Source organism: Cupriavidus taiwanensis (assembly GCF_900250075.1).
In the GTDB taxonomy this organism is placed as follows: domain Bacteria; phylum Pseudomonadota; class Gammaproteobacteria; order Burkholderiales; family Burkholderiaceae; genus Cupriavidus; species Cupriavidus taiwanensis_C.
Window position 1 is genome coordinate 734,156 of sequence record NZ_LT977071.1, and the last position, 55,836, is coordinate 789,991.

Below are 55,836 nucleotides of genomic sequence, written 5' to 3' on the forward strand. Positions count from 1 at the left end.
AGGTGATCTGCCTGAACACGCCGCCCAGCTTCGGCGCGGTCGGCGCGTTCTACCTCGATTTCAGCCAGACCAGCGACGAAGAGGCGCTGGCGCTGCTGCGCGCCGCCTCCACGCCTGCGGCCTGAGCCGCTGCGCCGCGGCTTCAGCCCCGGGCGCCGCGTTCGCGCGCCAGGCGTGCCTTCAGGTGCGGCACCAGCCCGCCCGCGGCCAGGATGGCGCGCAGGAACGCCGGGATCGGCTCGCACACCGCGACGCTGCCGTCGTCCAGCCGCAACTGCGCGCGATCCAGGTCCAGCACCGCGTGCGCGCCGTCGGCCAGCCGGCTGGTGTCGGCGCAGACCAGCACCGGCAGGCCCAGGTTGATGGCGTTGCGATAGAACAGCCCGCCGAACGATTGCGCCACCACCGCCCCCACGCCCAGTTCGCGCAGCGCCTGCGGCGCCTGCTCGCGCGAGGAACCGATGCCGAAGTTGGCGCCCGCCACCAGCACGTCGCCGGGGCGCACGCTGCCGGGAAATTCGGGGCGCACCGCGGCCAGGCAATGCCGGGCCAGCACTGGCAGCGGCGCTTTCATCAGCACGGCGGGGGCCATGGCATCGGTGTCGATGTTGTCGCCGAAGCGCCAGAGGCGGCCGGCAGGGGCGGGGGCGAAGGCAGAGGTCATGCGGGAAGTCTGTCCCGCCGGCGGCGGGCACGAGGTCAGGGGCCGCGGCGTTACTCCAGCAGCGTGCGCGGATCGGTGATGCGGCCGGTGACGGCGCTGGCGGCCACCGTCATCGGCGAGCCCAGCCACACCGCGCTGCCGGCGTCGCCCATGCGGCCCGAGAAATTGCGCGCGGTCGAGGCAATCGCGCGGCTGCCGGCCGGGAAGCGCGCCGCGCCATAGCCGGCGCAGGCGCCGCAGGCATTGGGCAGCAGCATCGCGCCGGCATCGGCGAGGATGGCGAGCGTGCCTTCCTGCTCGGCCTGCAGCTGGTCGCGGCGCGAGGCCGGCGCCACCTGCAGCATCACGCCGGCGGCAACGCGGCGTCCGCGCAGCACGCGCGCGGCCATGCGCAGGTCTTCCAGCTTGGCGCCGGTGCAGGCGCCCAGGTAGGCGATCTGCACCGGCTCGCCGGCGGCCCGGTCGACCGGCGCGCTGTTGGCGGGCGAGTGCGGCGCGGCCACCTGCGGTGCCAGCCCAGCAGCGTCGAAGCGGTGCGCGGACAGCACCGGCGCACCGGCATCGCTGCGCCAGTGGTCCAGGTCGATCGCGGCCAGCGTCTGCGCCGGCACGCCGGCCTGCGCCAGCCATTCCAGCGTGACCGCATCGGGCGCGACCAGTCCGGTCTGCGCGCCGAGCTCGGTGCTCATGTTGGTGAGCGTCATGCGCTCCTGCATCGGCAGCGCGGTGACGGCGCTGCCGGTGTATTCGAGCGCCTGGTAGCGCCCGCCGCCCATGCCCAGCGTGGCGCACAGGAACAGCATCATGTCCTTGGCGCACACCCCGGGCGCGAGCTGCCCGTCCCATTGCAGCCGGATGGTGTCCGGCACCCGCAGCCAGATCTCGCCGGTGGCGAGCACGCCGGCCATCTCGGTCGCGCCCACGCCGAACATGTAGGCGCCGAAGGCGCCGCCGGTGGGGCTGTGGCTGTCGCCGCCGACGATCAGGCGGCCCGGCAGCACATGGCCGCGCTCGGGCAGCACCACATGGCAGATGCCCTCGGCGTCGATGAAGTGCGCGCCGGCCTGGCGCGTCCAGTCGCGCGTGAAGCGCAGGATCGATTCGGATTCGGCGTCGCCGCCCGGCACGAAGTGGTCGGTCACCACCACATAGCGCGACGGGTCCCACACCCCGGTGCCCAGCTCCTGCAGCAGCGGCGCCACGCGGCGCGGGCCGCTGGAATCATGCGACATCGCCAGGTCGACCTGGCAGATCACCACGGCGCCGGGCTCGGCATGCGCCAGCCCGGCGGCACGGGCCACCAGCTTCTGCGCGAGCGTGGCGGGGACGGGGCTCATTCCGGCGACGCCCCCGAATACTTGACCACGCCCGCCCAGCGCTTGACGTCCTGCTTGACGAACGCGGCGAAGGCCTCGGGCGGCGTGCCCATCGGCTGCGCGCCGTCGTTCTCCAGGCGCTTGCGCACCGCGGGAGACTCCAGCCCCTTGCGCGCGGCCTGGTACAGCGCCTGGGTGGTCTCGTGCGGCATGCCGGCCGGGCCGAACAGCCCGAACCACGCGCTCGACTCGAAGCCCTTGACGGTATTGCCGATCGGCGCCGCGCCCGGGAACTGCGGCAGCGGCGCGGGACTGGTCACGCCCAGCACCTTCAGCTTGCCCGCGCGCACGTGCGGCAGCACGTTGATGGTGCTGGCGAACATCAGGTCGCACTGGCCCGCCAGCACGTCGGTCAGCGCCGGCGAGGTGCCCTTGTACGGAATGTTGACGATGTACGTGCCGGTCATCATCTTGAACATGTCGCCGGCCATGTGCAGCGACGAGCCGACCGAGCCGATGGCGAAGTTCAGCTTGCCAGGCTCCGAGCGCGCCAGGCGGATCAATTCGGGCACGTTGTTGGCCGCCAGCCGGGGCGTGGCCACCAGCACGCTGGGCACGGTGGCGACCAGCGTGATCGGCGTGAAGTCCTGCACCGGGTCGAACGGCAGCTTCTTGTACAGCGTGGCGTTGATGGTATGGCTGGTGAAGCTCATCAGCAGCGTGCTGCCGTCCGGCGCGCTCTTGGCGACCAGGTCCGCGGCGATATTGCCGCCGGCGCCGGGGCGGTTCTCGACCACCACCGGCTGGCCCAGCTCCTGCGACATCTCCTGGGCGATGGTGCGCGCCAGCGTGTCGGTGGTGCCGCCGGCCGGCGCGCCCACCAGGATCCGGATCGGCTTGCCGCCGGCAAGCTGCGCCTGGGGCTGGCCTTGGGCCTGCGCGGCGGCCGACAGCGGCAAGGCCAGCGCGCACGCGGCCAGCGAGCCGAGCGTGGCAAGGCGCCGCATCGTGGCGCGGCGCGGAATCGAAGGCAGGCGGGTCAGGCTGGACGGACGGAATTCAGGCATGGCGGCGGTCCTCGCTCGATGTGATCAGGGATGCGCAGTATGGCGCGGAACGGGGTCCGGCGCACCCCCGCCAACGCAAGCCCGGGGCAACTCCCGTGGCGTCATCGCGAGTCAATCGCGAGTCAATCGCGAGTCAATCGCGCAAGCCCGGGCGGGTCTCGCTCTCGACCCAGACGTTGGCGCTGTCGACGCCGGCTGGCGACAGTTCCATCCGGTACTCGTAGCGGTCCGGGCGATACTGGCCCAGCAGCAGTTGCACCGGACGCCCGGACTGGTCCTTGACCACGCGCCGCACCGCCAGCAGCGCGCCGCCGACCGGCACGTCCAGCAGCGGCGCGACCACCACGTCGGCCAGCCGCGCCGACAGTACCTGGCTGGCACGGCCGAGCTTGATGCCGCCCGCTTCCAGCAAGCGCAGCACCGGGGTCTCTTCCAGCGCCTGGCGCGTGATCGGCCGCCCCAGCGCCGCCGGCAGGTAGACCGTGATGTGCGACAGCGGACGGTTGCGGTAGTGGCGCACGCGCACGATCTTCACCACCGGGTCGCCCGGCTCGATCTGCAGCGAGTCGGCGACATCGGGCGTGGCATGGACTTCATCGATCGAGATCACCTTGACCGAGGTCTTCTGGCCCATGTCGATGATGTTGTCGAGCAAGCTGGTGCCGCGCTCGTCGCCGGCCGCCGCGGCCGGGCGCACCGGATGCGGGTTGACGAAGGTGCCGAGGCCGCGATGGCGGCGCACCAGCCCTTCCTGCACCAGCCGGTCGAACACGCGCCGCATGGTCACGCGCGACGCGTGGAACTGCTTGGCGAGGTCAATCTCCCCGGGCAAGGGACCCTGGCCGAAGCGGCCTTCGACGATCTGCTGGCGCAGCACCACGTAAATCTGGTGATACAGGGGAACGACGGCTTCACTCATGGTTTCCCTTGTGGAGAGATGACAAGTCTGTAATGCCTCTAATGTACTTTAAATCAGACATAGGGCCTAGCGAGGATAAACGCTGAGGCGTTTCCGCGACAAGGGCCGGGTGCGGGTGCGACGCTGCGCCAAGGCGCAGCCGGGCATTGTGCCGGATTCGCTCCGTTGCGCCGGCAGCGTGCCGGCCGGCCGGTGATGCCCCCGCGATGGCCGCGGCGCGGACTTGCCCATGCCGCCAGCGTCGCGTGAAGCCGGCAATGTGGCGCGGCCCACATGGGCGGCGGCGGCGACACCGCCGGCCGCATGTTTCAACGCCGATACGCGGCCGGAGCATCAGGGCAAATCCCGACCGGGCGCTGCAAGTCTTTGAAAACCAAGGCTTTCCTGGCAGGCGCCAAAGGGCACCAAGAACCCGATGGGACCCCTCTGTCACAGCAATGTGACATGTCCCCGGCCGCACATCGGCGCGGCCCCATGTTGATCCGGCAAAACATCGGCAAAAACCGAGCCCGCAACGCCAGGTGGCCCTTGTAATACAAGGACTTGCCGCTCCAGGTGACGAAGCTGGCACCGATTATGCGCAGGGCAGGCTGGTTTGGCCGCAAGCCTGACCTGAATCTTCCGGCCGCGCTCGTCGATGAGTGCCGGCCAGGAGCTGAGCCGCTGTGAACGTGAAATCCTCCTGGGAGCATCGTATGAACAAGACAATTCTGGCGTCGGCGATTGCCCTCGCCTTTGCTGGTTCGGCGTGGGGTAACCCGACCAATACCAACACGGATGGCTGGAACCATCAGACCGCCACCGCCAATTCAAACCAAAGCGGCGCCGGGTCCCTGGCCAATGAGAACTCGACCTCCAACCAGGACAACTCCGATCACAGCACCAGCACCCGCACCAGCACCCGCACCACCACGGTCGACGTTGCGGTGGACAAGTCGACCAACGACTCCAACAACCGCACCAACTCCAACAACAAGAGCAAGACCAACTCCGACAACCGCACTCGCCTGACGCTGGACCAGGGCGGGCTGGGCAATGCCGCCGCCAACGCGGGCAACGCCTCGTCGAGCATCGCCAATTCCTTCAACACCAGCAAGGCGATCGCGGTCAGCAAGCTCAGTGGGCAGGTCACCGGCAATACGGTCGCCAACATCGGCAACGTGGCCAAGAACTTCGGTAACGCCAACGGCGGCACCGGCTTCGGCGGCAAGGGCGGCACCGGCGGCAACGGCGGTACCGGCGCGGGCGGCGTGGGCGGCAACGGTGCTGCCGGCGCGGTCGGTGCGGTGGGCGCCAAGGCCTATGCCTATAACGGCGGGGCTCGCGCCGGCGATGCCACCACGGGCAGGGCCGTGGGCGGCGACGGTGGCGATGGTGGCGCCGCGATCGGCTGGGGCGGCGATGGCGGCAGCGCCTATGGCAAGGGCGGCAGCGCGCTCAGCGCCGCGGGCAGCAAGGGCGGCAGCGGCGGTGATGCCTACGGCAAGGGCGGCGGTGCTCTGAGCGCCTCGCTTGGCGCGGGCGGCCGTGGCGGCAGCGCCGGCGCGATCGGCGGCGGCGGCCTGGGTGCCAGCGGTGCCCTGGGTGGCCTGGCCGGTTCGGCCGGCGGCGCGGGCGGCAGCGGCGGCGATGCCAACGGCCGAGGCGCGGATGCCGGCGGTACTGGCGGCGCTGGTGGCGGTTCCGGCGCGGCCGGCACCAACACGGCGGGCGCGGGCACCGGCACGGGCGGCGGCGCGGGTGCCACCGGCGGTGCGGGCGGCTCCGGCAGCTCCGGCTCGGTCGCGACCGGCGGCGCCGGCAGCGGCACCGGCGGTGCGGGCGGCTCGAGCGGCGCGGGCGCGACCGCGACGGCTGGCAACGGCACGGCGACCGGCGGTGCCGGCGGCGCGCAGAGCAGCACCGGCGGTGCCGGCGGCGCGGGCGCGGCAGCTACCTCGGGTGCTGCCACGGCGATGGCGTCGAACGGCAGCGCCACCGCTGGTGACGGCGGCGACGGCGGCAACGGCGGCAACGGCGGCAGCGGCGGCGCGGCCACCGGCGGTACCGGCGGCACCGGTGGCGTGGGCAATGGCGGCGCTGGCGGTACCGGCGGTGCTGGTGGCTACAACCTGGTCGACGCAGGCACCTTCAACATGTCCAACACCATGACCAGCGTTGGTCAGACGGCGGCGGGCATCATGATGGCCAGCCAGAACAGCGGCGTGGCTTCGCTGGTGCAGCAAAGCGTGAACGTGCAGGCCAACCTCAACGTGGGCGGCAGGTAAGACGCGCAACGCGGCCGGACCCCGGGCTTGCCCCGGGGCCGGCCGGCGGTTTCGCAGTCATGCCGGCAGGACCGGCGCCCGCATCCTGTGTGCGGGCGCCCGGGCCCTGTCATGCCTACGCAAGCCAAGTTGCCATGCAGCCGAGTGGAGAGAGTCGGCGCATCGGCAGGGGGGAACACCATGCAACCGGTCCGCTTCGCCGTCGGCACCTTTGCCGCGGCATTACTTGCCTGGCCAGCATTGCCGGCCCATGCGGAGCCGCCAGGGCTGGAGGCCGCCATGGCCGCGGCGCGCGCTGACGCTGCCGCGCCCACCGCACCGGCACCTGCGCCGGCCGCGCTGTTCGCCGGCGCGGCCAAGGCCGTGCCCGTGTCGCGGCTGGATGATGTCCGCGGCGGTGCGGAGGTCACCGTCAACGATATGCGCCTGCACGGCACCGTGGCCGACAACGCCGCGGTCAATACCTTGTCCGGCACGAACCACATCACGGAAGGCGCGTTCTCGAATGCGGCCGGGATTCCCACCGCGATCCAGAACTCGGGATCGAACGTGCTGATCCAGAACGCCACCATCGTCAACGTCCAGTTCAAATGATGAAGCCGTTGCGAATCCTGCTGGCATGTGTCCCCTGGCTGCTGGCCGGGGCGCACGTGCCCGGCGCGCAGGCCGCCGACGTCGCGCTGTACGGTCCGGTGGGCGAGCCCTACAGCGTCAGGGTCACCAGCATCCGCGAGGCGCGCTTCAAGTCCACCATCCGCCAGCAGTATGACTTCAGCTGCGGCTCGGCCGCGGTGGCCACGCTGCTGACGTACCAGTACGGCCATCCGATCAACGAGGCCACGGTGTTCCAGAACATGTACCTCAACGGCGACCAGCAGAAGATCCGCGCCGAGGGGTTCTCGCTGCTGGACATGAAGCGCTTCCTGGCCGCCCTGGGCTATGAGGCGGATGGCTTCGAGGTGCCGCTGTCCAAGCTGGAAGAAACGCAGGTGCCGGCGATCGTGCTGATCGTCGAGAACGGCTACCACCATTTCGTGGTGGTCAAGGGCGTGAAGGGCGACCGCGTGCTGGTCGGCGATCCGGCGCGCGGCACGCGCGCCATGTCGCGCGAGCAGTTCGAGCGCATCTGGGACAGCCAGCTGCTGTTCGTGATCCACAACCGCACCGACCGCGCGCGCTTCAATGTCGCCGCGGACTGGCGCGTCGCGCCCAGCGGTCCTTACTGGATGGGCGTCAACCGGGACAACCTGTTCTTCACGGTCATGCCCCGCCATGGCACCGGAGATTTTTGAGGAACGCATCATGTTGCAGACTTCCTTGCCGCCCCCGGCCGTGCCACGCAGCGCCGCCTCGGCGGCCGCGGCGATGGTGCTGGGCGCCGGCCTGGCGTACGCCGGCACGGCACAGGCCGGCATGCCGCCGCAGCCCGGGGCAGCCGATGCCGCGGCGCCACCGGCGCAGGCCGCCATGGCCGCGCGCGAGCGCGGCGACTCCCACCCTGTGGCTGCCGCGCGCGGCAGCATGGCCGGCTGGAAACCGGTGGCACATGAAAAGCTCGACGACATGCGCGGCGGCTTCGAGATGCCGGGGCTGCAGGTTTCGTTCGGTATCGAACGCGCGGTGTATATCAACGGCGACCTGGTGGTCGCTACCAGCATTAACATCCCGGACATCAGCCGCATCACTGCCGACCAGGCCGCGCGGCTTGCCGCGACGCTGGGGCCAGCCATCGTGGCCAGCACCAATGCCGCGGTGGCCAACGCGCTGGCAGGCAATCCGGTCACGGCAGACGCTGCCGCGGCGATGAATGCCAATGGCGCCGGCGCGGCGGCATCGGCTGCGGGTGGTGCTGGGGCGGGAAGCACGGCTTCGGCAGCGGCCAACGGCGGCGCCGCAGCCAGTGCTGGTGCGGCGGGAGGCGGCACGGCCGCAGCAGGCGCGGCAGGCGCGACCGGTGCGTCGGGCCCGCCGACCACAGTCGTAAGTACCGCCACCGGCCAGGTCGTGACCAACGGGCTGCTGAACGTGATCCAGAACGGCCCGGGCAATGCGGCATCGGTGGGGGCGCTGGCGGGCACGCCAGTGACAGTGATCCAGAACACGCTGAACAACCAGAGCATCCGGAGCCTGATGACAATCGACGCAAGCGTCAATACGCTGCAGGCCTTCCGGTCGCAACTGGCCAACACGGCGCTGAACAACGCGCTGCTGCGGGCCGCAAGCATGAGATAGCCGTTAGCGAGGTAGCGGCAGTACAGGTCGCGGGCTCCTGCAGAACAGCCTGCCGTCCGGGGGAGGAAGACGCGATGAAGAAGCGGTCGATGCAGGGCATCCGCAATGCGGGATGCTCGACGTTGCTGTTGCTCGGCGGACTGGCGCAAGCCCAGACGCCGCCGGAGGCGGGGCCGCCCGCGGCCGGACTGGAATCACTGCAGAGGGAACTCGCCGAGCAGGCCAGCCAGCTCGATGCCATGAAGCGCGCGCTGGCCGAGCAGGAGGCAGTGATCCGCGAACTGCGCAGCGTGATCGGCACCGAGGTGCTGGCCGCCAAGCGCGGCGGACAGCGATCCGGGCCCGGCGTGATGCCGGCCGACAACGCCACCAACGCGGCCACCGCGGCAGCTGCGGCCAGTGCCACGCAGGGCGCGCCGGGCCTGGGCAGCAGCCCGCAGCAGGTCATGGCCCAGGCGCCGCAGGCCGGGGCGCAGCAAGGCGAGTCGGCCAGCCCGCAGACGGTGGCCGTGGAAGAGCCCGTGGGACGTCCGCCCGAGACTGACCGACGTCCGCCAGAGATCGCACCGCTGATCGACCAGCCCGGGGTGCTCACCGCCGAGGGCAAGCTCGTGGTGGAGCCGGGCTTCCAGTACGGCTACTCATCGAACAACCGCGTCGCGCTGGTCGGCTACTCGATCATTCCGGCCATCCTGATCGGGCTGATCGATGTGCGCGAGGTCAAGACCTCGACCTATATCGAATCGATCGCGCTGCGCTACGGCGTCACCAAGCGGTTCGAGATCGAGGCCAAGGTCCCGTACGTGCAGACCTCGGGCTCGACCATCAGCCGCGAGGTGTTCACCGGCACTGCCGTCGACAACGTGTTCAATTCCAGCGGCAAGGGCCTGGGCGATGTCGAGGCGACGGTGCGCTACCAGCTCAACTACGGCAACGAGCGCATCCCGTACTTTGTCGGCTGGCTGCGCTACAAGTCCGCCACCGGCAAGGACCCGTTCGAAGTGGTGACCGATTGCGTGACGCGCTGCGTCGGCAATACCACCGGCACCGGCCTGCCGCTGGGGCTGCCCACCGGCACCGGCTTCCAGGCGATCCAGCCCGGCATCACCTGGCTGCTGCCGACCGATCCGGCGGTGTTCTTCGGCACCTTCAGCTACCTGCACAACTTTGCGCGCAACAACGTGAGCCGCACCGTGCTGAACGGCGAGAAAGAGAACCTGGGCAAGATCGCGCCGGGCGACATCTTCGAGTTCAGCTTCGGCATGGGGCTGTCGCTCAACGAGAAGGCATCGTTCAGTATCGGCTATGACCAGGCCATCATCTGGCCGACCAAGCAGAACGGCATGACCGTGCCCGGCTCGGTGCGCGTGACCCAGGGCACCTTGTTGGTGGGATATTCGTACCGCTTCAACAACCGCTATACGCTCAACCTGTCGGTGGGCGCGGGGCTGACGCGCGACACGCCCGACCTGCAGGTCAATGTGCGCCTGCCGATCACTTTCTGAACGCCATGATGCAGACGTGACGCGTGCCCCGCCCGGGCAGGACACGCGTGCGCGTCACATGCGCCGGCACCGTGCGCCAGCGCCGAAACGCGCCTTGCGCTGGCCCCATGAACGGCGTACAAAGAAATAACCCCGCGCCGCCAGCGGTACTTTCCGACCAGCCTCAACCTCACCGGTGGTGCGGCCTGTACAAGGAGAGAGACATGCGCAAACGCATCTTCTGGTTGTTGCCCGACCTGGCGAGTGCCCGACGCACCATGGATGACCTGCTGCTGGCCCGCGTCGAGAACCGCCACATCCACTTCGTGGCGCGCGACGGTGCCGACATGACCGGCCTGCATGAAGCCAACCTGTTCCAGACTTCCGACATCGTCCACGCGGCCGAGATGGGCCTGATGGTCGGCGGCGGCGTGGGCGTGGTGGCCGGCGTGGTGGTGGCGATGTTCCCCATCGTCAGCGACACCCCGCAGTGGGGGCTGGTCGGCGTGCTGGCGGTGCTGGGCGCGGTGTTCGGGGCCTGGGCCGCAAGCATGATCGGCAGTTCCGCCCCCAACAGCCGGCTGCGCGCGTTCGAGAAAGACATCGAGGCGGGCAAGATCCTGCTGATGCTGGACGTGCCGCGCAGCCGCGTGGAAGAAATCGAAACCCTGCTGCGCAACGCGCATCCGGAAGCCAGCTTCGCCGGCGTCGATCCGGCCGTGCCGGCGTTTCCCTGATCCGGCGCTTGCCGCCGGCTGGCGCCACCTGGCGTCGCATGTCTCTTTGCGCGCGCGCCCGCGCGGGCGCGCTCCGGCCGCACCGGAACCGTCCCCCGGTTCCGGTGTGATGCCGCTGCAACACCCCCTGTTTTCCCGGTTTGCCCCCGTCGGACGCATGCGGTACCTTGCGTGACGGCGTCCGGGCCCTGTCCGCGGCGTCGCCACAAAATAACGAAAGCAGCCGTCCAGGCAGAGGGGTCGAGACAATGAAGGCGAAATGGATCGCGTGCGGCGTGCTGGCCGTCACGCTGGGGTGGGCCGCGCATACGGCCCAGGCGGAACCGGGCGTGACCCGCAGCACCATCCGCATCGGCCAGTCGGCCGGCATCACCGGGCCGGTGGCGGGCTCGGTCAAGGAGCAGATCGCCGGCGCACAGGTGTACCTGCGCACGGTCAATGCCAACGGCGGCGTCGCCGGCCGGCGCATCGAACTGATCACCTACGATGACGGCTTCGATGCCAAGCGCACGCCCGACAACGTGCGCAAGCTCCTCGACGAAGACCAGGTGTTCGCGCTGTTCATGGTGCGCGGCACGCCGCAGAACGAAAGCATCCTGCCCATCATCGCCGCGCAGAAAGTGCCGCTGATCGCGCCGCTGACCGGCGCCATCACGCTGCACCGGCCGGTGAACCGCTACGTCTTCAACGTGCGCGCCAAGTACCAGGACGAAGTGGCGCGCGCGATCAATCACCTGGCGACCTCGGGCATGAGCCGCATCGGCATCTTCTACGCCAACGACGGCTTCGGCCGGGACGTGCTGGAAGGCTACAGCAACGCGCTGCAGGCGCGCGGCGTGCAGCCCGCGGCGACGGTCAACTTCGCCCGGCCCATGGGCGACATCAGCCAGGGCGTGGCGGCGATGCACAAGGCCAACCCGCAGGCGGTGCTGGTGATCGGCTCGGGCTCGGAAGCGGCGCGCGTCATCCGCGAGCTGCGCCGCGCCGGCAGCGAGGCGCAGTTCGTGACCCTGTCCAACAACGCTGCCGATGCCTTTATCCGCGAGCTCGGCGACGACGCGCGCGGCCTGATCATCACGCAGGTGGTGCCGGGCACCAACTCCAGCCAGATGACGCTGGCCAGCGAATACCGCAGCCTGGCGAAGCAGCAGGGCGTGGAGCTGTCCAACGCCGGCATGGAGGGCTTCATGTCGGCCAAGGTGCTGGTCGAAGGCCTGCGCCGCGCCGGCCCCGACCTGACCCGCGAGCGGCTGGTCGCGGCGCTGGAGGGCATGCGCGACTATGACCTCGGTGGCATCCTGATCAGCTACAGCGCCGCGCGCCACACCGGCTCGTCGTTCGTGGAAATGTCGATCGTGTCGTCCACCGGCAAGCTGATCCGCTAGCGCGCGGCGACGGGTCCGGAGCCGGCCGCTGCGGTATAGTCGCCCGCATGGCTACTCCTATCCCCTCCCCCGATTCCCGTACCCCGTTCGCGCTGCATGGCCGCGTGGCGCTGGTGACCGGCGGCGCGCAGGGCCTGGGCCTGGCGATTGCCGCCGGGCTGGCCGATGCCGGTGCCCACGTGCTGGTGGTGGCCCGCAATGCGCCGCGCGTGCACGAGGCCGTCGCCACGCTGGCGGGGCGCGGCGGCAGCGCCGAGGCGCTGGTGCTCGACATCACCGACGAGGCCGCCGTGGCGGCGGCCTTCGACCGCATCGATGCCGAGCATGGCCGGCTCGACATCCTGGTGAACAACGCCGGCGCGCGCAACCGCAGCAATATGGCGCAGCTCGATGCCGGCGACCTGCGCGCCATGCTCGAGACCAACCTGGTGGCGCCCTACGCGCTGTGCCGCCTGGCCGCGCAGCGCATGCGCCAGGGCGGCTACGGGCGCATCGTCAATGTCAGCTCGATCGCGGGCCAGGTGGCGCGCGCCGGCGACGTGCTCTATCCCGCCACCAAGGGCGGCCTCGACGCGCTCACGCGCGCCATGGCCGCCGACCTGGGCCGCCACGGCGTCACCGTCAATGCGATCGCCCCCGGCTACTTCGCCACCGAGCCGAACCAGCCCATGGTCGAGGACGCGGGCGTGGCCGAGTGGCTGCGCCAGCGCACCTCGCTCGGCCGCTGGGGCCAGCCGCAGGAGGTGGCGGGCGCGGTGGTGTTCCTGGCCTCGCCGGCGGCGTCGTATGTCACCGGCCAGGTGCTGGCGGTCGACGGCGGCTATCTCGGGCACTTCTGAATCGCCGGACGGCGTCTTCTGCCCAAAGCGTACCCAATTCTGCGTACCGGTGCGCGTCGCGATTCAGCGCCGCGCGGGTGCCTTGCCGCCGCGGTAGAACGCCTGCAGGGACTCGATCATCGCGGCGGCGGCGGCCGAATCGCCGCGGTCCTTGAGCCGCACCAGGCAGATATCGCGCACCAGCGACGGCAGCTGCAACGGCCGGATCGCCAGTCCTTCGCGGCGGAACTGGAACAGCGCCAGCGACGGCACCGCGCTGATGCCCAGGCCCGCCTGCACCAGCGCCGCCACCGTCGCCAGGTGCTCCACCTCCATCACGCTGGCCAGCCGCAACGGATGCAGCGCGGCGTCCAGGTGCTGGCGCACGCTGGTGGTGCGCGACAGCTGGATGAACGGCAGCCCCGCCAGCATCTCCGGCGTGATGCGCCGCTTGCGCGCCAGCGCATGGTCCGCCGGGCACACCAGGTGGAAGGTGTCGCGCACCAGCGGCTCGACGCGCAGGTCGTCGTCCTGTGCCGGCGCGGGCGCCAGCGCAAAGTCGGCGCGGCCCTGCCGCACCAGCTCGATGCAGCCATCGGCCAGCTGGTCGAACAGTTCCAGCACGATGCCCGGATAGCGCGCGCGAAACTGCGCCAGCAGCGGCGGCAGGTCACCCCCGGCGAGCGAGGGCAGCGCCGCGATCGAGACCCGCCCCTTGCGCCGCTCCGCGTGCGCGCGCAGGTCTTCGAACGCGGTCTCGAAGTCGGCCAGCAGCCGGCGCGCGGTCTGCTCGAAGCGCACGCCGTCCGTGCTCAGTTCGACATGCCGCGTGGTGCGTTCGAACAGCCGGCTGCCGGCCTGCTCTTCCAGCGTCTGCACCAGCGCGCTGAAGGCCGACTGCGACAGGTGGCAGGCGCGCGCCGCGCGCGTGAAATTGCGGTAGGTGGCCAGCGCGACGAAGGCGCGCAGATGTTTCACCGACAGGTTCATGGCGCCAGCGGATTTAACCAGTAAGTCGATAGATTAATCCAAATAATCCGTTTTTTGGCTGGGCCCACGCACCCTAGAATGAGATCGACCTCCACCCCCTGCCTCCCCCGACCATGACTGCTCCCTTGCTGATCGGCTCCGGCGCCGGCTTCTCCGGAGACCGTACCGACGCCGCGCTGCCGGTGGTGCGCACGCTGATCGCCGCGGCGCAGCCGGCCGCGCTGATCTTCGAGACCCTGGCCGAGCGCACGCTGGCGCTGGCGCAGCTGGCGCGGCGCAACGATCCCGCGCAGGGCTACGAGCCGCTGCTCGACGCGCTGCTGGCGCCGGTGCTGGGCCTGTGCCTGCAGCACCGCATTGCCATCGTCGGTAATTTTGGCGCCGCCAATCCGCGCGCCGCGGCGCGGCGCGTGCTGCAACTCGCCAGCGAACTGGGCCTGGCGGCGCCGCGCGTGGCGGTGGTCGAAGGCGATGACCTGTCCGACGCGGCCGGGCGCGCGCGCCTGCACGGCATCCTCGGCGACGCCTTTGACGCCGAACGCTTCGTCTGCGCCAACGCCTATATCGGCGCGCAGGGCATTGCCGACGCCCTTGCCGCCGGGGCCGACGTGGTGGTGTGCGGGCGCGTGGCCGACCCGGCGCTGGCACTGGGGCCGGCGATGGCGCACTTTGGCTGGGCCTGGGACGACTGGGACCGGCTTGCCGCAGCCACCATGGCCGGGCACCTGCTCGAATGCGGGGCGCAGGTCACCGGCGGCTACTTTGCCGATCCGGGCCGCAAGGAGGTGCCGGACGTGCACGCGCTGGGCTTCCCGATCGCCCAGCTCGACGCCGGCGGCGGCATCGAGATCTTCAAGGCTGCCGGGACCGGCGGCTGCGTCGACCTGCGCACGGTCAAGGAACAGCTGCTGTACGAGGTGCACGACCCGTGCGCCTACCTGACGCCGGACGTGGTGGCCGACATCGGCGCCGTCACCGTGGCGCAGCTGGGACCGGACCGCGTGGCCGTGCGCAATGTGCGCGGCCACCCGCGCCCGGCGCAGCTCAAGGCCAATGTGTTCAGCCACGGTGGCTGGCTGGCCGAGGGCGAGATCTCCTACGCCGGCCCCAACGCCGCGGCGCGCGCGCGGCTGGCCGCCGACATCCTGCGCCGGCGCATGCGCATGCTGGGCCACGACGCGCCGATCCGCTTCGACCTGATCGGCGTGCTCAGCGTGCTCGCCGACGATGCCGGCGCCATGCTGGCACAGCCCCAGCCGCACGAGGCGCAGGCGCAGGACGTGCGCCTGCGCGCCGCGCTCGCGCATGACGACCTGGCCGTGGCGCAGGCGCTGCAGCGCGAGGTCAACGCGCTCTATACCTGCGGCCCCGCCGGCGGCGGCGGCGTGCGCACGGCGCAGCGCGCGCGCCTGAACGCGGTGTCGTGCCTGGTGCCGCGCGCCGCGGTCACGCCCACCCATACCTTCATCGACTGAGGAGCCTGCCATGACCGCCACCGCCGCGCTCTACCAGTTCGCCCATGGCCGCACCGGCGACAAGGGCGACCGTTCCAACATCAGCGTGATCGCCTATGACCCGCGCGACTTCGACCACCTGGTGGCGCACGTGACCGAAGACGCGGTGCGCGACCTGTTTCGCGAGCGCCGGCCCGCGGCGGTCACGCGCTACCTGGTGCCGTCGCTGCACGCGATGAACTTCGTGCTCGACGGCGTGCTCGATGGCGGCGTCAACGATGCGCTCAACCTCGACACCCACGGCAAGGCGCTGTCGTTCCGCCTGCTGCAGCTCGAGATCCCGCTGCCGCCGCGGCTCGTGCCGGGGGTTTCGGACCACCCTTGAACCCTTGCCTTCACCGATAACGATTTCAACAGGAGACCTCACATGCATCCGCTCTTCAAGCCACTGGCCGTTGCCGCGCTCGCGGTGATCCTGCCCGCGGGCCAGGCCTGGGCCGAGTTTCCCGACAAGCCGATCCGCTTCGTCGTGCCCTTTGCCGCGGGCAGCGCCACCGACCAGCTCGCGCGCGCCATCGGCCAGGCCATCACGGTGGACAGCAAGGTCACCGTGGTGGTCGACAACAAGCCCGGCGCCAACGGCTTTATCGCCGCGTCCGACGTGGCCAGGGCGGCGCCGGACGGCTATACCGTGCTGATCAGCACCAACACCACGCATGCGGCCAACGAGCACCTGTTCAAGAAGCTGCCCTACGACCCGGTCAAGGACTTCACACCCATCACGGCGCTCGGACGCGGCGGCCAGATCATGGTGGTCAACCCGCAGGTGCCGGCCAAGACCGTGGCCGAGTTCATCGCGCTGGCGCGGCAGCAGCCGGGCAAGCTCAGCTTCGGCAGCGGCAGTTCGTCGTCGCGCATTGCCGGCGAGCTGTTCCAGCAGATGGCGCAGGTGCAGCTGCTGCACGTGCCGTACAAGAGCAACCCGCTGGCCATCACCGACCTGCTCGGCAACCAGATCCAGATGATGATCACCGACACCGCCACCGGCCTGCCGCAGGTCAAGAGCGGCAAGCTGCGCGCGCTGGGCGTGTCGGGCAAGGCCCGCTCGCCGCTGGCGCCGGAGGTGCCGACCATCGATGAAGCCGGCGTCAAGGGCTACGAGATGAGCTACTGGTTCGCCGCCTATGCGCCCGCTGGGACGCCGCAGCCGGTGGTGGCCAAACTCAACGCAATGATGGTGAAGGCCGCGCGCAGCGAGAGCGCCGCCGGCTTCTACAAGTCGACCGGTACGGAAGTCTTCACCAGCACGCCCGCGGAACTGGCGAAGTTCCAGTCGCAGGAGTCCGGCAAGTGGGGCCGCATCATCAAGGCGGCGAATATCCAGCCAGAGTAAAAAGCGGGCGGCGCAAGCTCCCATGCATGGAAAACGGTGCCACGTGGCACCGTTTTTTACGCAGAAGTAGGTACGCTTTGACCCTTGCGGCCTTGTCGGGCAAGGCGCGGCTAAGATATGCGCTGGCCGCGCGCCCGCTGGCGCCGGCCTGCTCCTCGACAACATCAATCAGAACAGGATCAGGATATGAAGCTGCAGTCCATGGTGCGCCCCGCTACCTCTGGCCCGCGCCCGCGCCCGACGTTGCAACTTGCCTTGCGCCGGGCCGCATCGCGCGCCGTCATCGCCATCGCCATGGGCAGCGCCGTGCTGGCCACGGGCCTGGCCAGCGCGCAGACCGCCACGCCGCCGGCGCAGCAGAAGACCCAGGTGCCGGGCTACTACCGCATGATGGTCGGCCAGCTGGAAGTCACCGCGCTCTATGACGGCTATATCGACCTGGACCCCAAGCTGTTCAAGTACACCAGCGCGCGCGAGGTGCAGAGCCTGCTGGCGCGGATGTTCTTGACCTCGACGCCGGGCATGCAGACCGCCGTCAACGCCTACCTGATCCATACCGGCAGCCGCCTGGTGCTGGTCGACACCGGCGCGGCCGGCTGCTTCGGGCCGACCCTGGGACGCATCGGCGAGAACCTGCGCGCCGCGGGCTACGCGCCCGAGCAGGTCGATACCGTGCTGCTGACGCATCTGCACGGCGACCATGCCTGCGGCCTGGCCACGGACGGCAAGGCCGCGTTCCCGAACGCGACGGTCTACGTCGACAAGGCCGACCTCGACTACTGGCTGAGCGAAGCCAACGCCGCCGCCGCGCCGAAGGAGGCGCAGGGCCTGTTCGCCATGGCGCGTGCCGCGGTCGCGCCGTACCAGGCGGCGCAGCGCTTGCGGACATTCAACGGCGGCGCCCGTAGTGAATCCATTGCCGAACTTGTTCCGGGCGTGCGCGTGGTGCCGGCCAACGGGCATACCCCGGGGCACAGCGGCTACCTGTTCACCTCGGGCAACGACAGCCTGCTGCTGTGGGGCGACATCGTGCACAACCATGCGCTGCAGCTGCGCCGGCCGCAGGTGGCGATCGAGTTCGACGTCGACAGCAACCAGGCCGTGATCACGCGCAAGCGCATCCTGGAGCAGGCCGCCAGGGGCCGGTTGTGGGTAGGCGGCGCGCACATGCCGTTCCCGGGCCTGGGCCATGTGCGCCGCGATACCGCCGGCTATACGTGGGTGCCGGCCGAGTATGGCCCGATCCGCAACGACCGCTAGCCACGCGCGGCGGCTTTTCGCCTAGAGTCATCCCAGGGGGCCGCCACGCGTACCGGGCGGCGGCCCCGCCTGCCGGAGGACTTGCCATGCCTGCCAATGTGACCCGCCGCCGCTGGCTGCGCGCCGGCGCCGCGGCGCTACTGCTGGTTGCGCGACTGCCGCGCGCCGTGCGCGCCCAGCCCGGCCCGGCGCCGGCCCGCGAGGCCGCGGCGCAGCGCATCGGCGTGATCGGCTCGGGCCGCATCGGCGGCACCGTGGGCGGCTTGTGGGTCAAGGCCGGGCATCCGGTCCTGTTCTCGTCGCGGCACCCGGAGGCGCTCAAGCCGCTGGTCGAAGAATTGGGTACGCTTGCGCGCGCCGGCACGGTGGCCGAGGCCATTGCGTTCTCGGACGTGCTGTTCCTCGCCACGCCCTATGGCGCGTTGCCGCAACTGGCTCGTGACCATGCCGGCGCCTGGCAAGGCAAGATCGTGCTCGACGCCACCAACGCCTACGAACACCGCGACGGCCCCATTGCCGACGAGGCCAGGCGCGACGGCATCGGCCTTACCACGGCGCGCTACCTGCGCGGCGCGCGCGTGGTGCGGGCCTTCAACTTCATGGGGGCGGCGCAGTTTGCCAGCGAGCATCACCGGCCCGGCGGGCTGGTGGCGGTGCCGATCGCTGGCGACGACCCGGCCGCGCTGCAAGTGGCGGCGCAGCTGGTGCGCGATGCGGGCTTCGAACCGGTGGTGGTGGGGCCGCTGGCCAGCGCCGATCGCTTCGCGCCGGGCGGGCCGCTGTTCCGGCAGGTGGGGACGGCCGACGAGTTCCGGCAGAAGATGGGGGGACGCTGACGCTGCGCCGGGGTGGTACTGGCCGGTTGGTTCAGGGCCGGCGCCGCTCCATCGCAACCATCGAGGGGGTAAAGCCGAGCTGGCCGAAGAAGGCGGCTTCGGACGAGCGCGCCGCGCGCAGCATCCAGCTGATATCGGGGTCGCTGCCGACGATATGCCGCACCAGGGCGCGGCCGATGCCGTGCCGGCGGTGGCCGGGCGCCACCACCACCATCGACAGGAAACCGTCGCATACGTCGTCGCACAACGCGCGGGCAAAGCCGACCACCTCGCCTTTCTCTACCGCCACGGCCACGCGCTGCGAATTGGCCACCAGCCGTGCGAATTTCTCGGGTCCGCCCACGCGGTGGGCCCAGCCATTGGCGATCAGTAGTTGTCTGGCTGCCTCGAGGTCTTCGGGCAACAGGTTACGGATTTCCATTGGCGGCTCTCCCAGCAAAGCATGTACGGCCCCTCGCCGCCCCTTGCCACCAGGGGCGCCGCGAGTCGAGAACGGCACGGCAAGCCGTGCTGCGCAATTGGCGGAGTGTAGCGAGCGGGCGCGGGCGCGTCAATTTGGCGCCTGGCGCGCCGGGGCGTCGCTCACGGCGGCGCTCCGGCGCGGTATCATGGCCGCCATGAACGCCCCCGTCTTTTCCTCCGCGCATCCGGCCGACCAGCTCGCCGAGTTCACCGACGCGGATGCGGCGGTTGCCCGCATCCGCGAGATCTACGATGCATCGGTCGGCGCCGTGCGCGCGCGCTTCGATGCCTTCGCCAGCGGCAAGCCGCTGCCCTCGGCCGCGCACGCGTGCTATCCGTACCTGGGCATCTCGGTCAACATCGAGACCATGGTCACCGACAGCCGCCCCTCCTGGGGCACGGTGGCGTACCCCGGCGTCTACGGCACCACGGTGACGCGCCCCGACCTGCTGGCCGACTACTACCGCGACCAGATCGAGCGCCTGATGCGCTATCACCGCGTGCCGGTGGTGGTGGGCCTGAGCCGGCGCCCGATCCCGCTGCCGTTCGTGATCGAGGCCTCGACCACCGACATCAGCTACACCCAGGCGCGCGAGCTGGAGGCCTCGTTCGTGCTGCCGGAGCTGAACCGCATCGACGACGGCATTGCCAACGGCACCTACGAGCCGGTGCCGGGCGAAGCCTGGCCGCTGTCGCTGTTCCCCGCCGAGCGCGTGGACCTGGCGCTGCAGCGGCTCTACCACTACACCGGCACGGCGCCGCAGCACTTCCAGCGCTTCGTGCTGTTCACCAACTACCAGCGCTATGTCGACGAGTTCGTCGCGCTTGGGCGCGCGCTGATGGGCAATGGCAACGGCAATGGCGATGGCGGCGGCTACACGCGCTTTGTCGAGCCTGGCGACGTGGTGCAGGACCTGGGCGCGCCCGAACCCGACGACGCCACGCGCCCGCGCGTGCTGCCGCAGATGCCGGCCTACCACCTGGTGCGCGGCGACAAGCTGGGCGTGACGCTGGTCAATATCGGCGTGGGGCCGTCCAACGCCAAGACCATGACCGACCACCTCGCCGTGCTGCGCCCGCATTGCTGGCTGATGGTGGGCCACTGCGGCGGCCTGCGCCGCTCGCAGCAGCTCGGCGACTATGTGCTGGCGCACGCCTATGTGCGCGACGACCACGTGCTCGACCACGACCTGCCGCCGTGGGTGCCGGTGCCGCCGATCGCCGAGATCCAGGTGGCGCTGCAGGAAGCCGTGGCGCGCGTGACCGGGCTGTCCGGCAACGAGATGAAGACGCGCATGCGTACCGGCACGGTGGTATCGACCGACGACCGCAACTGGGAGCTGAAGTCCAAGGCGCTGTATGCGCGCTTCAACCAGTCGCGCGCGATCGCCATCGACATGGAGAGCGCGGCGGTGGCCGCCAACGGCTTCCGGCTGCGCGTGCCGTATGGCACCCTGCTGTGCGTATCGGACAAGCCGCTGCATGGCGAACTCAAGCTGCGCGGCATGGCCAACGCGTTCTATCGCCAGCGCGTCAGCCAGCACATGACCATCGGCCTGGAAGCGATCCGCATCCTGCGCGAGAACGGCGTCGAGCAGCTGCATTCGCGCAAGCTGCGCAGCTTCGACGAGCCGGCGTTCAGGTAGCGGTCCGCTGCGCGCGCTCATGAAATGCAAAAGGCCGGCGCCCCTTCGACGCCGGCCTTTTTTGTCGCGCGGCAGGATCAGAATCGATACCCCACCCCGACGCTGAACAGCCACGGATCCAGGCTTACCTTGGAGACCTTGACGTCCCCCGCCTTCACATCGCTCTTCAGCCAGATCTTCTTGATGTCGGCGTTGAGGAACCAGTTCCTGGTCAGCTTGTAGTCCATGCCGATCTGCAGCGCCGGGCCCACGCTCCAGCTATCGAGCTGCAGCGAGTTGTTGGCGATGTTCTCGCCCCAGATGTGGGTGAAGTTCAGGCCCGCGCCGATATACGGGCGGAAGGTACCGTTGGGAATGAGGTGGTATTGCATCAGCAGCGTCGGCGGCAGGTGCTTGAAGGTGCCGATCTTGTTGCCGTCAAGGTAGACGTTCTGCTTCTGCGGCACCGTCAGCACCAGTTCGGCGGCAAAGTTCGGCGTGAAGAAGTAGGTGACGTCGAGTTCGGGGATCCACTTGTTGTTGACCGTGATGCGGTCCGAGCGGCCGACACCGCCGACGGGATCGGAGCTGTGGGCCATGTCGAGGTAGGTGCCGCGCAGCCGCACCATCCAGTTGCCCTGGGCGTCGTCCGCTGCGGCCGCGGGCGTGGCGAAGGCGCCGAGCATGGCGCAGGCGGCGATGGCCGAACAGGTGGCGGTGCGAAGAGACAGTGTTTTCATGGGTCTGCTTGGTTTGTTATCAAGGCGCGCCCAGTGTGGCGGAGCGGGGCGGCGCTGGCCTTGACACAAAACAAGCGGAACCAAATGGAGCGCACGGCGTCGCGATGGCGCGACAACGCGGCCATCACCGATGCATCCTCGGACATCGCTTCTAACCACATGCGAAATGATTCGTAGCGCGGCCCGATGCTGCCGCTTACGCTGTGCGAAAGATCCGAGCACGCGCAACGCGTGTGTCCGGATCCGCACCAGGCATGTCGTGGGCGTCCGCAAGGGCGTCTTTCCGGGTGTGCCCCGTGGGGGCGGGGCACACCGGTTTTCTTGCCAAACGCTACACCTCAGGCGTCAGGCCGCGGCGGCGCTGGCCGCGTGAGCGCCGCCGGCAAAGCCCGCCCGCAGGTGCCGGTTCACACCCGACAGCACTGCACGCAATGAAGCCGTGACGAGGTTGGCGTCGATGCCCGCGCCGAACCCGGTCGGCGAATCGCCCACACGGACTTCGACATAGCACGCTGCGCTCGCGTCGGCGCCTGCGTTCATCGCATGCTCGTGGTAGTCCATCACGCGTACCGGCAGGTCCAGCGCATCGATGAAGGCGTCGATCGGGCCGTTGCCGCTGCCGCGCACGCTGCAGGGCTGGCCGTCGCGCTCCATCTGCACCGTGATCACGGTGGCGCCGGTACCGTCGCTTGCCAGCTGGTGCGAGACATAGCGCAGCGGCGCCTCGCGCGCCAGGTACTCGCGTTCGAACAGGCCATACAGGTCGTCCGCGCTCGCTTCCAGCCCGCTGTCGTCGGTCATGGCCTGCACCGCGCGGCTGAACTCGATCTGCAGCCGGCGCGGCAGGTAGAGGCCATGCACCTGTTCCAGCAGGTACGCCATGCCGCCCTTGCCCGACTGGCTGTTGACGCGGATCACCGCGTCGTAGCTGCGGCCCAGGTCGGCCGGGTCGATCGGCAGGTAGGGCACTTCCCAGATGGCGTCCGGCTGCTGCTGCGCAAAGCCCTTGCGGATCGCATCCTGGTGCGACCCCGAAAACGCGGTGAACACCAGATCGCCTACGTACGGATGGCGCGGGTGCACCGGCAGCTGGTTGCAGTGCTCCACGCACTGGCGCACCGCGTCGATGTCGGAGAAGTCGAGTTGCGGCGCCACGCCTTGCGTATAGAGGTTCAGCGCCAGCGTCACCAGGTCGACGTTGCCGGTGCGCTCGCCATTGCCGAACAGGCAGCCCTCGACGCGGTCGGCGCCCGCCATCAAAGCCAGCTCCGCCGCCGCCACCGCGGTGCCGCGGTCGTTGTGCGGATGCACGGACAACGCGATGTGCTCGCGCCGCGCGAGGCGGCGGTGCATCCATTCGATCTGGTCGGCGAACACGTTGGGCGTGCTGCATTCCACCGTGGTCGGCAGGTTCAGGATCATCGGGCGGCCCGGGCCGGCCTGCCACGCGGCCGACACCGCGTCGCTGACTTCCAGCGAGAAATCGAGCTCGGCCAGGCTGAAGGTCTCGGGCGAATACTCGTAGGTCCACGCGGTCTCGGGCATGGCATCGGTCAGCGCCTTGATCAGGCGCGTGCCCGATACCGCGACTTCCTTGATCTCGTCGCGCGAGGCATTGAAGACGATGCGCCGCCAGGCCGGTGCGATCGGGTTGTACAGGTGCACGATGGCGCGTGCCGCGCCGCGCACGGATTCGACGGTGCGGCGGATCAGGTCTTCGCGCGACTGCGTCAGCACGACGATGGTGACGTCGTCGGGGATGCGCCGCTCTTCGATCAGCATGCGCACGAAGTCGAAGTCGGTCTGCGACGCGGCGGGGAACGCCACTTCGATTTCCTTCAGGCCGATCTTCACCAGCTGTTCGAAGAAGCGCAGCTTGCGCGCCGGGTTCATCGGCTCGATCAGGGCCTGGTTGCCGTCGCGCAGGTCGGTGCTCATCCAGCGCGGCGCGCGCGTGATGGTGCGGCCGGGCCAGGTGCGCTCAGGGATGTCGACGGTGGCGGCGGGGCGGTACTTGGTGGCGGGATTGACGAGCATACGGGGTCTCCTTCCTCGCAAGGGAAGATGAAAAATCGAAAAACGGGAAAAGGGTGGCGCAAGGCTGCCGAACTGCCACGGGGCCCTAGGCCCGGCAACCGATCGGTAGGCTTAGCAGTAGCGAGGAAGCGCGCAGGGCGCGGCCCGATGCCAGGGCAGCCAGCACGCGTGCGCGGGCAGCGATGCGGGACGCATCGGCAGCCTGGCAGGGAGTGCTGGTGTAACGGTTCATCGTGGCTGGAGTGGGAGGGGCCGCGGCCGCTCCGCGTGGGTGCGCATGCAGCGCAGGTCCATGGGAAGGGCAAGGTTAGTCGACCAGTCCCGACCCGGTCAAGCCTTGCGCGTGTGCCGGCATGCGCGGCAAACCGTCGTGGCCCGATCAGGGGATCGTGGAAACGGGCTGCGCCAAACGGTTGGGGGCCGGCTGCGGCAGGGGGCCTGGCGGCCCCTGTTTCGCCTCGGCCGAATGGCGATGTACTGCGCTGAATGGATGACTTGCGGCGAGGTTCTGTGCGCTGCACCTCAGTCCTCTGGCTGGTATTGCGCGGGCCACTTTGTGCCTAGGCTGATAGCGCGGGAAAAACACGACCGGGGGGAACAATCATGAGACTGAGAACGTGGGCATCCTGGCTGGCGGGTTCAGCCGCAGCCTTGTTGCTGGCGGCATGCGGCGGCGGCGGTGGCAGCAGCGCGCCCGCCGCGCCGGCATCGGGCGGCACCACCACGCCGCTGACCTATACCGCGAAGATGAGCGTGACCTCGGGCGAGGTCGGTGTCGGCCGCACGCTGACCATCAGCGCGCTGGCCGTCGACAGCAACGGCGTCGACGTATCGGCCAGCACCACCTTCGACTGGACCAGCACCGACAGCGCCGTCGCCACCGTGACACCGGGCGCCGGCACGCCGGGCAGCGCCGTGGTCAGGGGCGTTGCGCCGGGCACCACCACCGTGCAGGTGGTGGCCACGGTCCGGGGCACCGACAACACTACCGTGCAACTGCCCGCGCAATCGGCCACCATCACCGTGGTGCCGGCATCCGCGCTGAGCTACGCGCTGTCGATGCCCGCCACCAGCCTGTCGATGAGCGACGGCCAGGAACTGCCGGTCAAGGTGACGCTGCTCGACAGCAACGGCAGCGATGTGTCGGCCAGCGTCTCCAACTGGGCCTGGTCCAGCAGCGGCACCGCGGTCCAGGTCACGGCCAGCCAGAACAGCGCCACGCTGAAGGCCAGCAACGGCTCGCCGACGACCGCGGCCACCGCCAGTGTCTCGGTGTCGGTGACCGCGCCTGACGGACATGCCCTCGCCGGCGTCATCGCGGTGACGGTGCAGAAGAACGGCGCCGCGGCCTATCGCGTGGTGACCACCAAGGGCGGGCGCGAGGTCAACGCGCTGCAGGTGTTCAGCAATCGTCCCGACACCTTCACCGCGCGCGTGTTGCGCCACGACGGCCAGGACGTGACCGCGGATTTCGACGGCAACTGGAGCTACACGGCAAGCTCGGCGACGCTGTCCGCGACGGAAGCCGCGGGTACGCATGACGCCACGGTGCGCACCAGCCTGGCCGGCGACACCGGTCCGGTGCAGGGCAGCCTGACCGTGACTGCGGTCAGCAGCAAGCTGGGCGAGCGGCGCAGCGCCACCCTGACGGTGACGGAAAACCCGCTATGGGCACTGGTGGGCGACAACCAGGATCCGATCACGCTGCTGCTGCTCGCACCGATGCCGATCGAGGTGACCGCGCGCATGAAGCACCTGGGCGAGGATGCGCAGTACACCGCGTGCAAGGACTGGGCATGGTCCAGCACCGGTCCGGTCTCGCTGAGCCCGAGCATGGTGATGCTGCCCAACCAGGTGCGCGCCAGCGGCACCGGACCCGGCGACTTCACCATCACCGCGACCTGCACCGCGGTCGCCGACAATACGCCGCTGAAGCTGGTGTTCTACGGTACGGTCAGGTAGGCGCCGGTATCCCGCAGCTGGCGAGACGCCCTCCGGATGGAGGGCGTTTTGCTTTTGGGAGACACATGCGCTGTGTCAGGAATGATTGGTAAAGGCGCAAGCGTACCCGTTTCTGCGTGGCTGTTTTCGACCCCTGCGTGCAGGCTCCGACAGGCGCGCGTGCAAAGCGTACCCAATTCTGCGTGCATGGGAACAAGCCTTGCGAAGCGCCGGATTGGCCTGCAACAGGCCCACGCCGTCGCCTGCCACGAGGCCTGGACGCGCGCAACCCGCCGCTTGCCGCACCATGCGGCAGCAGCGGGCGTACCCGTTTCTGCGTGAAGGATAAGGGAGGAAAAAAGCGCGCTTCAGCGCTTGCGCACGAAGCGCACCACCTGCTCGGCAGGCTTGTCCTGGCCGGTGGGGGAGCTGGTATTGGCGTCGCAGGTATTGCAGCCGCCGTCGTCGCAGCCGCTGGCGCAGCCGGCCGCGGCCTGCGGGGCCAGCCAGCGGGCCAGGCGGCCGCGCCAGCCCGCGGCGGCGGGGCCGCCCAGGCGCGCCGCCAGCGCCGCCTTGACGCGCTCGCGCGTGCGCGGCGCGTAGCGCGACACCACCGACACCGCGCACGCCAGCACGATCAGCGGGACCAGCAGGGTTTCGATGGCGTGATAGAGGCTCATGGCGTCGGCGGGCCTCAGCTGAACATCAGCGCGACGCGGTAGGTCACGAACGCGGCCAGGTAGGCCAGCCCGGTCAGGTAGGCGGCCGACAGCGCCATCACCTTCCAGGAGTCGGTCTCGCGCCGGATCACCGCCAGCGTGGAGATGCACTGCGGCGCGAACACGTACCACGCCAGCAGCGACAGCGCGGTGGCCAGCGACCATTGCGCGGCGATCATCGGTGCCAGCTGCGTGGCCACGGTCTCTTCGCTGCCCGACAGCGCATAGACGGTGGCCAGCGCACCAACGGCGACCTCGCGCGCGGCCAGCCCCGGCACCAGCGCGATGCAGATCTGCCAGTTGAAGCCCACCGGTGCGAACACCTTCTGCAGCGCGTGGCCGATCATGCCGGCAAAGCTGTAGTCGATCGCCGGCGCGGTCGCGCCCTCGGGCGCGGACGGGAACGTCGACAGGAACCACAGCAGCACCGTCAGCGCCAGGATCACCTTGCCGACGCGCGACAGGAAGATGCGGGCACGCTCCCACAGGCCGATGGCGATGTCGCGCGGGTTCGGGATGCGGTACGACGGCAGCTCCATCAGCAGCGGATGGTCGGTGCGGTCGCGGCGCAGGAACTTGAGCGCATAGGCCACCACCAGCGCGCTGACGATGCCGGCCACGTAGAGCGCGAACAGCACCAGCCCCTGCAGGTTGAACAGGCCCATCACGGTGCGCTCGGGGATAAAGGCGCCGATCAGCAGCGCATAGACCGGCAGGCGCGCCGAGCAGGTCATCAGCGGCGCCACCAGGATGGTGGTGAGCCGGTCGCGCGGGTCCTGGATGGTGCGCGTGGCCATGATGCCGGGGATGGCGCAGGCAAAGCTCGACAGCAGCGGGATGAACGAGCGCCCCGACAGCCCCGCGCCCATCATCAGGCGGTCGAGCAGGAACGCCGCGCGCGGCAGGTAGCCGGATTCTTCCAGCGTCAGGATGAACAGAAACAGGATCAGGATCTGCGGCAGGAACACCACCACGCTGCCCAGCCCGGCGACCAGGCCGTCGACCAGCAGGCTCTTGAGCATGCCGTCGGGCAGCCAGGCGCCCAGCATCTCGCCGGCCCAGTGCACGCCGCCCTCGATGCCGTCCATCAGCGGCTCGGCCCACGAGAACACCGCCTGGAACATCAGGAACAGCAGCACCGCCAGCAGCAGCAGCCCGAACACAGGGTGCAGCACGATGCGGTCGATGCGGTCGTCCAGCGCGGCGGTGCGCGCCGGCATGCTCACCGCGGCCGACAGCAGGCGGTTGACTTCGGCATGCACGTCGAAGTCAGCGCCGGACGCAGCGCCGGCCGGCGGGGCCGGCGGCAGCGTGGCATCGAGCAGGCTGACCAGCGCCGCGGCGCCGTCGCGCCGGACCGCCACGGTGCTGACCACCGGCACGCCGAGCGCGGCCGACAGCTTGTCGCGGTCGATCTGGATGCCGCGGCGCGCGGCCGCGTCGCTCATATTCAGCACCACCACCATCGGCAGCCCCAGCTGGCGCAACTCCAGCACGAAGCGCAGGTGCAGGCGCAGGTTGGTCGCGTCGACCACCGACACCAGCAGGTCCGGGCGCGCTTCGCCGGCGCGCTGGCCCAGGCAGACATCGCGCGTGATCGCTTCATCCAGGCTGGCCGCATGCAGGCTGTAGGCGCCGGGCAGGTCCAGGATGCGCACCTGGCGTCCGGCCGGCGACACGAAGTAGCCTTCCTTGCGCTCGACGGTGACGCCGGCGTAGTTGGCCACCTTCTGGCGGCTGCCGGTCAGGCGGTTGAACAGTGCGGTCTTGCCGCAATTGGGATTGCCGACCAGCGCAATGCGCAGGGCCGAGGGGGAAGCAGCTGCAGACATAATCCGGGGAAGGCTCAGGCGGTCCGCTTGGCGGACGGTTGGGCAGTCTCGTCGCCCTGCGTGGCGGGGGCGATGCGGGTGACCGAGGCGCTGGCGATTTCCACGCCGATGCGCGCCGCCTCCGAGCGGCGCAGTGCAAAGCGCGTGAAGCCTACCTGCGCCACCAGCGGATCCATGCCGAACGGCCCGTAGGCGATGACCTGCACGGGCTCGCCGGCAACGAAGCCCAGTTCGCGCAGGCGGCGCGCAACCGGATCCCCTGGGGTGGCGTCGTCCACCGATTGCACTACGGCGGGCGTGCGCCGTGGAAGTTCAGACAACCGCATCATGCTTCCAGTCCGTGGCGCGGCCTGCCGCCAAGCGGTCGGTGCGACCGCGCCGGGGTGTGTAAATGAAAATCGTTTTCATTGTATCGCAAATGAGGCTTTACGTTGCCCCCTCAAAGGGCGGGCACGCCAGCCTTGCCGCGCCAGGCACGGCAGGAGGCGAATGATAACCGCTAAGGGTCGTCGATGAGCACGCCCCGCGACCGCGAGCCGGCGTCCAACGAGGCTGGCGGCGGCCAGGTCATGCCACCCCGAATCCGCGCCGGGGCCGCCCTCGTGCAATTACTGCATTTGCGTTATGGCTGCCGTAAGCCAGCGGCGTTAAGCTCACGGCACGCTGAACACCCCGTTCCACGCGTACTTCACAAGCCATCGGTCCCTGGACCGGTGGCTTTTTCTTTATGGCTGCGCTTCGGCTGCGCCGGCTTGCCTGCCACCATGGCGACAAAGTGGTCACGCGCAGGATGATCCGGCGCGGTCTTCCAGGCGCAATAGACCTCGGAGCGCACCGTGGCGTCGGCCAGCGGCCGGAACGCCGCGCCCGCCATGCCCGAGCGCGCCAGTGCCGCCGGCACCACCGCCACGCCCATGCCCTGCGACACCAGCGACACCACCGACAGCCAGTGCCGCACCTCATGCCGGATCTGCGGGAAGAAGCCTTGCGCGGCGCACATGTCGAAGATCCGGCTGTAATAGTCGGGCGAGGCCTTGCGCGAGAACAGCACGAACGGCTCGCCGCGTAGCGATGTCAGCGGCAGCTGCGCCAGCGCGGCCAGGGCATGGTCGGCGGGCAGGCAGCAGACGAACGGCTCGGCGTGCACCAGCGTGGCCTGCAGCGTGTCCGGCACCCGTCCGGTGTGGATGAAGGCGGCGTCGAGTTCGTCATGCAGCAGCGCGTCGACCTGTTCCTGCGAATTCAGCTCGGTCAGGGCCACGTGGATGCCGGGATAGGCGGCCTCGAACTCGCGCAGCGTCTGCGGCAGCCCGCGGTACAGCATCGAGCCGACAAAGCCCACGCGCAGGCGGCCGATGGCGCCCGCTTCGATCTCGCGCGCCAGCACCCGCGCGGCCTCGGCCTGCGCCAGCAGCGCCGTGGCCGACTCGCGGAAGGCCCGTCCGGCCGCGGTCAGCCGCACGCCACGGCTGTCGCGGTCGAACAGCCGCGCCCCGACCGAAGCCTCGAGCTGCTGGATATTGAGCGACAGCGGCGGCTGCGAGATGGCCAGCCGGCGCGCGGCGCGGCCGAAGTGCAGTTCCTCGGCCAGCACGAGGAAGTAACGCAGGTGGCGGAATTCCATGGCGATACAGAAATTATATGGATCAAGCCAATTTTAGAATTAGACGCAAATCCTTGGGGTTTGAATAATGGAGGCCAAAGGGGCCGCAAGCCGGCGCCCAAGCAAACCAGGAGACCAGCCATGCCATCCAGCGCCGTGCGCGACTTCCCCCAGCAACACCCGGCCGCGCCCGCTGCGCATCCGGTGCCGGACCGCCACGGCGGCAGCCTGTTTGCCGCCGACCCGGACCTGCGCGCGCTGCTGCCGCTGTACCTGCCGCCAGACCTGTTCAGCCACCTGCTGCCGCACCTCGAGCGCATGGGCGCGCTGGCTGGCGGCGTGCTCGACGAGCTGGCCGGCGTCGCCGACCGCAACCCGCCGGAACTGACTTACCGCACCCGCGCCGGCGTCGACGCGCAGCGCATCGACAAGCACCCGGCCTATGTCGAGATGGAGCGGGTGGCCTTTGCGGAATTCGGTCTCGCCGCCGCCTCTCACCGCGGCGGCGTGCTGGGCTGGGACAAGCCCATGCCGCCGGCGGCAAAGTACGCGCTCACGTATCTGTTCGTGCAGGCGGAGTTCGGCCTGTGCTGCCCGCTGTCGATGACCGATTCGCTGACGCGCACGCTGCGCAAGTTCGGCGACCCGGCGCTGGTCGGGCGCTTCCTGCCCAACCTGACCACCCAGGTCTTTGACGACCTGTACCAGGGCGCGATGTTCATGACCGAGCAGGGCGCCGGCTCCGACGTCGCCGCCACCGCCACGCGCGCGGTGCGCGATGCCTCGGCCGAGGGCGGCTGGCGCCTGCATGGCGACAAGTGGTTCTGCTCCAATCCCGATGCCGCGCTGGCGATGGTGCTGGCGCGCGTGGAAGACGAGGCCGGCAACGCCGTGCCCGGCCACAAGGGCGTGTCGCTGTTCCTGCTGCCGCGCAGGCTGGAAGACGGCAGCGCCAACCACTACCGCATCATCCGGCTCAAGGACAAGCTCGGCACGCGCTCGATGGCCAGCGGCGAGATCCGTCTGGAGGGCGCGCACGCTTACCTGGTCGGCGAGCCCGGCCGCGGCTTCGTGCAGATGGCGGACATGATCAACAACTCCCGCCTGTCCAACGGCGTGCGCGCCGCCGGGCTGATGCGCCGCGCGTTGACCGAGGGCCTGTTCATCGCCAGCGAGCGCCAGGCCTTCGGCAAGCGCCTGCAGGACATGCCGCTGATGCGCCGCCAGTTGCTCAAGCTGACGCTGCCGACCGAGCAGGCCCGCACCATGGTGTTCCAGACCGCCGAGGCACTGCGCCGCGCCGACGCCGGCGAGCCCGACGCCTACGCGCTGATGCGCATCCTGACCCCGCTGATCAAGTTCCGCGCCTGCCGCGACGCGCGCAAGGTCACCGGCGACGCCATGGAGATTCGCGGTGGCTGTGGCTATATCGAGGAATGGAGCGACCCGCGCCTGGTGCGCGACGCCCACCTCGGCTCAATCTGGGAAGGCACCAGCAATATCGTCGCGCTCGACGTGCTGCGCGCGGTCCGGCGCGAGGGGGCATTGCCGGTGTTGCAGGCGCACCTGGCCGGGCTGCTGGCCGATACCCCGATGCAGGCGGACGCCCGCGCCGTCTTCGAAAGCGCCATCGCCAGCGCTGCCCGACTCGCCGGCCAGGCCGCCGCGGCCGGTGCCGACGGCGAGCTACTGGCGCGCCAGGCGGCCTCGGCCCTGTACCACGTGACCAGCGCGGTGGCGATGGCCTGGGAAGCCGGGCGCATCGGCTCGGTGCGCCGCATGCGGCTGGCGCAGCTGGTGCTGCGCCACCGCGTGCTGCCGCAGGATCCGCTGGCGGCAAGCGCCGAGCCGGCCTGGCTGGCCGAAACGGTGGCGCCCGCCGACGACGGCGCGCTGCGCGCGGCCGGCGCGGTCGATGCGGTCAACGTGTTCTGACGCCGTCAAGCTGAGCCCATTGTTTGCTCCCCTCTCCCGCTTGCGGGAGAGGGGCCGGGGGAGAGGGCAGGCGCTGGCATACCGATACGCCTGGCTTCGTTGATGCTCCCGCCCTCTCCCCAACCCTCTCCCGCAAGCGGGAGAGGGAGCAGCCCAACCCCAGTGCCCCAACCATCCCGCCTACCCCGCGGGAGACGTCCTACACCAGGAGACAACGCCATGAAACTCTGGCACCGCGTCGCGGCCATCGCCGCGTGTTCGCTGTTTATCGCCCCCGCCTTCGCGCAGAAGGACTTCCCGTCCAAGCCGATCATGATGGTGGTCACCTATCCGCCGGGCGGCCCCACCGATGCCATGGCGCGCACGCTCGCCGCCGCGCTCAAGACCAGCCTGGGCCAGCCGGTGGTGGTCGAGAACCGCGCCGGCGCCGGCGGCAATATCGGCGCCGAGGCGGTGGCGCGCGCCGAGCCCGACGGCTACACGCTGATGTTCGGCACCTCGGCGCCGCTGGCGATCAACGTCAGCCTGTACCGCAAGATCAACTACGACCCGGTCAAGAGCTTCACCCCGGTGATCCAGATCGGCCAGCTGCCCAACGTGCTGGTGGTCAATCCGTCGGTGCCGGCGAAGAACGTCACCGAGCTGATCGCCTACGGCAAGGCGCATCCGGGCAAGCTGACCTATGCCTCGTCCGGCAATGGCGCTTCGTCGCACCTGGCCGGCGTGCTGTTCAACAACGTCACCGGCACCGATTTCCAGCACATCCCGTACAAGGGCACCGGCCCGGCGCTGAACGACCTGCTGGGCGGCCAGGTCAGCATGACCTTCACCGACGTGCTGACCGCGATGCCCTTCATCAAGAGCGGCAAGGTGCGCGCGCTGGGCGTGACCACCAGGGCGCGCTCGCAGGCGCTGCCCGACGTGCCGACGGTGGCCGAGCAGGGCGTGCCCGGATTCGACGTGTCGGTGTTCTTCGGCGTGGTCGCGCCCGCCGGCACGCCGGCGGAGGTGGTCGGCAAGCTCAACCGCGCCTTTGCCGAGGCGCTGAAGCAGCCCGACGTGCGCAAGACGCTGCAGGCGCAAGGCCTGGAGTTCGCCCCGTCGACCACGCCGGAGCAGCTCGGCAGTTTCGTCAAGGCCGAGGTGGGCAAGTGGCGTGCCGTGGTGCAGAAGTCCGGCGCCCAGCTTGATTGACACAACGCCCGGAGGATTGCAGCCATGACCCAAGCCCGTCCCGGCGCGCTCGCCGGCATCCGCGTGGTCGACCTGTCGCGCATCCTGGGCGGCCCGTACTGCGGCCAGATCCTGGGTGACCACGGCGCCGACGTGCTCAAGATCGAACCGCCGCAGGGCGATGACACCCGTACCTGGGGCCCCCCCTTCAAGGATGGCGTGGCGTCGTATTACTTCGGCCTGAACCGCAACAAGCGTGTGATGCGGCTGGACCTGACGGCCGAGCCGGACCGCGAGGTGCTGCTGGCGCTGCTGGCCGAGGCCGACGTGCTGGTCGAGAACTTCAAGACCGGCACGCTGGAGAAGTGGGGCCTGGGCTACGACATGCTGTCGGCGCGCTTCCCGCGGCTGGTTCATTGCCGGGTGTCCGGCTTCGGCGCCGACGGTCCGCTGGGCGGCCTGCCCGGCTACGATGCCGCGATCCAGGCCATGTCCGGCATCCTGAGCATCAACGGCGAGGCCGATGGCGAGCCGCTGCGCGTGGGCTTGCCGGTGGTCGACATGGTGACCGGCCTCAACGCCGTGATCGGCGTGCTGCTGGCGCTGCAGGAGCGAGCCCGCAGCGGGCGCGGCCAGTTCGTCGAGGCCGCGCTGTACGACTCGGGGCTGTCGCTGCTGCATCCGCATGCGGCCAACTGGTTCATGAGCGGCAACACGCCGCAGCGCACCGGCAATGCGCATCCCAACATCTATCCGTACGACACCGTCGCCACGGCCACCGACCCGGTGTTCCTGGCGGTGGGCAACGACCGGCAGTTCCGCATCCTGTGCGAGCACCTGCAGCTGCCGGCGCTGGCCGACGACGAGCGCTACGCCACCGCCGGCGCGCGTTCGGTCAATCGCGTCGCGCTGAAGGCGGAGCTGGAAGCGCGCCTGCGCACGCTCGACGGCAAGGCGCTGGCGGATACGCTGGTGGCCGCGGGCGTGCCGTGCGCGCCGGTGCTGTCGGTGGCCGATGCCTTGCAGCATCCGCATACGCGGCACCGCGAGATGGTGGTGGAGATGGAAGGGGGGTACCGGGGCCTGGGTGCGCCGGTGAAGCTGAGCCGGACGCCGGCGACGTACCGGTATGCGCCGCTCACTGAAGGGGACGAATTCCTGGAGTAGGGGCGGCGTGGCTACCTCCCGCCGCTGCTTTGCGCCCTCTTCCGCAAGCGGGAGAGGGCGCACGTAATCAGCAGGATTCGGGTGTCACCCAGGAATCATCCCCGGCAGCCAATACGCCTGCACCATCGTCATCACGCCGATGATCACCGCGAACAGCAGGCTGTGCTTCACCGTGAAGCGGAACAGCTCCGATTCCTTGCCCACCAGCCCGGTCGCCGCGCAGGCCACCGCGATCGATTGCGGCGAGATCATCTTGGCGGTGACGCCGCCGGTGGTGTTGGCCGCGACCATCAGCGTGTCCGACACGCCGATCTGGTGCGCGGTGGTGTTCTGCAGCGCGCAGAACAGCGCATTGGATGAGGTGTCGGACCCGGTCAGGAACACGCCCAGCCAGCCCAGGAACGGCGAGAAGAACGGAAATGCCGCACCGGTGCCGGCCAGCAGCAGCGCCAGCGTCGAAGACATGCCGGAGTAATTGGCGACAAAGGCGAACGCCAGCACCAGCCCGATCGACAGCACCGGGCGCGCCAGTTCCACCAGCGTTTCGCCGAACGTGGCCAGCAGGTCGCGCGGCTTCATGCGCAGCAGCACGGCGGAGATCAGCGCGGTCAGCAGGATCGCGGTGCCGACGGCGGAGAGCAGGTCGAGCTTCAGCACCGCGTCATAGGCCTTGGGCGTGGCCACGATCGGCGCGGCCTTGATCACCAGTTGATCCAGACCCGGGACCTTGAACTTCAGCACCGTGCCCGCCAGCGGACCGTTGGCGGCGAACAGCGCCTTGAACGGCTGCAGGCTCCACACCGTGACGATGGCGGTCAGGATGCCGAACGGCGCCCACGCGCGCAGCGTCTGCGCCAGCGTGTAGGGCGATGCCTTGCGGCTGTGCATCGCGCCGCCATAACCGCCGCCAATATCGCCGCCAATATCGCCGCCAAAGCCAGCAAGCGCGACCGTGCCGCCACTGACGTTGCCAGCGCTGCCGCCGGCGCGCTGCGACGCGCTGCGCGGCTGCCACACCTTCAGGAACGCCGCCAGCGACACCAGGCTGACCAGTGCCGACGTGATGTCCGGCAGTTCCGGCCCGATATGGTTGGAAGTGAAGTACTGCGTCACGGCAAAGCTGCCGCCGCACACCAGCGCCGCCGGCCAGGTCTCGCGCACGCCCTTGGCGCCGTCCATCATGAACACCAGCCAGAACGGCACCAGCAGCGACAGCAGCGGCAACTGGCGCCCGGCCATGGCGCCGATATGGAAGGGGTCGAGGCCCGTCACCTGCCCGGCCACGATGATGGGAATGCCCATCGCCCCGAACGCCACCGGCGCGGTATTGGCGATCAGGCACAAGCCCGCGGCGTACAGCGGGTTGAAGCCCAGCCCCACCAGCAGCGCCGCGGTGATCGCCACCGGCGCGCCGAAGCCCGCCGCGCCTTCCAGGAAGGCGCCGAAGGCAAAGCCGATCAGCAGCATCTGCAGGCGCTGGTCGTCGGTGATCGACAGCACCGAGGCGCGGATCACGTCGAACTGGCCGGTCTTGACCACGATCTTGTAGAGGAACACCGCGGTCACGATGATCCACGCAATCGGCCACAGGCCGTAGGCAAAGCCGAAGCCGGCCGCGGCCAGCGCCTGCTGCGCGGGCATGCCGTAAGCCAAGATCGCCACGGCCAGCGCCAGCAGCAGCGTCACCGCCGCGGCGACATGGCCCTTCATGCGCCAGACCGCGAGCGCGATGAAGAAGAACACGATGGGGATCGCTGCCGCCAGCGAGGACAGCCACAGGCTGCCCAGCGGTGTGTAGAGTTGGGTCCAGGGTTGCAAGGGTGGTCTCCTGATTTGGTGGTGGTTTGGGAAAATTCTTGTTCTGTATGCGAGTACCGCGGCCGTTTCCGTTCCCGCTGGTTTGCTCCCCTCTCCCGCTTGCGGGAGAGGGGCGGGGGAGAGGGCAGGCCGTCGTTATGCGGCAGCGTTGTACTTCGTCGATGCTCCCGCCCTCTCCCCAACCCCCTCCCGCAAGCGGGAGAGGGAGCACACAGTCGGGAGTTCGAAGCCTCGGCGCCCCGTCTGGCGCAGCCGCCTACTCCGGCTGCCCCTTTTCCTTCAGCAGGTCCGCCAGGCTCTTCGCCGCCGGCTTCAGCGGCGTGCGGTGCTGCGTCCATCCCATCTGCTTGCCCGGCGTCAGCGCGCGCAGCCGCGTCGCGGCCCAGCGGAACAGCCGGTACGTGGCCGGATGCGAGTACGCCCCGCTCCAGAAGCGCCACACCAGGTGTTCACCACGGCTGTACTTCGCTCCCTGCCCGCGCAGGGGGTTCGCCACCTTCTCGTCGGGATCGCGGTTAGCCTCGGTGCGCAGGCGCACCAGCAACTGCGGGATCGGGATGCGCACCGGGCAGACCTCGCCGCAGGCGCCGCACAGGCTCGAGGCGGTGGCCAGGTCGGCGGTGGCATCCAGCCCCAGCAGGTGGGGCGACAGGATCTTGCCGATCGGGCCAGGGTAGGTGGTGCCGTAGGCGTGGCCGCCGATGCGGGTGTAGACCGGGCAGTGGTTCATGCACGCGCCGCAGCGAATGCATTGCAGCGTGGCGCGCAGCTGCGCGTCGGCATAGGCCTGGGTGCGGCCGTTGTCGAGCAGCACCAGGTGCACTTCGCGCGGGCCGTCGCGCTCGCCGGCGCGGCGCGGGCCCGAGATCAGGTTGAAATAGGTGGTGATGGCCTGGCCCGTGGCCGAGCGCGTCAGCAGCGTCGACAGCGGCACGATGTGCTCGAGCCGGGCCACCACCTTCTCCATGCCCATGATGGCGATATGCACGTCGGGCACGGTGGTGGACAGCCTGCCGTTGCCCTCGTTCTCCACCAGCCACAGCGTGCCGGTGTCGGCGGCGGCGAAGTTTACGCCGGACAGGCCGATATCGGCCTCGACGAAGGCCTGGCGCAGCGCGCGGCGGCCGGTCTGGATCAGCGCGTCGACGTCCTCGGTATAAGGCGTGTCGGGGATATGCTCGGTGAACAGCTGCGCGATATCGCCCTTGGTCTTGTGGATCGCCGGCATCACGATATGCGAGGGCTTCTCGCCGGCCAGCTGGACGATGTACTCGCCCATGTCCGACTCGATGCACTCCACGCCGCGTTCAGCCAGGTAATGGTTCAGCTCGATCTCCTCGCTGGCCATCGACTTGCCCTTGATTACGCGCCTTGCCTGCCTGGCGCTGGCGATGCCGTGGATGATGGCGTTGGCCTCGTCGGCGGTCTCGGCCCAGTGCACTTGCACGCCGGCGGCGGTCAGCTTCTGTTCCAGCTGCACCAGCAGGTCGGGCAGGTTGGCCAGCGCGTGCTGGCGCACCGCCTCGCCCAGGTCGCGCAGGCGCTCGAGTTCGTCGGCGTCGGGAAACTGCGCCAGGCGCTTGCCTTGCAGGAAGTCCATCGCGCCGCGAAAGCTCTGGCGCAGCTTGGGGTCGTCCAGGGCCTCGCGGGCACGCGCCTTGAACGCCTGCGGCGCTACGAATTGCAGGGTTTGCTCGCTCATCGCGCGGCCTCCGCGTTATCGGTCTCGATCACCACCCACAGCCGGCGCGGACCATGCGCGCCGTAGGCCAGGGTCTGCTGGATGTCCGAGGTCTTGGACGGGCCGGAGACCAGCACCAGGTTGGTCGGCATGCCGTCGGCCCAGCGCTCGGCGCGCGCGGCCATGTGCAGGTCGGCGTGCAGGGTCGAGGCCCGCACCAGCGCGACATGCAGCGGCGGCACCAGCGACACCGTGCGCGGCGAGCCCGCATCGGGCGCCAGCACCAGCGTGCCGGTGGCGGCGATGCCGGAGCGCGCCACGGTGAAGCCGGCATCGACGGTGTCGAACAGTTCGGCCTTCCAGGCCTCGATCGGGCGGTCGTAGCCGATGGCTTCGATCGCCGCCGGCAACGAGGCTGCCAGCGCCGCGCCGGCCGGGCTGGCCGGATCGAGCAGCAGCCGCTTCACGCCGGCCCTGGCCAGTTCCGCAGCCAGCAAGCCGGGCCAGGCGGTGGCGTCGGCGCACCAGACCTCGGCATGCAGGCCCTGCAGCGCGGCCTGCATCGCGGCGACGCGGTCGCCCGTCGCGGACGTGCCGTGGCGGCGCGCTTCGAAATGGCTGTCGATGCGCCGATCGAGCTCAGTGGTTTGCGGCGACGGCACGGGCGCGGCGGCGCGCAGCCGCCCCAGCATGCGTTCGCGGGCGCCGGGCGTGCTCATGCGGCACCTCCGGTACGGCGCCACAGGAAGCTGGCCAGGTGTTCTACCTGCAGCGGGGCGCGGTCGTGCGCGGCGGTATGGCCGATATTGAGCAGGCAGCCGCAGTCGGCCGAGACCAGGCGGTCGCAGCCGGTGGCGCAGGCCGACGCCACCTTGTCGCGCACCATGGCGCCCGAGATATCGGGATGCTTGAGCGAGAAGGTGCCGCCGAAGCCGCAGCACTCCGACTCGCGCGCATGCTCGACGCGGGTCACGCCAGGCAGCGCATCGACCAGGGCCACGCCGTGCCCGCGCGTGCCCATTTCGCGGCGCGCGCCGCACGAGGTATGCAGCACGATGCGCTCCGACGGCTGGGCCGACGACGCGGCAGTGCCGAAGTCCACCTTCAGCACGTGCAGCAGGAACTCGCCCAGCTCGTAGACACGCCCGGCCAGTTCGCGCGCCTTCGGGCCGGCCACGGCATCGTCGGCAAAGAGCTGCGGCCAGTGGTGCCGCATCATGCCGGCGCACGAGCCGGACGGCACGATCACGGGCCATGGCTGGCCGAACAGGTCGAGCTGGGCTCGCGCAACCGCGCGCGCCGCGTCGGGGTTGCCGCTGCTGTAGGCGGGCTGGCCGCAGCAGCTCTGGCCGCGCGGGAAATGCACGGTCAGGCCTTCGCGCTCGAGCAGCCGCACGGCATCGAGGCCGGCCTGCGGCACGAACATGTCGACCAGGCAGGTGGCAAACAGGTAAGCCTGCGTAGGGGCAGGGCCGCTGGGGTACTGACGATCCTTCATGTCTCGCTCCACACGTGCTGGGTCGCACGTTTGGGCACATAATTCCCGCTTCCGCCCGGCGGTTCAAATTGGTCGGACCAATTCAGAATGCGCGCCGCGCACGTTCAGGAGCGAGGGAATACGGCATGACGGCAGCCAGGCACGGGAATGCCCGCGGACGCGTGGAGTCGGTGATGCGGCGCATGGAAACCGCGCTGCTCGACGGCACCTGGCCACCCGGCACGCGCTTGCCGGCCGAGCGCACGCTGGCCGAGCAGTACGCGGTGGCGCGCAACACCGTGCGCGAGGCGATCCAGCGCCTGGCCGCGCGCGGCCTGCTGCAGAGCCGGCGCGGCGCGGGCGTCTATGCCACCGACCAGCTGCGCGCCGGCATTGCCTCGCCGTGGGGCCAGCTGGTGGCCGACCATCCCGCGCTGCGCGAAGACATCCTGGAGTTCCGCCGTGTGCTGGAAGGCGCCACCGCGTACTTTGCGGCGTTGCGCGCGGATGCCGCCGACGTGAAGCGCATCCGCGCGCTGATGGCCGAACTGGAACGCGCGCGCGCCGCCGACGACAAGCAGGCCGAGGCCGATGCCGACGCGCAGCTGCATGACGCCATCGCGCAGGCCTCGCACAACACCATGTTCCTGCACCTGCATACCAGCGTGATCGGCATGCTGCGCGAGCACATCACCATCAACGGCACCGGCCTGCGCGAACAGGACGATGGCGCCTCCGACCTGCTGCTGCTGCAGCACCGCACGCTGTGCGATGCCATCTGCGCGCGCCGCCCAGAAGAGGCGCGCACGGCGATGCAGACCCACATCGACTTCGTGCGCAGCCGCGTGGAGCAGGACGGGGCCTGAATACAGGGTAGAGGAATACCGTCATTCCCGCGCAGGCGGGAATCCAGCGTCGTTGAAAGTCACTGGGTTCCCGCCTTCGCGGGAACGACGGTCGTGGCGTGCTCATTGGTCCTACCACCGGCCCGGCGTGCCGGCCACTGCCTTCAAATCAGCCCGGCACCGGCCAGTTCGCGCTTCAGGTACGCGTAGAAGATCGGCCCGGCGATCACGCCCGGGATGCCGTACAGCGTTTCCATCAGCAGCATCACCATCAGCAGTTCCCACGCCGCCGCCTGGATGCGCGCGCCGATGATGCGCGCGTTGAGGAAGTACTCGAGCTTGTGGATCACCACCAGGAACACCAGCGAGCCCACCGCGATCGGCAGCGATACCGACAGCGAGGCCACCACGATGGCCGTGTTCGAGATCAGGTTGCCCAGCACCGGCAGCAGGCCCGCGACAAAGGTGATCACCACCAGGGTCTTGCTCAGCGGCAGGTGCACGCCGAACAGCGGCAGCACCAGCAGCAGGTAGAGCGCGGTCAGCACGGTGTTGATGGTGGAGATCTGGATCTGCGCGAAGATGAACTGCGAGAACGCCTGCTGCAGCGTGCGCGCGCGCGCCACCAGCGCGGCCGCCAGCGGGCGCCGGTTGGGGCGCGCCACCGCGCGGTACAGCGCCACCATCGCGCCGATCACCAGCCCGATCAGGATATGGACCAGCGTGCGCAGCACCTCGGCGCCCAGCTTCTGCGCCATCGCGGCGTGTTCGCGCAGCGTGTCGATCAGCGTGTTGGCCAGTTCGTCGACGCCATTGGGCAGCGCGTCGCTGACCCACGGCGGCAGCTGCCCGCGCGAGCGGTCGATGATGTCGGCGACGTGGTTGAGCAGGCCGTCCAGGGTATTGCCCTCGCCGCTGACAAAACGCACCAGCAGCCAGCCGGCCAGCGTCAGCCCCAGCAGGATCAGCGCCGACAGGATCGCCACCGCGAGCGCGTCGTGGCGCTGGTGCAGGCGCTTCAGGCGCGGCGCCAGCACGTCCACCAGCGAATACAGCAGCAGCCCGGACAGCAGCGCCGCCACCAGGTTGGCGTGCAGCACGGTCCAGAGCGCCAGCGCGGTCAGCAGGTAGGCGACGGTGCCGACGCTGTACCACGCGGCCGGCGGCAGGCGCGGGGTGACGGTCGGTTCGGGGTCTTTCATCGGTGTCTCCGGCATGCAATTTGCTGAAAGGAATTCTGGATTCTCGCCGATCCAGATGTAATGGCTGCGTCAGTCGCTGCTTGGTTCGCACTTGCCGCCGCGACCTGGCGCCGATGTTGGCATATCGGCACGCGCAAAGGGTGTCTATATTAGGGGAATCGTGCGCGACCCGCGGCTTGCCGCGCGAGCCGTGTTTGTCGCCAAATCCGGGAACGCAACGCATGGCCTACACCCATACCATCGGCAACCACCGCCACGTCTTTGCCGACCTGCGCACGCTGCTGGCCAGGGCCAGCCCGGCGCGCTCCGGTGATGCGCTCGCGGGCCTGGCCGCGCAGAGCGAACAGGAGCGGATGGCGGCCAGGCTGGCGCTGGCCGAGGTGCCGCTGACGCGCTTCCTCAACGAGGCGCTGGTGCCTTATGAAGACGACGAGGTCACGCGCCTGATCCATGACCGCCACGACGCCGCCGCCTTTGCCGCGATCGATGCCACCACCGTGGGCGACCTGCGCAACTGGCTGCTGCGGCACGAGACCGACAGCGCCATGCTGGCGCGGGTCGCCCCGGGCATCACGCCGGAGATGGCGGCGGCGGTGAGCAAGCTGATGCGCAACCAGGACCTGGTCGCGGTGGCGCGCAAGTGCCAGGTGGTCACGCGCTTTCGCAGCACGGTGGGGCTGCCAGGCCGGCTGGCGGTGCGGCTGCAGCCCAACCACCCGACCGACGACCCCAAGGGCATTGCCGCGTCGATCATCGACGGGCTGCTCTATGGTTGCGGCGATGCCACCATCGGCGTCAATCCGGCCTCGGACAACCTCGGCGCGATCGTCTCGCTGCTGCGCATGATCGACGAGCTGCGCAGCCGCTTCGACATCCCCACGCAGTCGTGCGTGCTGACCCATGTCACCAACACGCTGCGCGCGATCGGCCAGGACGCGCCGGTGGACCTGGTGTTCCAGTCCGTTGCCGGCAGCGAGCGCGCCAATGCCGCCTTCGGCATCAGCCTGTCGCTGCTGGCCGAGGCGCACGACGCCGCGCAGGGGCTGGCGCGCGGCACCGTGGGCGACAACCTGATGTATTTCGAGACCGGCCAGGGCAGCGCGCTGTCGGCCGACGCGCACCACGGCGTCGACCAGCAGACCATGGAGGCGCGCGCCTATGCGGTGGCGCGCGCGTTCTCGCCGCTGCTGGTCAATACCGTGGTCGGCTTTATCGGGCCGGAGTACCTGTACGACGGCAAGCAGATCATCCGCGCCGGGCTGGAAGACCACTTCTGCGGCAAGCTGATGGGCGTGCCGATGGGCTGCGACGTCTGCTACACCAACCATGCCGAGGCCGACCAGGACGACATGGATACGCTGCTGACGCTGTTCGGCGTGGCCGGCATCAACTTCATCATGGGCGTGCCCGGCGCCGACGACATCATGCTGAACTACCAGAGCACCTCGTTTCACGACGCGCTGTACCTGCGCGAAGTGCTGGGGCTGCGCCCGGCGCCGGAATTCGAGGCCTGGCTGCAGCGCATGGGCATTGCCGACGGCGCCGGCCGGCTGCTGGAGCCCGCGGCGCGCCAGCCGCTGCTGCAGATGGCCCACACCTTGTAAGGCATCGCGATGACGGCCAAACGCCAGGCTCCCGCCAGTCCCGACCCCGCCCCGGCCGAAGCCGACCCGTGGCAACGGCTGCGCCGATTCACGCGCGCGCGCATCGCGCTGGGGCGCACCGGCCACAGCCAGCCCACCGACGCCGTGCTGGCCTTCGGCCTGGCCCATGCCCAGGCGCGCGATGCGGTGCACCTGGCGCTCGAGGTGGGCACCGTCACCGCGGCGCTGGATGCGGCCGGGCTGCCGCACGTGGCCGTGCACAGCGCGGCGCCGGACCGCGAGCACTACCTGCGCCGCCCCGACCTGGGCCGCCGTCTCGACGAAGCCAGCCGTAAGCGGCTGGACGCGGCACGGCCGCAGCAGGCGCCTGATGTGGTGTTCGTGATCGCCGATGGCCTGTCCGCGCTGGCCACGCAGCGCCATGCGCTGCCGCTGCTTCAGGCGGCGCGCCAGCGCCTGCCGCACGGCTGGCAGATCGGTCCCGTGGTGGTGGCCGAGCAGTCGCGCGTGGCGCTGGGCGACGAGATCGGCGAGCGGCTGGGCGCGCGCCAGGTGGTGATGCTGATCGGCGAGCGGCCCGGGCTGAGTTCGCCCGACAGCCTCGGCATCTACCTGACCCATGCGCCGCGTGTCGGCCGCACCGATGCCGAGCGCAACTGCATCTCCAATGTGCGCCCCGAGGGGCTGTCCTACGCGCAGGCCGCCGAGCGGCTGGTGTTTCTGCTTTGCGGCGCGGCGGCGCTCGGGCGCTCCGGCGTGGACCTGAAGGACGACAGCGCGCCGGCGTTGCCCGCAGGCGCCGAGGCATCGCCACAGGTCCGCTGAAACAGCAAAACGGCCACCGCGCGGGCCGCAACCCGCGTGGTGGCCGTTGCCGCCGCACCGCTTACATCATGCGGCGCGAGAACTGCCCGTGCCCAGCATCCGACATCAGTTGCTTGAACTGGTCGCCGCTCATGTGCACCAGGTCCTGGTGGTCGCCGCCCTCGAAATACACTTCGGGCTGCTGCATCAGGCTGTCGTCCACATAAGTTGTCATGCCGTATGCCATCGCCACCGGCGGAATCGCGCCGAGGTCGCAATCCTTGAATATCTCGCGGATCTCGTCCTCGTGCGCCAGCACCAGGTTGCGCCCGGTCTGTTCGCAGATGGCCGCCATCTGCAGGTGATGGCTCGAAGGGATCACAGCGGCAACGTAGCCGCGTTCATCCTCCAGCAACAGCGTCTTGGCCAGCCGGTCCCCGGGCACGTGCGCGGCCTCTGCCGTGGCCATGCTGCTCAGGGTGTAGGGGTGGCGGATGATGTCGTAGCGGGTGTTCTTGCTGCTCAGGCAGTTAGCGAGCGTACTAGCCAAGGCCATGATTGCTCCTAGGTTCCGGATGCGCCGACGGTTATCCTTGTGCTCCTAATATAGTGCGCCGGCGCCATGGCGATGGCCTGCGGCTAGCGGTGCAGCCGCGGCCACACCGCCTGCAGTTCGGTCTTCAAGAAATTCAGCAGGTAGCGCGTGGCCAGGGTCTGGTAGCGGTTGGGCATGGTCAGCATGTAGAGCTTGCTGCCGAACACGCTGATGCGGTAGTCGGACAGCAGCGGCACCAGTGCGCCGCTGTCCAGTTCCGCGCCGATCGCATAGATCGGGAAGATGCCGACGCCCAGGCCGGCCAGCACCGCCTCTTTCAGGAAGGCGAAGTTCTCCGAGCTGAGCGTGGGCTCGAGCACCACTTGTTCGCGCACCTCGCCATCGTTGCCGCCTTCGCGCGAGCCCGATGCCTTGAGCTTCTGCCCCACCGGCGACGCGCACACGATGGCATGCGACTGCAGCCCGGCCAGTGCCTGCGGCGCCGGGTGGCCGGCAAGGTACGCGGGCGCGGCGCAGACGATCCAGTCGACCGCGCCGATCTCGGTGGCCACCACCGAATCCGGCGGCGTCGAGATGATGCGCAGCGCCACCTCCACGTCCTCGGACACCAGGTTGTGCACGCGGTTGTCGAACACGACATCCAGCGTGATATCCGGATAGCGCTGCTTGAACCGCACCAGCAGCGGCGACAGCAGCGAATGGCCCAGCCCGGTGGGCACCGACAGCCGCACATGGCCCTGCAGGCTCTTGCCCATGTTGCTGATCAGCGCATTGGCCGCCGCGACCTCGCCCAGGATATTGCGGCCGTGCTCGTACAGGCCGGCGCCCACCGGCGTCGGCTCGACATGGCGCGTGGTCCGGCGCAGCAGCTGCACGCCCAGCTCTTCTTCCAGCGCCTTGAGCCGGTAGCTGACATTGGCGCGCGTCATCTTGAGCTTGCGCGCGGCCGCGCTCAGGTTGCCGGCGTCGACGATGTCGACGAACAGGCGCAGGGCGTTCAGGTCCATGGGGTGATCAGGGAAAGACAGGGGCGGTGACGGCCCCCGTATATTGCCATGCCGGCGCCATGGGGCCGGCGGGCGCTCACATACCAGTGGAACGCGGTCTTGAGGTGGCCCAAGCCTCTTCATGCCGGGCGGGACTTACGTCGCAGCCCTATGTTGCGATGCAGCATGGGCGGCGTGACGACGAAGTTTTCAGCCTTTGCGGGCAATTGTTCCGCTAAATGGACGCCGATATCCGAATTGGCACCGTCCGGCGCCGTGCCGCAATGCGATGTTGCGCGCACTGCGGCTTGCGCTGGGCGCGGGTCTGGGCAATGATTCGAGCCGGACCCTCAACTGGCCTTCTGCGCCCCCGTTTGCCATGCACCGCTCGTTGCGCCGATGGCTGTGCCTGCCCTTGTTCTTTGCCGGCGCCAGCGCCTCCGCCCAGGATCTGGTCGAATGCAAGCGGATCGAGCATGACCAGCTGATCATCGCCTCGCAGGAAACCCTGCTGTTCCTGCGCTGCCGCGCGCGCCAGGTCGCGTACGAGGCGCCGCGCCTGAAGGGCGTGTCGCAACGCGTCAAGGACGACCTGGTGTTCGCGTGCCTGGACCAGGCCGACGCCGTCGAGCACCAGCTGCGGGTGCGCCACGGCTACTCGCGCGAAGCGCTGGCGCGCCAGCGCTGCGAACTGTCCGGCGCGCTCACGCCCGGCGGGTGAAGCCGGGATCTCGCTGACCCAGGCAAGCGCCGCCACGCGTTTATCGACGTGATGGCTTCGGCTCATCCGCTCGGGATTGGCGCTAATCCCTGCTGCCGTTGCAGGCTCCGCCTGCGCCGAGCCGGGGCTTGCGTTAAGATCGCTTCCTTCCCAGCCGTTTTTTTGGCGCGCCGTCGCGCTGCATTCCGCGTCTTGCCATGAGCAATCTGAACCAGCAATCGATCCTTTCCGTCCATCACTGGACCGACACCCTTTTCAGCTTCACCTGCACGCGCGACCCCGGTTTCCGCTTTGAAAACGGCCAGTTCGCCATGGTCGGCCTGGAAGTGAATGGCCGCCCGCTGCTGCGCGCCTACAGCATTGCCAGCGCCAACTATGAAGAGACGCTGGAATTCTTCAGCATCAAGGTGCCCGACGGCCCGCTGACCTCGCGCCTGCAGCACCTGCGCGAAGGCGACCAGATCTACGTTGGCAAGAAGCCGACCGGCACGCTGCTGGTGGACAACCTGCTGCCAGGCAAGACCCTGTGGCTGCTGGCCACCGGCACCGGCCTGGCGCCGTTCCTGTCCATCATCCGCGACCCCGACGTCTACGAGCGCTACGACAGGGTGGTGCTGACCCATACCTGCCGCTTCGTCGAAGAGCTGGCCTACCGCGAGCTGATCCAGGAACACCTGCCCCAGCACGAGCACCTGGGCGAGCTGGTGCGCGAAAAACTGGTGTACTTCCCGACCGTGACCCGCGAAGAGTTCGACAACCGCGGCCGCATCACCGACCTGATCGCCTCGGGCGAGCTGTTCGAGCGCCTGGACATGGCGCCGTTCTCGACCGAGAACGACCGCATCATGCTGTGCGGCAGCCCGGACATGCTGAAGGACGTGCGCGCCATCCTCGAAGCGCGCGGCTTTGCCGAAGGCAATATGAGCCACCCCGGCCATTTCGTGCTGGAAAAGGCCTTCGTCGGCTGACGCCGGCCCGCCCCGGCGCGGTTCCGCGCCGGGCGCCTCTGTTTCAAGCCCGCACGCGCTACACCTCGCGCGTCATCCCCTTCAGGTCGATCCACTCGGCAAATTGCGCCTCGGTGACATGCCCGGACGCGATCGCGGCCTCGCGCAGCGACAGGTTGCGCTTGACCGCCAGCTTGGCGATTTCCGCGGCGCGGTCGTAGCCGATATGCGGATTGAGCGCGGTCACCGGCATCAGCGAGCGCTCCAGCAGTTCGGCGATGCGCTCGCGGTCGGCCTCGACCCCCTCGACCATATGCTCGGCAAAGCTCGAGGCCGCGCCCGCCAGCAGGCTCACCGATTGCAGCAGGCTGTAGATGATCACCGGCTTGTAGGCGTTCAGCTCGAGCGTGCCCAGTCCGTTCGCCAGCGTCACCGTGGTGTGGTTGCCGATCACGCGGCAGCACACCATCGCCAACGCCTCGGCCTGGGTCGGGTTGACCTTGCCTGGCATGATCGAAGAGCCCGGCTCGTTGGCCGGCAACACCAGCTCGGCAAAGCCGGCGCGCGGCCCGGAGCCCAGCAGCATGAAATCGCGCGCGATCTTCAGGAATGACGACGCGGTGGTGTTGAGCGCGCCCGACAAGTCGGCCAGCGCATCGTGCGCGGCCTGCAGCGCATAGCGGTTGGGCGCGGGCTCGAACGGCAGGCCGGTGTAGTCGGCCAGCGCGCGCGCAAAGGCGGCGGCAAAGCCGTGGGGTGCGTTCAGGCCGGTGCCCACCGCGGTGCCGCCCTGCGCCACCGGCATCGCGCGCAGCATGGCCTGCTGCAGGCGCGACTGCGCATCGGCCACCTGCGCCATGTAGCCGGAGAACTCCTGCCCCAGCGTCAGCGGCACCGCGTCCTGCAAGTGGGTGCGGCCTACCTTGACGATATCGGCAAAGGCCTCGACCTTGCGCGCGAAGGTTTGCTGCAGCTGCTCCAGCGCCGGCAGCAGTTGCTGCTGGATCGCGCGCGTGGCGGCAATGTGCATCGCGGTGGGGAAGCTGTCGTTGGACGACTGGCTGGCATTGACGTGGTCGTTCGGGTGCACCGGGGTCTTGCTGCCGACCTCGCCGCCCAGCAGCTGGATGGCGCGGTTGGCGATGACCTCGTTCAGGTTCATGTTGGTCTGCGTGCCGGAGCCGGTCTGCCACACCGACAGCGGGAACTCGTCGGGCCAGCGGCCTTCGATGACCTCGGCGGCGGCCTGCTCGATGGCATGCGCCAGCTCGGGCGGCAGCACGCCCAGTTCGCCGTTGGCGCGCGCCGCGCACAGCTTCAGGATGGCAAAGGCCTCGATCAGCGCGGGCGGCATCTTCTCGGTGCCGATGCGGAAGTTCTGGCGCGAGCGCTCGGTCTGCGCCCCCCACAAATGGTCGGCGGGCACGGGCACGTCGCCCAGGCTGTCTTTTTCGATGCGGGTGGCGGCGGTGGACGGGTCTGGCATGGGCTGGCTCCTTGGCAAGGCGGCGGACGGCTGGGCCGGAGGGCATGGCTCGGTCCATTAGAATACCGCTTCGCCATGGCGGGTGCCTGCGCTCCGCCGTCTTGCCGCGTTGCCGGCGTCCGCGACCTCTTCCCGCCGCATGCTCATCGCCCAGCTCAAATCCTTCTTCATGGTGGCCCGCATCGGCAGCGTCACCCAGGCGGCCAAGCGCCTGGGCCTGTCGCAGCCCACCATCACCGCGCAGATCCGCGCGCTGGAAGAGGCCTACGGGGTCGAGCTGTTCCACCGCGGCGGGCGCCGGCTGGCGCTGTCCGACGCCGGGCTGGCACTGCTGCCGCGAGTCGAGGCGCTGGTGCAGCAGGAAACCGAGATCGACTTCTTCCTGCGCCATTCGGGCGACCTGCGCACCGGCAGCCTGCGCGTGGGCGCCACCGCGCCGTACTACGTGCTGGAACTGATCCGCCGCTTCAGCGAGCGTTTTCCCGCGATCGACGTCAGCGTGGTCACCGGCAACTCGCAGGAGGTGCTGGAGGCGCTGCAGGAATACCGCGTCGACCTTGCCACCTCGTCGCAGCGCGTCGACGACGCGCGCCTGTCGCGCATGCTGCTGGGCGTCGATCCGCTGATGCTGGTGGTGCACCGCACCCATGCGCTGGCCGGCCATACCGAAGTGCCGGTAAGCGCGCTGGCGAACTGCCGGCTGCTGATGCGCGAGCTGGGCTCGACCACGCGCATCGCCACCGAGGACATGCTGGCGCAGGCGCGCGTCAGCCCCGCCGCGCAGATGGAAATCGGCAGCCGGGAATCGATCCGCGAAGCGGTGATCCGCAACCTGGGCGTTTCGGTGATTGCCCGGCACGAGGTGCCAAGCCATGCTGACCTGCGCGTGCTCGGCTTCACCGATGCCGCGCCGTGCCTGCACGAATACCTGTATTGCCTGCGCGAGCGGCGCGGCGCGCGGCTGATCGATGCCTTCGTCGCGCTGGCGGACACACCGGCCGCGCAGGCGCCCGGCGAGGATTGAGCGAGCGCGAGCCTGGGGCGCGGCGGCGCCGGCGCTACGCTGTCATTTTCAGGCACTGCTCCATGCAGACGGCGCAGGCGCGCGCGCATTCCTGGCAATGCTCGGCGTCATGGCGCTCGCATTCTTCCTTGCACCACTTGCAGACCTCGGCGCAGTCCTCGCACACCAGCGGCGCGAACTCGCTGTTGCGCAGCATGTAGGACGCGGCCAGCTGGGCGATGCCGGCGCAATCCATGTCCAGCGCAATGCAGCGCGCCATCTTGCGCACGTCCTGTTCTTCCAGGCAGGCGGCCGCGCACTTGAGGGCGGCCGCCGCCGCGGCATTGCAGGCGGCAATGCAGTCGGCGTAGCGGGCGGCGTTTTCCTGCACGGTGGGTCGGATCATGGAACGTCCTCCTTCGGGGGTAGGTGGATGGAATCGGCATGCCCGCGGTGCGGCAGGCGGCGCATCCGCGCCCGCACGGGGCATCGTTATCCACAATAGCAGGCGCTGCAGCTTCCTGTCGGCCCGGTATTTGCAGCGCCGCGCTGGTTACAATGCCGGGTAGGCGCGGCCGGCAGGCGCCGGCTCGCAGGCATCGCGGCCGTCACCTGGCCACGGTCTGGGGCACCACCGGCCCGCATTGCGCATCTAACAGGCACGGCACCGGCCCGAGCGGCCGGCCGCTGCAAACACACACACACCGGCAGCACGGGGAAGGAAGGACATCATGGGCGAGGCAAAACGGCGGGGTACCCCCGAGGAGCGTGCGGCACAGGCACGCGCAAAGATCGAGGCCTTGCGCCCCGCCCAACTGGTGTGCGGGCACTGCAAGACCGCGTTTGCACAGTTCGACGCGCTCGACGTGCCGGGCCTCCCCGGCATCGACGCGGTGTTCGGTGGCGAATGCCCGAACTGCGGCAACGACGTGGTGGTGTTCAAGGGTGCGCCAGAGGCCGTCGCCCAGGCCATGATCGCCTGGGAAAAGATGCTGGGCGCCGACGCCCAGCTCGGCTACCAGTCGAGCGACGGCCGCCACGTGCCGTTCGAGCCCGAGGGCGCGGCCGGCGCGGTGCCGGACAAGCCCGCGGGCACGCTTCACTGAGCCGGGAACGGCCCCGCGTGCTGCGGGCTGGCTTGGTCCGCCAGTTCGGGCGGACCGATCTCGTAGCGGCCGCGGCCCGCGCCCTTGGCGCGGTATAGCAGCACGTCGGCGAGCCGCATCAGCTCGTGGTCCTGCGCCGGGCCACCGCGGTACAGCGCCACGCCGATGCTGACATCGACGTCGGCGCGCACGCCCTCGAAGCTGAAGGGAACGTCCATCGCCTGCAGGATCGCTTGCGCGACCCGGCGCGCGGCGGCGGGCTGCGCCAGGTCTTCGAGCACCACGGCGAACTCGTCGCCGCCCAGCCGGGCCACGGTATCGCTGTCGCGCACGCAGCGGCGCACGCGCTGCGCGAAGTCCTGCAGCAGCAGGTCGCCGGCGGCGTGGCCGTGGATATCGTTGACCGCCTTGAAGCGGTCCATGTCCAGATACAGCAGCGCCATCAGCGTGCCCTGCTCGCGGCTGCGCGCCATGGCCGCGTGCAGCTGGCCTTCGAAGGCGCTGCGGTTGAGCAGCTGGGTCAGGTGGTCGGTGCGCGACATGCGCGCCAGGCGCTGGGTCTCGAGCTTGCGCTGGGTGATGTCCTGCACGTGGACATGCACGCCCACCACTTCGCTGCCGTCGGCGCTCCATTCCGGGCGCAGGCTGGTTTCCATGCAGTGGTAGTCGGGGCCTTCGTCCTCGGTTTCGAAGGTCACCGCGCTGCCGGCCAGCGCGCGCTCCAGGAACGGCCGCACGCGCGCGAAGCGGGCCTCGCCCAGCACCTCGCGCATGGGCTTGCCGCGCAGCTCTTCGGGCTTCAGGCCGAACACGCGCTCATAGGCCAGGTTGTTGAACACATAGCGCGCTTCGGTATCGACAAAGGCCAGCAGCGACGGCAGCGTGTCGGTCACCGCGCGCAGCCGGCGCTCGCTGCGGTCCAGCGCCTGGCGGCGCTCGCGCACGTCGCGCATCAGCTTGATGAAGGCGCGCGTCAGGTCGCCGATCTCGTCGCGCTGCTGCCGCGTGGGCAGGCGCTCGAACGCGGACAGGTCGTTGGCGCTGGCCAGCACCACCCGGTGCAGCCGCGACAGCGGCGTCAGCTGGCGCCGCACCGCCAGCCAGATCAGCAGCGCCACCCCGGCCATCGCCACCCCTGCCATGCCGAGGAAGCGCTGCTGCATCTGCCGCAGCGGCGCGTAGGCTTCGCGCGCCGGCAGCAATGCCACCAGTTCCCAGCCGGTGCTCGACATCAGGTAGCGCGCGATCACCGGCCGCGCCGGCGTCAGGAATTCCAGCGGCGCGGGGCTGTCGTCCTCGCCGCAGGTGTCGGCCACCGGCCGTGCCGGCTGGCGTGCCTGCGCGGGATCGGGATGGCGCACGTAGACCGGCTCGCGGCCGGCCGAGACCAGGCAGTAGTAGCCGGTGGTGCCGAGCCGGTTGTGCAGGATGTCGACCAGGAAGTTGGCGCTGGACAGGTCCAGCCATCCGCCCACCAGGCCCAGGAAGCCGCGCTGCGGCGACAGCACCGGCACCGCCACCAGCACGCCCATCTGGCCGCTGGTGCGCGAGCGGATCGGCGGCGATACCACCGGCGCCAGCGTGCGCGCCGCCTCGCGGAAGTAATCGCGGTCGCGGACTTCGGCGCCGTCGCCCTGGCCGCTGAGGACATTGCCGTGCCGGTCGGCGACCAGCAGCGCGTTGAATGCCGCCGGCACCGGGATCGCGGCGGACAGCGCCTGCAGCGCGCGCTGCCGCGCCGCCGCAGCGTGCGCGCCGTGCGCCTGCGCCATCAGGTCGCCGAGCTGGTCGGCCTGGTGCGACAGCAGCTGGATGCGGTCGTTCATGGCCGTGTCGAGCTGGTTGGCGGTCAGCTTGACCACGGAATCCTGCTGGCCCTCGAGCGCATCGTGCAGATCGCTGTGCGCGTCATACAGGGCGATCAGTATGATGCCGGTGCCGAACACCGCGGCCAGCACGGTGGTGATGATCGCAATGCGCGCTTTCAGCGTGGGCGTGTAAACGGGCATGTCGGGTGCAGTGGGGGCGCAAGGGCAGCGAGGCACAGCGCAGGCTTGTCGCAAACTGCAGGTCGAGTCTCGGGTGCAACCCTACCATACCCCTGCCTTGGTGGGGCATCGGGCATTTCCCCCGCGCTCGTGTCCATGCCGCGGCGGGGCTGTGCGCGCTGCCGGCGCCACGGTATAGTCCCCCGCTAAGGCGAAGGCCGGCCGCGTGGCGGCAAGCCTGCGCAGGGGCGGTGCCCCTGCCGCATGCCGGAACCCACCGACCATGAGACTGACTTCGCTTTCCCCCGCCCTGTTGTCATTGCTGGTCGCGGCCGGCGGCGCGCTGCTGACGGCGGGGGCATGGCTGCAGGCCGACCGGCTCGAGCGCCGCGCCGCCCAGCAGCACTTCGACGCGCTGCTGGCGCAAGCGGGCAGCGCGCTGCGCGAGCGCATGCTGGAGAACGAACGGCTGCTGCGCGGCGTGGCCGCGGTGATGACCGCCAATCCCGGCACCTCGCGCGCGCAATGGCGCAACTACCTCTATACCGCGCAGCGCGACGACCTGCCGGCCGGCACCCAGGCCATCGGCTATGCGCCGCTCGCCACGCCACGGCAGGTGCCGCAACTGGTGCAGGCCGCCCGCGCCGACGGCCTTGCCGATTTCAGCGTCCATCCCGCCGGCGCGCGCGAGCTGTACGCGCCCATCCTCTACATCGATCCGCTGGACGGGCGCAGCATGCGCATCGCCGGTTTCGACATGCTGTCCGAGCCCACCCGCTTGGCCGCGCTCGAAGCCGCGCGCGACAGCGGCGAGCCGCGCCTGAGCGCCGGCCTGGATCCGATCGGCGAAGTCGCAGCCACGGGGGCCGTGGCGCGCCAGCGTGGCGCGCTGGTGTTCCTGCCGGTCTATGGCGGCGGTGCTGCGGTCGGCACGGTGGCGCAGCGGCGCGAAGCCGTGCTGGGCTACGTCTACCTGTCGCTGCGTTTGGGCGACCTGATGCGCGCGGTCGGCGCCTCGGCGTCGAACGAGCTCGAGTTGTCGCTGTACGAGGGCGGCCCCGCTGCTGCCGGCGCGCTGCTGTCGGGCGGCCCCACCGAGGGCGAGCTGCGCGAGGACGGCAGCGCGCCGTTGCTGCGGGGCGAGCGCCAGTTCCAGTACGGTGGCCGCAGCTGGACGCTGCGCGCCGCTACCCGTCCGGCCTTCGAAGCCGCGCATGGCCCGCGGCCCGCGTTGCTGCTGCCGGCCGCGGGTGCGCTGGCGACGCTGCTGCTGGCCTGGCTGACCCATGCGCTGGCGCGCCAGGGCCGCGCCGCGCGCCAGCGCGAGGCGCGGGCCGTGCACGCCTGGGAGGACGACAGCGCCATGCTGCAGGCCTGCCTGGCGCAGTCCGCCGACGGCTTCGTCGTGACCGATGCGCACGGCGTGGTGGTGCGCGCCAGCGGGCGCGCCGGGCAATTGCTGGGCACCGATGCCGGGCGCCTGGCCGGACGCAGCCTGGACGCGCTGATTCCCGGCGCGGCCGGCGTGGTGCCCGCCGACGCCGCGGCGGGTTCCGCGATCCACCGCGAACTGGCCGGCGTGCGTGCCGACGGCGACAGCTTTGCGCTGCGCGTCAGCGTCGCGCCCCTGCCCGCCGGCGATGGCGCCGCGCCGCACTGGCTGTGGGCGGTCACCGACCTTGCGCCCGAGCGGCGCGCGCAGGACGCCGCCGCGGTGCAGGCGGCGCGCTATGCCGGCCTGCTCGACCATGCCGCCTTCTGCGTCATCACCTTCGACGAGCATGGGATGATCACCGGCATCAACGCGGCCGGCCAGCGCATGCTGTGGTACAGCAGCGCCGAACTGGTCGGCCACATGCCCATGACCGGCCTGCATGTCGCCACCGAACTGGCCGACCACGCGCGCGCGCTGAGCGCCGAGCTGGGCGCGCCGGTGCCGCCGGGACTGCCCGCGCTGCTGGCCAAGCCGCGGCTGGGGCTGACCGATGAACGCGAATGGACCTGGGTGCGCAAGGGCGGCTCGCGCATGCCGGTGCGGCTGGCGGTATCCGCGTTGCCGGCGCCCGCCTCGCCGGTGAGTTCAGGCGCCGTGCCGGCGCCCGGCTACCAGGCGATCGGCCATGACCTGACCGAGCGCCTGCGCGTGGACGAATACATCCGCCACCTGGCACTGCACGATCCGCTGACCGGCCTGCCCAACCGCGCCGAGCTGAGCGAGCGCGCCCAGGCCTTGCTGCTGCACGCGCGCACCCGCGGCGAGCGCGTCGCGCTGCTGCTGCTCGACCTGGACCACTTCAAGCGCATCAACGATTCGCTCGGACACCCGGTGGGCGACGACGTGCTGCGCACCATGGCCGACCGCATCAAGGGCACGGTGCGCCAGGGCGACCTGGTGGCGCGCATGGGCGGCGACGAGTTCGGCGTGGTGCTGGCCGGCCTGCGCCACGACAGCGAAGCCGAGCTGATCGCCGCCAAGATCCAGGCGCGCGTCAATGAAGAACTGCTGGCCGGCGGCCAGCGGCTGCGCGTGACGCCGTCGATCGGCATGGCGGTGTTCCCCGACGACGGCGACACGCTGATCGAACTGCTCAAGTCCGCCGACTCCGCCGTCTACGCCGCCAAGCAGAGCGGGCGCGCGCAGCTGTGCCGCTTCGCCAGCGCCATGGCCGAGGCCTCGCTGACGCGCTTCACCATCGAAGGCCTGCTGCGGCGGGCGCTGGCCGGCAACGAATTCCGGCTGCGCTACCAGCCGATCGTCGATACCGCCACGCTGGCCATCCCCGCGGTCGAGGCGCTGATCACCTGGGAGACCGCCGAGCGCGGCGCAATGCAGCCGGCCGAGTTCATCCCCATTGCCGAACAGAGCGGCCTGGTGGTGCCGCTGGGCGAATGGGCCCTGGCCACCGCCTGCCGCGAGATCCAGGCCTTGCGCGAGGAGCTGGGCCGCGAGCTCGAGGTGGCGGTCAATATCTCGCCGCTGCAGCTGCGCCAGGCCGACTTCCCCGACACCGTGGCGCGCTGCCTGCAGCAGGCCGGCCTGCCGCCGCAGGGGCTGGTGATCGAGGTCACCGAGGGCATCCTGGTCGATGGCGGCGAGACCACCATCGAAACCTTCCGCCGCCTGCGCGAACTGGGCGTGGGGCTGTCGATCGACGACTTCGGCACCGGCTACTCGGGGCTCAATTACCTGACCCGCCTGCCGATCAGCCGGCTCAAGATCGACAAGTCCTTCGTCGACGGCGTGGACACACCCGGCCATGACCAGGCCGTGGCCGCGGCCATCATCGCGCTGGGGCACCAGCTGCATCTCAAGGTGATCGCCGAAGGGGTGGAGACCCCGGCGCAGTTTGCCTTCCTGCGCGCGCAGGGATGCGACGGGCTGCAGGGCTTCCTGTTCAGCCAGGGCGTGCCGCAGCAGGCGCTGCGCGATGTGCTGCGCAAGCCCCTGCCGGTGCCGGACACGGATATGTCCATCGCCTCCCCACCGCAGCAGGCCTGACTCGCGCACCGCGCTGCGCATCCCAAATCCCCCGATACCTCCATCGAAAACCTTTGC

General features: G+C 69.8%; 49 protein-coding genes (1 of these 49 running past the window's edge). 27 read left to right on the plus strand and 22 right to left on the minus strand.

Going from position 1 to position 55,836, the window contains the following annotated elements; all coding sequences use genetic code 11:
* A protein-coding gene (locus tag CBM2588_RS19775) for a phosphoribosyltransferase (protein ID WP_115683665.1) crosses the window boundary here: on the plus strand, positions 1 to 125 show its 3' end. The gene continues 568 nt to the left of window position 1, outside the view; only the last 125 of its 693 coding nucleotides appear in the window; the start codon falls outside the window, past its left edge; its stop codon occupies positions 123 to 125.
* Positions 126 to 142: 17 nt separating this feature from the next.
* Here the strand turns inward: CBM2588_RS19775 and CBM2588_RS19780 are convergent, their stop codons facing one another.
* The 4 genes from CBM2588_RS19780 to CBM2588_RS19795 all read right to left on the minus strand — a co-directional run bounded on the left by CBM2588_RS19780 (position 143) and on the right by CBM2588_RS19795 (position 3,966).
* Positions 143 to 664, minus strand: a complete 522-nt coding sequence (locus CBM2588_RS19780) for a 3-isopropylmalate dehydratase (RefSeq protein ID WP_115682100.1) — start codon at positions 662 to 664, stop codon at positions 143 to 145.
* Positions 665 to 714: 50 nt separating this feature from the next.
* A complete protein-coding gene (locus CBM2588_RS19785) occupies positions 715 to 2,001 on the minus strand; it encodes a 3-isopropylmalate dehydratase large subunit (protein ID WP_115682101.1) in 1,287 nt (428 codons plus the stop codon).
* Entirely contained in the window at positions 1,998 to 3,047 is a 1,050-nt protein-coding gene (locus CBM2588_RS19790) for a tripartite tricarboxylate transporter substrate binding protein (RefSeq protein ID WP_115682102.1), read from the minus strand. The genes CBM2588_RS19785 and CBM2588_RS19790 overlap by 4 nt, the downstream gene beginning before the upstream one ends.
* A 133-nt stretch (positions 3,048 to 3,180) precedes the next feature.
* On the minus strand, positions 3,181 to 3,966 hold the full coding sequence (locus CBM2588_RS19795; RefSeq protein WP_115682103.1) for a GntR family transcriptional regulator: 786 nt from the start codon (positions 3,964 to 3,966) through the stop codon (positions 3,181 to 3,183).
* Positions 3,967 to 4,661: 695 nt separating this feature from the next.
* On the opposite strand from CBM2588_RS19795, the gene CBM2588_RS19800 reads away from it, so the two are divergent.
* From CBM2588_RS19800 to CBM2588_RS19835, 8 genes are all read left to right on the plus strand, one after another.
* A complete protein-coding gene (locus CBM2588_RS19800; RefSeq protein WP_115682104.1) occupies positions 4,662 to 6,233 on the plus strand; it encodes a hypothetical protein in 1,572 nt (523 codons plus the stop codon).
* A 180-nt stretch (positions 6,234 to 6,413) separates the two neighbouring features.
* Entirely contained in the window at positions 6,414 to 6,827 is a 414-nt protein-coding gene (locus CBM2588_RS19805) for a hypothetical protein (protein ID WP_115682105.1), read from the plus strand.
* Positions 6,827 to 7,525 carry a C39 family peptidase gene (locus CBM2588_RS19810; protein WP_115682106.1) on the plus strand — a complete coding sequence of 233 codons (699 nt, stop codon included), beginning with the start codon at positions 6,827 to 6,829 and terminating at the stop codon, positions 7,523 to 7,525. Before CBM2588_RS19805 ends, CBM2588_RS19810 begins: the two co-directional genes overlap by 1 nt.
* A 10-nt stretch (positions 7,526 to 7,535) precedes the next feature.
* Positions 7,536 to 8,465 (plus strand): flagellin, encoded by a 930-nt coding sequence (locus CBM2588_RS19815; RefSeq protein WP_115682107.1) that lies wholly within the window; start codon positions 7,536 to 7,538, stop codon positions 8,463 to 8,465.
* A 74-nt stretch (positions 8,466 to 8,539) separates the two neighbouring features.
* A complete protein-coding gene (locus tag CBM2588_RS19820; protein ID WP_115682108.1) occupies positions 8,540 to 9,970 on the plus strand; it encodes an acetate kinase in 1,431 nt (476 codons plus the stop codon).
* 203 nt (positions 9,971 to 10,173) lie between these two features.
* Positions 10,174 to 10,686 carry a DUF1269 domain-containing protein gene (locus CBM2588_RS19825; protein WP_115682109.1) on the plus strand — a complete coding sequence of 171 codons (513 nt, stop codon included), beginning with the start codon at positions 10,174 to 10,176 and terminating at the stop codon, positions 10,684 to 10,686.
* A gap of 248 nt (positions 10,687 to 10,934) precedes the next feature.
* Positions 10,935 to 12,071: an ABC transporter substrate-binding protein gene (locus CBM2588_RS19830; RefSeq protein ID WP_115682110.1), complete on the plus strand. Its 1,137-nt coding sequence runs from the start codon at positions 10,935 to 10,937 to the stop codon at positions 12,069 to 12,071.
* A 47-nt stretch (positions 12,072 to 12,118) separates the two neighbouring features.
* The gene (locus CBM2588_RS19835) at positions 12,119 to 12,910 is read left to right on the plus strand and encodes an SDR family oxidoreductase (protein WP_115682111.1); all 792 of its coding nucleotides are present in this window, start codon (positions 12,119 to 12,121) and stop codon (positions 12,908 to 12,910) included.
* A gap of 63 nt (positions 12,911 to 12,973) precedes the next feature.
* Here CBM2588_RS19835 and CBM2588_RS19840 read toward each other — a convergent pair whose 3' ends face one another.
* Complete coding sequence (locus CBM2588_RS19840; protein WP_115682112.1) at positions 12,974 to 13,879, minus strand: LysR family transcriptional regulator; 906 nt, start codon at positions 13,877 to 13,879, stop codon at positions 12,974 to 12,976.
* 113 nt (positions 13,880 to 13,992) lie between these two features.
* On the opposite strand from CBM2588_RS19840, the gene CBM2588_RS19845 reads away from it, so the two are divergent.
* From CBM2588_RS19845 to CBM2588_RS19865, 5 genes are all read left to right on the plus strand, one after another.
* On the plus strand, positions 13,993 to 15,354 hold the full coding sequence (locus CBM2588_RS19845; RefSeq protein ID WP_115682113.1) for an acyclic terpene utilization AtuA family protein: 1,362 nt from the start codon (positions 13,993 to 13,995) through the stop codon (positions 15,352 to 15,354).
* Between the two features lie 10 nt (positions 15,355 to 15,364).
* Positions 15,365 to 15,718: an AtuA-related protein gene (locus tag CBM2588_RS19850; protein ID WP_115682114.1), complete on the plus strand. Its 354-nt coding sequence runs from the start codon at positions 15,365 to 15,367 to the stop codon at positions 15,716 to 15,718.
* A gap of 42 nt (positions 15,719 to 15,760) precedes the next feature.
* A complete protein-coding gene (locus CBM2588_RS19855; protein WP_115682115.1) occupies positions 15,761 to 16,726 on the plus strand; it encodes a Bug family tripartite tricarboxylate transporter substrate binding protein in 966 nt (321 codons plus the stop codon).
* Between the two features lie 186 nt (positions 16,727 to 16,912).
* Positions 16,913 to 17,986, plus strand: coding sequence for an MBL fold metallo-hydrolase (locus CBM2588_RS19860; RefSeq protein WP_115682116.1), 1,074 nt, complete (start codon positions 16,913 to 16,915; stop codon positions 17,984 to 17,986).
* A gap of 86 nt (positions 17,987 to 18,072) precedes the next feature.
* Positions 18,073 to 18,822 carry an NADPH-dependent F420 reductase gene (locus tag CBM2588_RS19865; RefSeq protein ID WP_115682117.1) on the plus strand — a complete coding sequence of 250 codons (750 nt, stop codon included), beginning with the start codon at positions 18,073 to 18,075 and terminating at the stop codon, positions 18,820 to 18,822.
* Between the two features lie 31 nt (positions 18,823 to 18,853).
* Here CBM2588_RS19865 and CBM2588_RS19870 read toward each other — a convergent pair whose 3' ends face one another.
* Entirely contained in the window at positions 18,854 to 19,243 is a 390-nt protein-coding gene (locus CBM2588_RS19870; protein ID WP_115682118.1) for a GNAT family N-acetyltransferase, read from the minus strand.
* Between the two features lie 187 nt (positions 19,244 to 19,430).
* On the opposite strand from CBM2588_RS19870, the gene CBM2588_RS19875 reads away from it, so the two are divergent.
* Positions 19,431 to 20,930 (plus strand): AMP nucleosidase, encoded by a 1,500-nt coding sequence (locus CBM2588_RS19875; protein WP_115682119.1) that lies wholly within the window; start codon positions 19,431 to 19,433, stop codon positions 20,928 to 20,930.
* Between the two features lie 77 nt (positions 20,931 to 21,007).
* On the opposite strand, the gene CBM2588_RS19880 is transcribed toward CBM2588_RS19875, so the two are convergent.
* On the minus strand, positions 21,008 to 21,649 hold the full coding sequence (locus CBM2588_RS19880; RefSeq protein WP_115682120.1) for an OmpW/AlkL family protein: 642 nt from the start codon (positions 21,647 to 21,649) through the stop codon (positions 21,008 to 21,010).
* A gap of 345 nt (positions 21,650 to 21,994) precedes the next feature.
* The gene (gene leuA / locus CBM2588_RS19885; RefSeq protein ID WP_115682121.1) at positions 21,995 to 23,686 is read right to left on the minus strand and encodes a 2-isopropylmalate synthase; all 1,692 of its coding nucleotides are present in this window, start codon (positions 23,684 to 23,686) and stop codon (positions 21,995 to 21,997) included.
* Positions 23,687 to 24,289: 603 nt separating this feature from the next.
* Between leuA and CBM2588_RS19890 the strand changes: the two genes are divergently transcribed.
* A complete protein-coding gene (locus tag CBM2588_RS19890) occupies positions 24,290 to 25,648 on the plus strand; it encodes a hypothetical protein (RefSeq protein ID WP_115682122.1) in 1,359 nt (452 codons plus the stop codon).
* A gap of 347 nt (positions 25,649 to 25,995) precedes the next feature.
* Here the strand turns inward: CBM2588_RS19890 and CBM2588_RS19895 are convergent, their stop codons facing one another.
* The 4 genes from CBM2588_RS19895 to CBM2588_RS19910 form a co-directional block, all read right to left on the minus strand.
* Positions 25,996 to 26,307: a DUF6587 family protein gene (locus CBM2588_RS19895; RefSeq protein WP_115682123.1), complete on the minus strand. Its 312-nt coding sequence runs from the start codon at positions 26,305 to 26,307 to the stop codon at positions 25,996 to 25,998.
* Positions 26,308 to 26,321: 14 nt separating this feature from the next.
* A complete protein-coding gene (gene feoB, locus CBM2588_RS19900; RefSeq protein WP_115682124.1) occupies positions 26,322 to 28,178 on the minus strand; it encodes a ferrous iron transport protein B in 1,857 nt (618 codons plus the stop codon).
* 14 nt (positions 28,179 to 28,192) lie between these two features.
* The gene (locus CBM2588_RS19905; protein ID WP_115682125.1) at positions 28,193 to 28,504 is read right to left on the minus strand and encodes a FeoA family protein; all 312 of its coding nucleotides are present in this window, start codon (positions 28,502 to 28,504) and stop codon (positions 28,193 to 28,195) included.
* Between the two features lie 362 nt (positions 28,505 to 28,866).
* The gene (locus tag CBM2588_RS19910) at positions 28,867 to 29,802 is read right to left on the minus strand and encodes a LysR substrate-binding domain-containing protein (RefSeq protein ID WP_115682126.1); all 936 of its coding nucleotides are present in this window, start codon (positions 29,800 to 29,802) and stop codon (positions 28,867 to 28,869) included.
* Between the two features lie 120 nt (positions 29,803 to 29,922).
* Between CBM2588_RS19910 and CBM2588_RS19915 the strand changes: the two genes are divergently transcribed.
* The 3 genes from CBM2588_RS19915 to CBM2588_RS19925 all read left to right on the plus strand — a co-directional run bounded on the left by CBM2588_RS19915 (position 29,923) and on the right by CBM2588_RS19925 (position 34,056).
* On the plus strand, positions 29,923 to 31,716 hold the full coding sequence (locus CBM2588_RS19915; protein WP_115682127.1) for an acyl-CoA dehydrogenase family protein: 1,794 nt from the start codon (positions 29,923 to 29,925) through the stop codon (positions 31,714 to 31,716).
* 219 nt (positions 31,717 to 31,935) lie between these two features.
* Positions 31,936 to 32,910 carry a Bug family tripartite tricarboxylate transporter substrate binding protein gene (locus CBM2588_RS19920; protein WP_115682128.1) on the plus strand — a complete coding sequence of 325 codons (975 nt, stop codon included), beginning with the start codon at positions 31,936 to 31,938 and terminating at the stop codon, positions 32,908 to 32,910.
* Positions 32,911 to 32,934: 24 nt separating this feature from the next.
* Positions 32,935 to 34,056 (plus strand): CaiB/BaiF CoA transferase family protein, encoded by a 1,122-nt coding sequence (locus CBM2588_RS19925; RefSeq protein ID WP_115682129.1) that lies wholly within the window; start codon positions 32,935 to 32,937, stop codon positions 34,054 to 34,056.
* A gap of 84 nt (positions 34,057 to 34,140) precedes the next feature.
* Here CBM2588_RS19925 and CBM2588_RS19930 read toward each other — a convergent pair whose 3' ends face one another.
* The 4 genes from CBM2588_RS19930 to CBM2588_RS19945 form a co-directional block, all read right to left on the minus strand.
* Complete coding sequence (locus tag CBM2588_RS19930; protein ID WP_115682130.1) at positions 34,141 to 35,874, minus strand: lactate permease LctP family transporter; 1,734 nt, start codon at positions 35,872 to 35,874, stop codon at positions 34,141 to 34,143.
* 256 nt (positions 35,875 to 36,130) lie between these two features.
* Complete coding sequence (locus tag CBM2588_RS19935) at positions 36,131 to 37,576, minus strand: LutB/LldF family L-lactate oxidation iron-sulfur protein (protein WP_115682131.1); 1,446 nt, start codon at positions 37,574 to 37,576, stop codon at positions 36,131 to 36,133.
* The gene (locus CBM2588_RS19940; RefSeq protein ID WP_115682132.1) at positions 37,573 to 38,274 is read right to left on the minus strand and encodes a LutC/YkgG family protein; all 702 of its coding nucleotides are present in this window, start codon (positions 38,272 to 38,274) and stop codon (positions 37,573 to 37,575) included. The genes CBM2588_RS19935 and CBM2588_RS19940 overlap by 4 nt, the downstream gene beginning before the upstream one ends.
* Positions 38,271 to 39,053: a (Fe-S)-binding protein gene (locus tag CBM2588_RS19945; RefSeq protein WP_115682133.1), complete on the minus strand. Its 783-nt coding sequence runs from the start codon at positions 39,051 to 39,053 to the stop codon at positions 38,271 to 38,273. The genes CBM2588_RS19940 and CBM2588_RS19945 overlap by 4 nt, the downstream gene beginning before the upstream one ends.
* Positions 39,054 to 39,178: 125 nt before the next feature.
* On the opposite strand from CBM2588_RS19945, the gene CBM2588_RS19950 reads away from it, so the two are divergent.
* The gene (locus tag CBM2588_RS19950) at positions 39,179 to 39,898 is read left to right on the plus strand and encodes a FadR/GntR family transcriptional regulator (protein WP_172581803.1); all 720 of its coding nucleotides are present in this window, start codon (positions 39,179 to 39,181) and stop codon (positions 39,896 to 39,898) included.
* Between the two features lie 143 nt (positions 39,899 to 40,041).
* Here CBM2588_RS19950 and CBM2588_RS19955 read toward each other — a convergent pair whose 3' ends face one another.
* A complete protein-coding gene (locus CBM2588_RS19955) occupies positions 40,042 to 41,079 on the minus strand; it encodes an AI-2E family transporter (RefSeq protein ID WP_111520882.1) in 1,038 nt (345 codons plus the stop codon).
* Positions 41,080 to 41,300: 221 nt separating this feature from the next.
* Here CBM2588_RS19955 and CBM2588_RS19960 point away from each other — a divergent pair, with 221 nt between their 5' ends.
* Both CBM2588_RS19960 and eutC read left to right on the plus strand, forming a co-directional pair.
* The gene (locus tag CBM2588_RS19960; RefSeq protein WP_115682135.1) at positions 41,301 to 42,683 is read left to right on the plus strand and encodes an ethanolamine ammonia-lyase subunit EutB; all 1,383 of its coding nucleotides are present in this window, start codon (positions 41,301 to 41,303) and stop codon (positions 42,681 to 42,683) included.
* 9 nt (positions 42,684 to 42,692) lie between these two features.
* Positions 42,693 to 43,508, plus strand: coding sequence for an ethanolamine ammonia-lyase subunit EutC (gene eutC / locus CBM2588_RS19965; RefSeq protein WP_115682136.1), 816 nt, complete (start codon positions 42,693 to 42,695; stop codon positions 43,506 to 43,508).
* A 61-nt stretch (positions 43,509 to 43,569) separates the two neighbouring features.
* On the opposite strand, the gene CBM2588_RS19970 is transcribed toward eutC, so the two are convergent.
* Positions 43,570 to 44,043 carry an aminoacyl-tRNA deacylase gene (locus CBM2588_RS19970; protein WP_018006022.1) on the minus strand — a complete coding sequence of 158 codons (474 nt, stop codon included), beginning with the start codon at positions 44,041 to 44,043 and terminating at the stop codon, positions 43,570 to 43,572.
* 83 nt (positions 44,044 to 44,126) lie between these two features.
* Positions 44,127 to 45,050, minus strand: a complete 924-nt coding sequence (locus tag CBM2588_RS19975; RefSeq protein WP_115682137.1) for a LysR family transcriptional regulator — start codon at positions 45,048 to 45,050, stop codon at positions 44,127 to 44,129.
* A gap of 358 nt (positions 45,051 to 45,408) precedes the next feature.
* Here CBM2588_RS19975 and CBM2588_RS19980 point away from each other — a divergent pair, with 358 nt between their 5' ends.
* Together CBM2588_RS19980 and CBM2588_RS19985 are read left to right on the plus strand one after the other, a co-directional pair.
* The gene (locus CBM2588_RS19980) at positions 45,409 to 45,750 is read left to right on the plus strand and encodes a hypothetical protein (protein ID WP_092314779.1); all 342 of its coding nucleotides are present in this window, start codon (positions 45,409 to 45,411) and stop codon (positions 45,748 to 45,750) included.
* A 197-nt stretch (positions 45,751 to 45,947) separates the two neighbouring features.
* Positions 45,948 to 46,718, plus strand: a complete 771-nt coding sequence (locus CBM2588_RS19985; RefSeq protein WP_018006019.1) for a ferredoxin--NADP reductase — start codon at positions 45,948 to 45,950, stop codon at positions 46,716 to 46,718.
* 58 nt (positions 46,719 to 46,776) lie between these two features.
* On the opposite strand, the gene fumC is transcribed toward CBM2588_RS19985, so the two are convergent.
* Positions 46,777 to 48,183, minus strand: coding sequence for a class II fumarate hydratase (fumC, locus tag CBM2588_RS19990; RefSeq protein WP_115682138.1), 1,407 nt, complete (start codon positions 48,181 to 48,183; stop codon positions 46,777 to 46,779).
* Between the two features lie 139 nt (positions 48,184 to 48,322).
* Here fumC and CBM2588_RS19995 point away from each other — a divergent pair, with 139 nt between their 5' ends.
* Positions 48,323 to 49,207, plus strand: coding sequence for a LysR family transcriptional regulator (locus CBM2588_RS19995; protein WP_115682139.1), 885 nt, complete (start codon positions 48,323 to 48,325; stop codon positions 49,205 to 49,207).
* A 34-nt stretch (positions 49,208 to 49,241) separates the two neighbouring features.
* Here the strand turns inward: CBM2588_RS19995 and CBM2588_RS20000 are convergent, their stop codons facing one another.
* Entirely contained in the window at positions 49,242 to 49,592 is a 351-nt protein-coding gene (locus CBM2588_RS20000; protein WP_012354956.1) for a four-helix bundle copper-binding protein, read from the minus strand.
* Between the two features lie 325 nt (positions 49,593 to 49,917).
* Between CBM2588_RS20000 and CBM2588_RS20005 the strand changes: the two genes are divergently transcribed.
* Positions 49,918 to 50,292 carry a hypothetical protein gene (locus CBM2588_RS20005; RefSeq protein WP_062804036.1) on the plus strand — a complete coding sequence of 125 codons (375 nt, stop codon included), beginning with the start codon at positions 49,918 to 49,920 and terminating at the stop codon, positions 50,290 to 50,292.
* Here CBM2588_RS20005 and CBM2588_RS20010 read toward each other — a convergent pair.
* A complete protein-coding gene (locus tag CBM2588_RS20010) occupies positions 50,286 to 52,301 on the minus strand; it encodes a sensor domain-containing diguanylate cyclase (RefSeq protein ID WP_115682140.1) in 2,016 nt (671 codons plus the stop codon). The genes CBM2588_RS20005 and CBM2588_RS20010 overlap by 7 nt on opposite strands.
* 262 nt (positions 52,302 to 52,563) lie before the next feature.
* Between CBM2588_RS20010 and CBM2588_RS20015 the strand changes: the two genes are divergently transcribed.
* On the plus strand, positions 52,564 to 55,779 hold the full coding sequence (locus CBM2588_RS20015) for a bifunctional diguanylate cyclase/phosphodiesterase (RefSeq protein ID WP_115682141.1): 3,216 nt from the start codon (positions 52,564 to 52,566) through the stop codon (positions 55,777 to 55,779).
* Positions 55,780 to 55,836: the final 57 nt, after the last annotated feature.

Bases quoted from the DNA above. Each gene is read 5' to 3' on its own strand.
- CBM2588_RS19995 (WP_115682139.1), top strand. From the start codon at position 48,323: ATGCTCATCGCCCAGCTCAAATCCTTCTTCATGGTGGCCCGCATCGGC.
- CBM2588_RS20015 (WP_115682141.1), top strand. From the start codon at position 52,564: ATGAGACTGACTTCGCTTTCCCCCGCCCTGTTGTCATTGCTGGTCGCG.
- CBM2588_RS19830 (WP_115682110.1), top strand. From the start codon at position 10,935: ATGAAGGCGAAATGGATCGCGTGCGGCGTGCTGGCCGTCACGCTGGGG.
- CBM2588_RS19780 (WP_115682100.1), bottom strand. From the start codon at position 664: ATGACCTCTGCCTTCGCCCCCGCCCCTGCCGGCCGCCTCTGGCGCTTC.
- CBM2588_RS19785 (WP_115682101.1), bottom strand. From the start codon at position 2,001: ATGAGCCCCGTCCCCGCCACGCTCGCGCAGAAGCTGGTGGCCCGTGCC.
- CBM2588_RS19985 (WP_018006019.1), top strand. From the start codon at position 45,948: ATGAGCAATCTGAACCAGCAATCGATCCTTTCCGTCCATCACTGGACC.
- CBM2588_RS19935 (WP_115682131.1), bottom strand. From the start codon at position 37,576: ATGAGCGAGCAAACCCTGCAATTCGTAGCGCCGCAGGCGTTCAAGGCG.
- CBM2588_RS19835 (WP_115682111.1), top strand. From the start codon at position 12,119: ATGGCTACTCCTATCCCCTCCCCCGATTCCCGTACCCCGTTCGCGCTG.
- fumC (WP_115682138.1), bottom strand. From the start codon at position 48,183: ATGCCAGACCCGTCCACCGCCGCCACCCGCATCGAAAAAGACAGCCTG.
- CBM2588_RS19865 (WP_115682117.1), top strand. From the start codon at position 18,073: ATGCCTGCCAATGTGACCCGCCGCCGCTGGCTGCGCGCCGGCGCCGCG.
- CBM2588_RS19805 (WP_115682105.1), top strand. From the start codon at position 6,414: ATGCAACCGGTCCGCTTCGCCGTCGGCACCTTTGCCGCGGCATTACTT.
- CBM2588_RS19875 (WP_115682119.1), top strand. From the start codon at position 19,431: ATGGCCGCCATGAACGCCCCCGTCTTTTCCTCCGCGCATCCGGCCGAC.
- CBM2588_RS19940 (WP_115682132.1), bottom strand. From the start codon at position 38,274: ATGAGCACGCCCGGCGCCCGCGAACGCATGCTGGGGCGGCTGCGCGCC.
- CBM2588_RS19870 (WP_115682118.1), bottom strand. From the start codon at position 19,243: ATGGAAATCCGTAACCTGTTGCCCGAAGACCTCGAGGCAGCCAGACAA.
- CBM2588_RS19845 (WP_115682113.1), top strand. From the start codon at position 13,993: ATGACTGCTCCCTTGCTGATCGGCTCCGGCGCCGGCTTCTCCGGAGAC.
- CBM2588_RS20010 (WP_115682140.1), bottom strand. From the start codon at position 52,301: ATGCCCGTTTACACGCCCACGCTGAAAGCGCGCATTGCGATCATCACC.
- CBM2588_RS19820 (WP_115682108.1), top strand. From the start codon at position 8,540: ATGAAGAAGCGGTCGATGCAGGGCATCCGCAATGCGGGATGCTCGACG.
- CBM2588_RS19975 (WP_115682137.1), bottom strand. From the start codon at position 45,050: ATGGACCTGAACGCCCTGCGCCTGTTCGTCGACATCGTCGACGCCGGC.
- CBM2588_RS19980 (WP_092314779.1), top strand. From the start codon at position 45,409: ATGCACCGCTCGTTGCGCCGATGGCTGTGCCTGCCCTTGTTCTTTGCC.
- CBM2588_RS19950 (WP_172581803.1), top strand. From the start codon at position 39,179: ATGACGGCAGCCAGGCACGGGAATGCCCGCGGACGCGTGGAGTCGGTG.
- CBM2588_RS19925 (WP_115682129.1), top strand. From the start codon at position 32,935: ATGACCCAAGCCCGTCCCGGCGCGCTCGCCGGCATCCGCGTGGTCGAC.
- CBM2588_RS19860 (WP_115682116.1), top strand. From the start codon at position 16,913: ATGAAGCTGCAGTCCATGGTGCGCCCCGCTACCTCTGGCCCGCGCCCG.
- CBM2588_RS19970 (WP_018006022.1), bottom strand. From the start codon at position 44,043: ATGGCCTTGGCTAGTACGCTCGCTAACTGCCTGAGCAGCAAGAACACC.
- CBM2588_RS19945 (WP_115682133.1), bottom strand. From the start codon at position 39,053: ATGAAGGATCGTCAGTACCCCAGCGGCCCTGCCCCTACGCAGGCTTAC.
- CBM2588_RS19960 (WP_115682135.1), top strand. From the start codon at position 41,301: ATGGCCTACACCCATACCATCGGCAACCACCGCCACGTCTTTGCCGAC.
- CBM2588_RS20005 (WP_062804036.1), top strand. From the start codon at position 49,918: ATGGGCGAGGCAAAACGGCGGGGTACCCCCGAGGAGCGTGCGGCACAG.
- CBM2588_RS19955 (WP_111520882.1), bottom strand. From the start codon at position 41,079: ATGAAAGACCCCGAACCGACCGTCACCCCGCGCCTGCCGCCGGCCGCG.
- CBM2588_RS19910 (WP_115682126.1), bottom strand. From the start codon at position 29,802: ATGGAATTCCGCCACCTGCGTTACTTCCTCGTGCTGGCCGAGGAACTG.
- CBM2588_RS19890 (WP_115682122.1), top strand. From the start codon at position 24,290: ATGAGACTGAGAACGTGGGCATCCTGGCTGGCGGGTTCAGCCGCAGCC.
- leuA (WP_115682121.1), bottom strand. From the start codon at position 23,686: ATGCTCGTCAATCCCGCCACCAAGTACCGCCCCGCCGCCACCGTCGAC.
- CBM2588_RS19850 (WP_115682114.1), top strand. From the start codon at position 15,365: ATGACCGCCACCGCCGCGCTCTACCAGTTCGCCCATGGCCGCACCGGC.
- CBM2588_RS19915 (WP_115682127.1), top strand. From the start codon at position 29,923: ATGCCATCCAGCGCCGTGCGCGACTTCCCCCAGCAACACCCGGCCGCG.
- CBM2588_RS19825 (WP_115682109.1), top strand. From the start codon at position 10,174: ATGCGCAAACGCATCTTCTGGTTGTTGCCCGACCTGGCGAGTGCCCGA.
- CBM2588_RS19810 (WP_115682106.1), top strand. From the start codon at position 6,827: ATGAAGCCGTTGCGAATCCTGCTGGCATGTGTCCCCTGGCTGCTGGCC.
- CBM2588_RS19795 (WP_115682103.1), bottom strand. From the start codon at position 3,966: ATGAGTGAAGCCGTCGTTCCCCTGTATCACCAGATTTACGTGGTGCTG.
- CBM2588_RS19880 (WP_115682120.1), bottom strand. From the start codon at position 21,649: ATGAAAACACTGTCTCTTCGCACCGCCACCTGTTCGGCCATCGCCGCC.
- CBM2588_RS19895 (WP_115682123.1), bottom strand. From the start codon at position 26,307: ATGAGCCTCTATCACGCCATCGAAACCCTGCTGGTCCCGCTGATCGTG.
- eutC (WP_115682136.1), top strand. From the start codon at position 42,693: ATGACGGCCAAACGCCAGGCTCCCGCCAGTCCCGACCCCGCCCCGGCC.
- CBM2588_RS20000 (WP_012354956.1), bottom strand. From the start codon at position 49,592: ATGATCCGACCCACCGTGCAGGAAAACGCCGCCCGCTACGCCGACTGC.
- CBM2588_RS19800 (WP_115682104.1), top strand. From the start codon at position 4,662: ATGAACAAGACAATTCTGGCGTCGGCGATTGCCCTCGCCTTTGCTGGT.
- feoB (WP_115682124.1), bottom strand. From the start codon at position 28,178: ATGTCTGCAGCTGCTTCCCCCTCGGCCCTGCGCATTGCGCTGGTCGGC.
- CBM2588_RS19905 (WP_115682125.1), bottom strand. From the start codon at position 28,504: ATGCGGTTGTCTGAACTTCCACGGCGCACGCCCGCCGTAGTGCAATCG.
- CBM2588_RS19790 (WP_115682102.1), bottom strand. From the start codon at position 3,047: ATGCCTGAATTCCGTCCGTCCAGCCTGACCCGCCTGCCTTCGATTCCG.
- CBM2588_RS19815 (WP_115682107.1), top strand. From the start codon at position 7,536: ATGTTGCAGACTTCCTTGCCGCCCCCGGCCGTGCCACGCAGCGCCGCC.
- CBM2588_RS19855 (WP_115682115.1), top strand. From the start codon at position 15,761: ATGCATCCGCTCTTCAAGCCACTGGCCGTTGCCGCGCTCGCGGTGATC.
- CBM2588_RS19920 (WP_115682128.1), top strand. From the start codon at position 31,936: ATGAAACTCTGGCACCGCGTCGCGGCCATCGCCGCGTGTTCGCTGTTT.
- CBM2588_RS19840 (WP_115682112.1), bottom strand. From the start codon at position 13,879: ATGAACCTGTCGGTGAAACATCTGCGCGCCTTCGTCGCGCTGGCCACC.